The organism is Methanosphaera cuniculi, assembly GCF_003149675.1.
Classification (GTDB): domain Archaea; phylum Methanobacteriota; class Methanobacteria; order Methanobacteriales; family Methanobacteriaceae; genus Methanosphaera; species Methanosphaera cuniculi.
The window spans coordinates 1-57,671 of sequence record NZ_LWMS01000047.1; the positions used below are offsets into that span (position 1 = coordinate 1).

The following is a 57,671-nucleotide window of genomic DNA, read 5'->3' on the forward strand; positions in this document are numbered from 1 at the left end:
ATATAGTTATATATATAAATAAAAAATTACATATATAAATTCATAATATGTTATTTGGTATTTTTTAAATAAATATTATAATATAAAAGCATGAAGAGTGATGAGTTGAATTTTCTTTTAAACCCCAAAAATTAAGGATTTTGATAATTTTAAGAGATTAAATTTTTTTATATAGTTTTGTATCTTTTTTTATTATTGTAAAAAGATTTGAATAATTATTTTTTTTAAGAATTATAAACTGTTAATTTTTTTTAAAACTTAGTAGATTAATGGTTTTCTTAATTAATATAATGTTATACTATTTTCTTTTTATCTATTAAAAGAATAATTACTTTTAATCTAAATTATCATATTTTGGGTAATAAAAAATATGTTAAAAATTATAACACATTTTTTTTCTTAATTAAAAGAAAATTTAAAGACTTTATAATCTTTCGTTTTAAAAATAATTGAAATTAAAAAAAATAAAACAATGCTAAAAAAAATAAAATTTTATATCACATATATGGAGGAGAAATAATGGCAGATGTAGAAATTAAAGTTGAAAATATAGTAGCATCCGCAACTCTAGGTAAATCACTAGAACTACCTAGAATCGCACCTGCTTTAGAAAATGTAGAATACAACCTAGAACAATTCCCAGGACTTGTATTTAAACTTAAAGAACCTAAAACAGCTGCATTAATATTTGGATCTGGTAAACTAGTATGTACCGGAGCAAAATGTATTGAGGATTCAATTAAAGCAATTCACATGACAGTGGATAAAATAAGAGAATTAGATCCTGAAATACCAGAAGAATTTGAAATAAAAATTCAAAACATAGTAGCATCAGCAAACCTTGGAAAAGTATTAAACCTAGAAGCTGTAGCATTAGATCTTGAAAATACAGAATATGAACCAGAACAATTCCCTGGACTTGTATACAGACTTGAAGATCCAAAAGTAGTATTATTACTATTTGGTTCAGGAAAAGTTGTATGTACTGGAGCAAAAACAGCTGATCAAGCACAATTAGGTGTACAAAAAACAAAAGAACGTCTAATTGAATTATACTTAATTGAAGAATAGATCTGATCATTTGATCCAATATTAAGAGAATAATTTATTTATACTCCAGAAACATGACCACCAAAAATACTAAGAAAAAACTAAACTCCCAAATAAAATATAATTAATAAAATATGAAAAAATAAGAAAAAAGGGAAAACCCAAAAAATTCCTTTAGATAGAAAAAAAAATATATAATCAACAATAAATAATAAAAATGATAAATATTTTATAAAATAAAGGAAATTCATAAAAAAAACATATTTTCTTATTTTATTTTATTAAAAATGATATCGGTGATCTTTTGATTAAATTGGTAGTATTTGATCTAGATAATGTATTAATAGATACAGAAACAATAGATGAAATAGCAAAAATAAATGGTAATGAAAAAGAAATTAGTGACATAACATTACAAGCAATGCAAGGTAAAATTCCATTTGAAACATCCATCAGACGAAGAGTTAAAAAACTCGAAGGAATAAGTACTGATGAAATAGATGAGAGGATGAATAATATATCCCTAAATCCAGGAGCAAAACAAACAGCTACCCAACTAAAAGAATGGGGATATAAAATAGCAATCATCACAGGAAGTTTTGATGTAATAGCTTTAAAAGTAAAAGAATGGATAGGGGCAGATTATGCATTCTATAACACACTAGAAACTAAAGATGGCAAACTTACAGGAGAAGTGTCCGGACCACTTGTAACACAAAACAAAATAGATGTACTAAGAGAACTAGTTGACGAACTAGGAATAACTCTAGATGAATGTGCAACAATTGGAGATGGGGCAAATGACCTTGAAATGATAAAACATGCTAAAATTGGAATAGCATACAATGCAAAACCAATAGTTAAAGAACACGCAGATATACAAATCAACGAAAAAGACCTAAGGAAGGTACTTGATATAATGACAGACGAAGAAAAAATAACTAAAGAAGAAGTAGTAGAAACAACAGAAGAAGAAGTTCCTGTAGAAGATGTACAACAAGAAGAACAAGAAGCAGTAGAAGAAGCTGAAGAAAATGCAATTGACTACTCAAAACTTAACTTCCAACAATTACTACAAGTAAAAAGAGATCTTGAAGCAGATTTAACAGAACTTAAAAATGTACGTGACTCAATGAATGAAGATACAAAAGCATTCAGACAAGAACGTGACAAACTAAACCAAGAACTCAAAGACACTCTTAACACAGCTTTAGAAAAAAGAAATGAAAGAGACGAAATAAACAAAGAAGTTAAAAAATTCAAAGAACTCAGAAATGAGTGCAATGAAGAACTTAAAAAATCTGAATGGAACACAGGACGTAAAGAAATCTCAAACATACAAGCTGAAATCAACAAAATTGATAAAACAATACAAACTAAAGTATTAGACATCAGAAAAGAAAATGAGCTTGTAAAAAGAGTATCTGATTTAACAAAACAACTCAAAAAAATCCAAAGCAATGAAGAAGAAGCTGAAGATGCAGGCGACTTAAAAGAAAAATCAGAACAATACCACCAAAAAGTTGTAGAACTTTCAGATAAAGCACAAGCAGTACACGAAGATATGATTGAATACTTCAACAAAATTGATGGAATCCGTGAAAAAGCAGATGCAAAACACCAAGAATTCATCAACTCAAGAAATGCTGCAACAGCAAAACATGAAGAAGTAAAAGAAAAACTTACAGAAATCAGAAAAGTAAACAAATTCATGGATCAAGCAAAATCCAATTCCAGATCTAGAAAAGGTGGAGATGGAAAATCTGATGATGTACGTGAAAAAGAAGAAGCAGAAGAAATCTTCCAAAAATTCAAAGACGGTAAAAAACTTACTACTGAAGAATTCTTATTACTACAAAAATATAACATCATGTAGATGTATTTTTTGAAGAATAATAAAATTCATTTAAGAAGAAATTTTTTATTGCTTCTTTTTTAGTTAAAAAAAAATAAAAAAAAGAGAAGATCTAGTATAAATAAACTAAAAGGACTTTTAGTACTGGAATTTTTAAAAACTAGCAATTAAGGGAAAAAATAGTTTTTTAGCTAGAAATATTTAATAGTACTAAGAAAAAGTAAAACTTTATACTTAATTATCTTTTCTTCTTTTTTACTTTTTACTTAAAAATTAATCTCCAATTTCATAAAAGCTAATTTTTCATACTATTTTTTTTATTAATTTCCTAAATTTACTAAAGCTTATTTAATATACTAATTTTCTATTGATGATATTGCATTTTCCTTTTTAACTTTTATAATGTTATTTGATAATGCTTCCATTTCATCATCATGAGTTACTACAATCATCTGAGGAACTAGGTTAATTCTACTTATTATTTCAAGAAGAGAACTTCTACGTTCACTATCTAAGTGTATTGTAGGTTCATCTAAGATGAGTAGTTCCATACTTGATTTTGCTATTGTTTTTGCTATTGCAAGTCTAAGTGCTAATGCTATAACAATACGTTCTCCACCACTAAGTTGATCTAAGTTAAGATCTTCATTATGTGATTTAACTGTAATATTATAGTCACGATCAAGATTTACTGATGAATAGTCAAATCCAAATTCTTGGAAGATATTCATCGTGTTACGTTCTATTTGTGGTTTTACTTCTTCACGAAGATCACTTTGTACACCATCTTTACTATATGTTTGACGTATAATATCAAGAACTTTAATATAGTCTTGTGCAGATTGTGTTTCTTGTTTTATTTTATCAAGTTCTTCTATTTCACTGTTAATTTTATTTAGTGTTTGTTTGTTTAATTCGATTTCTTTTTCATTTACAGATAATTGTTTTTCATATTCGTTATTTTTATGATTTATATCATCATATAATTTCATAATTTGTTCATGTTGAATTTTATCATAATCTAATTTTATGAGTCTATTTTTAAAATCATCCATAGTGAGTGTTATATTTTTATGTTGATCTTTAAAGAGTTGTTGTTGTTTTATCATTGTATCTTTGTTCGTTACTTTTCCTTTAAGTCTATTTTGTTCATCTTTAAGTGATTCAAGGTAAGTAATTTGGTGTTTTAGATTATCACGTATTTTATGTTTCATTGTAATTTCATGAACTATGAGTTTTTGTTGATTAATATTATTGTTAATATTTTGTTGTTTTTGTATTAGTATATCAAGATTTGGTGCATTTTCTATAACTTGTGTTGATATTTTATATGATTCATAGTTTTCTTTAAGTTGATCAATTTGTATTTGTATATTTTTTAGATCTTCTTTACATTTATTGTATTCATCTTGTTTTTGTTGTATTTTAGGACATTCTGTTTTTCTTTGTTTATATTCATCTTTAAGTGTGTTAAATTCTTTTTCATCATCTGTATTTAATTTAAGATCAAAGTCAAATAGTTCATTATTGAGTTTTTCTTCATTTTCTAGTTTCTGGTTTAATTTTGCATTTTCAAGGCTTAATTTAGTATTTTGTTGTTCATAATTTTCTATTTGTTTTTTATATTGAGCTTCTAGTTGTTCATGTTTTTGGTGTGTTATTTCTGATTGACATATTGGACATGTGTCTGTTGTATTTTTAAGATCTTCTAGTGATTTTTTTGTAGATTCTATTAGATTTTGATTTGTTGTGATAATTGTCTTATTTTTTTGTATTTGTTCATTTAGTTTATGATAGTTTTCTGCTGATTTTTCTATTTTATCAGCCAGGTATTCTTTTATTTCACTCATGGTAGTAAATGATATGTGAAATTTACTTACTGCATTTATTATGTTGTTTTGTAGTTGTTTTTGTAGTGTGTCTCGTCTTTGTTTTAGATTTTCTATTTCTGCTTTTTTGATGTTATTTTGATTTACTTCTTCATTTAGTTTTTCACGTGTTTGTTGTAGTTGTTTTTGTTGTGTTTGTAGTTTGTTATATTTTTCATAGTCATCTTTTGTATTTTTTAATATTTGTTCATTTTTTTGTATTTCTGTTATTTGTTGAGTTATTGGAGTTAGTTGTGTTTGTTGGTTTTTTAGTTCACTATGTGCTTTATCTGCTTTTTTTAGATCTTCTAATGGTTGTATTTTAGTTTCTATTTCTTTTATTTTTTTTTCTTCATCTTCTATTTGTTGTATGGTTTTTGTTAAATCTTCAATTTGATTACTTGTTTTAATTAGTTCTTTTTGTTTGTGTTGTATGTCTGTGTTTATTGTGTTGTATTCATCTTTCTGGGTTTCTAGTTTTTGTAGTTTTTCTTTGTATGTTTTTATTTGTTGTTGTGTTTTTGTTATTTCATTTTCTAGTTTGTCATGTTCATCTTTTAGTTGTTTTATTTGTTGTTGTGTTTGTTTTTTGTTTTCTTGTTTTTCTTCATATCTGCTTAGTTCTCCTTTGTTATATTGTAGTGTATCTTCGTATTGTTTTATGATTTTTTGTATGTTATCATATGCTTTTTCAAGTGTTTCTATATTTAATAGTTTTGCAATTAGTTTTTTCTTCTCAGCAGGTGTTGCTTCTGTTAGTTTGGTTATTTCTCCTTGTTTTATGTATACTGCATTTTGAAATGAGTCATAGTCTATATTTAGGATGTTATTTACTTCTTCTTTTACTCCATCTGCTGTTTTTGATAGTAGGAATGGTTTTTCATCACTTATATCATGTAGTGATACAGTGGTTTTATTGCTTTTTCTTTGTCTTTTTATCTTGTAGGTTTTACCATTGTGTTTAAATGTAAGAGTTACACTCATCTTTTCTATTGTATCTTCATCATTTATGGGTTTTCGTATTGCTTCATCAAGTTTTGTGTTTAGTTTTCCAAATAATGCAAAGCTTATTGCTTCAAGTATTGATGATTTTCCTGACCCATTTTCTCCTAGTATGAGTGATATTCCTTGATCAAAGTCTATTGTACTGTTTTTATAGGATTTGAAGTTTTCAAGTTTTAATGTTTTTATAATCATCTAATATTCCTCTTTTTCATACTCATTTGTTTTCATCAATTTGGTATTGTTCTTTAAAGAAGTCTTCTGCTATTAGAAATGCTTCATCTATGTTTTCTGGAAGATTTTTATATAAGTTTATTCCAAGTGTTGCTATTTCTTCACTTCCAAGTTCTTGTGTTAATCTTTGGCGTATGAAGTATTCAGGTTCAAGATTCATTTCTTCATAACTTTCAATATCATCTGTCATATCATCTATTGGATTATATTCTATGCGTATATTAAGTGTTATATCATCAAGTTTTTCATGAATTTTCTCAGATACTTCTGATCTTTCAAAGTTTCCATGTCTAATATTAAGAATTACAACAGGAAGATTACTCTGATTTTCATCAATAATGTCTAATATTTCATCATGTAGTTTGTTAAGTGATATGTCAAGTTTTGGATAGTCTATATTACGTAAAATAAACTTACGTTTTAATTTTACATGTCTAAATTGGTAGTCTATTTCATCATTTACATGATCAATTGTAATAAGTGAATATCCTTTTGTTCTTCCATCATTGTATTCTTTAGCTTCAGCTTTTGATTTACGTTCTGTTGATCCTGGATATGAGAGTATTCCTCCTTTGAATCTGTCCTCTTTTTTCTGATGAATATGTCCCATTGCATAGTAGTTAAATCCTGCAGGTATCATGTCGAGTGTAAATTCTGGTTCTATTTCAAAGTATTTTTCTATTGATCCATGAAGCATAAGTATACGATATGGGTATTTCTCTGATTCTTCTTGTATTTTCATAAGTCGTTTTGCAACTGTTTTTTGGTATTCACGACCTAAAAATGGAAGACCTGCAAGATATATGTCATCATCAAGTACTACACTGTAATTTTTAGTAGATAGTATGTGAAAATTATCATTACTAAATAGTTCTTGTGGTATTGTTGTTTTTGATCTTTGCATCATATCATGATTTCCAGCAATAGCATATATTGGTATATTATGCTCTTTTAGTTTTTCAAATCCTCGTTGTGCTTCAAGAAGTGCTTTTATGGGAGGTTTAGAATGTTCAAATAAATCTCCTGCATGTATTACATAATCAACGTCTTGTTTTATTATGTCATCTATTATATTTCTGAATGCTTCATAAAAGTCTTCTTCACGTTCTATTAGTCCATACTGTCGATATCCAAGATGGGTATCAGCAATGTGTGCAATTTTAGTCATTTTAATTTATACTCCAAAATCATCTATTTCATCATCTTGTGATTCTATTTCTTCAACTTCTGTTTTTACTGCTTTTTCCCATTCTTTTAGGATATCAAGATCTGTTCCTACAATTTTTCCTTTAAATTCATCTATTTTTACCATTGTAGGAATATTTGTCATTTGTCCTAGAATTATTGCTTCTCCAATATTTAGTGATGGAAGTTGTTTTAGCAAATCATTACTTAAACTTTCACTACTTTTCTGGACATGTGATTGATCATTTGGTTCAACAAGACGTAGTATGATTAAGTTATTTACTTGTGATAGTGTTTCAGAATCTAGTGATTTTGGACTTTGACTAACTAGACATAATCCTACTCCAAATTTACGTCCTTCACGTGCTATTTTACTTATAATATATTTTGAATCTGTATTTCGTCTTTCTGATACTATCATGTGTGCTTCTTCTATTATACAAAATACTGGGAATTTAAGTTTTCCTTTTTTACGTTCTGTTAGTATTTCTGTTAGAGCATGTTTTACTATTATATCTACACCTTTTTCATCTACACTTCCAAGGCCAATGATATTAACACATCCTGGTTGTATAGTTTTAGTTATACTACTTTCATCATTTGAGCTAAATAAGTATCCATATCTGTTTTGTAATCCTTCGAGTTTAAATAGTACCTGGTTTACTGATTCATAGTGACTTTTATTTACTTCTTCTAGTTGATTTGCTTTATCAGATAAGAAGAATTTCATCTCTTCTATAAAGTTTATTGGTTCATCTTTTAGTTCTTTGGCATCTTCTACTTTTGCTTTTGCATAGTTATGTGCATCACGTAAGTATTTTTCCTGGTTTACTGCATTTTCTCCTACTTTTAGTAGTTTTTTATATTCTCCTATGCTTAGATTTTTAGGATTTATTTTTGGAGCTATTCTTTTTTTATTTCCGTTTTTAAATTCTATATTTCCGTATTCTGAGTGCATATCAAATACTAGCATTGTCCCATTTTTTGCTAGTAGTTGATCTATTATCACGGTTGTTGTGTTGGATTTTCCTGCTCCTGTCATTGCTAGTATTGCAAGGTGTCGTGATACCATTTTATTTACATCTACTTTTACATCAACTTCAGGTTGTGTTAGTACTGTTCCTATTTTTATTGCTTGATCTTTTTGGAATACTTTTTTAAGTTCGTCTATTTCAGCTTTTCTTATTGTTATTCCTGGAGGTGCTGGTATTCTTGGTATTTGTAGGTTTTCTATGTCTCCTAGTATCATCACTTCTCCTCTTACGTAGTGTTCAAGATCTCCTTCTAGTTCATTTATTTTTTCAACTAGATCTGGGTTTCTTATGTCTGATTCTAGCATTATGCTTCCACGATTTAGTGATGATATCATTCCAAGTATTGTTTGGTTGTTATATTCTATACATACATATTCTCCTACTGCTGATAGGTCTTTTGATATGAATTCTAGGCTTCCTGTTTCTGTTTCTCCAATTGATCTTCCGATTATTTTTGTCATGTTATTCCTCCATAAAAGTATTTTTTTTATTTATTTTTCTAGCATGTCACGTCCTGTTTTTTCATAAATTCCTAATCTTTTCATGATCTTATACATATCTTCTTGTTTTATTACTACATCATCATGTGCTCGTTTTAAAATATATGGATATCCATTAAGACTTATTGAGTTTATATCATCAAGTATACTTTTAATCTTATCTTCATCTTCAGATATATCATAGGGTAGTTCTATTTTTAAAACATTTCCACGTTTATCAAGCCGTGTGAAAAATGTAGTGTATACAATATTTGTAAGATCCTTATGTATAGGTAGTTGTACATGTATAGAATCATCAGATGTTGTACGTAGAGGTCTTATATCTGTTAGTTTCATTGGTGTTGTATATCCAGGATTTTCACATGTATATTCAACAGCAGCTGCATCTGGTATTTGTTGATTAAATTGTTGTTGTGTACTGCTTGTTTTTGATATTCCAACAATTTTATGTGAAAATTTTTTAAGAAGATAATTAAGACATGTTAGCTGTTCAAGTGTTTGCATGTATGATATTATACTATTTAAGTCTTCAATCTCTTCTTTAAGTTTAAATTTATAGATTTGTTTTATTTTTTCTATGATTTCATCTTGTTGTGTTATACTTTTAACTTCTATTGGAAAGTTACCACTATATATTTCTATTTCGATTTGTTTTGCCCATTGTTGTAAGCATTTTTTAATATATGGTGAAAATTTTGGATTTGATGTTTGATATATGGTTCCACTTATCATTCCATCAAGTAGCATATAGTCAATATCAGGGTATCTTTGTAGTGTGTCTATTGTACTTTTAAGTTCTAGTATGTTCATTTGTTGTGAGAGTATTTCACGGATATTTCGAGTTTTTGTTGATGATATTAGATTTATGTCTCCTGCTGATGATTCTTTTGTTATTTTAGTTTTAGGATTATATATTATGGTTTGACTTGCTATTGCATATACAAATGCTGCCATTAGCTTTTTATTGTTATAACTTCCATCTATTGCTGCAAATGTCTTTGTTGGTGTTTCTGTTTTTGGATTGTATTCATGGAATTCTTTTTGTATTTTATCTATATCTATATTTTCACCAATTGTATTAAAAAAATTTGTAATATCTTTCTGGTTTAGTATTGTTTTTTCAAGTAAAATATCAAGCATTAGATATTATTCCTCCAAAGCGGGTATAAATTAGTTTATTTTTAGTGTTTCTTTCTTTTTTTTTAATTATAGTTATAAATTATATTACTTTATTTGAATTTGTATTTTTTTTTCTTATTATTATGATTATATTTTTTATTAAATATGAAAATTATTTATATATTATTTTTTTTTTAACTCTGTTAATTTCTTTTTAATAATTGAAATTGTAAATTTATAAAAATTATATTTAACATAAATGATTATTACATGAAAAAAATTAAATTTAAATTTTAGGTTTTAATATATATGCAGATAATAACTAAAAATGAAAATAAAATTCTTTTATTAATTAAAAATAATCTTACCAAGTATCCTGAAAGTATTTCATATGATACAATTCGTGAAATTCTTGACATGTCAGAAACTGAGGTTGTAGATCTTCTTAAATCCTTAGAAGATAAGAAGTTTGTATATGTTGATTCATCAGATAAAATTGTTACATATAATGATTTAAATCAAGAAGTTAAGACTGTTGAAGATAAATCAGCATTAAAGAAATATATGTTAAATAAGACTGAAGAAGATGCTTATGAAATTATAAAACAACTTATTGAAAAATATGAAGGTTATGCTCCATGTTATATTGTTGAAGGTGAACTACTTTATGGTGATCTTAAATTATCACCTAAAAAGACGTATAATAACATTGTATCTCTTGAAAATCAGGATCTTATTAAGAAAATTAAGCGTGTTGATGGTGAATATTATACAATATAATATTTTATCTTTATAAAATTTAATCTTCTTTTTTACTTTTTTTTTAATCTTTTTTTTATAAAATTAATCCTCAATATGGAAAAATGAATAATTATAAAAAGAGGAGTACTTACTTAATTAACGTACTCCTGTCATTTTTCTTAAAATTGGTATTCTTTCAAAGACTTTTAGAATCAATAATAGAACTGTTATTGTTATTATTGTAAATATTGGTACCATGATAAATGGTGATATGTTAATATTAAATCCATGTGTATAAAATATATTTATTAATAGTATATTTGCAAGATAAATTCCATAGCTGTAAATACTTAGTGTGGTTATGTGTTTTGTAATTGTTGGTTCATACTTTTTAAATAACTTCTTATAATCAATATTTTTAAGAATTATAAATAATCCTGTTGCTTCTAGTGCTGCATTTAGTGTAAGATCTCCTAGTTTTATGAAAAGATAATTATTAGCACCATCGATATATGATGTTGTTATAAATCCTACCATTGTCATAACAGCTCCTATTAGAAATATTAATAATCCAAACTTTGGACTCATTAAGTACTTATTACGAGTTATGTCAAGGTAGTATCCTAATATAAAGTATCCTATAAATCCTGTGAAGAATTTAAGATAATCAACTAGTAAGAAGTTTATATTAGTCATATTAAGTGTTAAAAGAAATAGCCATATTACTAAAAAATAGCTTATTTCTCTTTTTGTAGCTGCAGTTACCCATGTTGATATTACTGGGGATATTATGTATACACCTACTATCATGTAAATAAACCAGAATTGAACAGTAAGTATTGTTGGATCAAGAAGTGCTGCACCTAAAAAGTTTAGTATGTTTGATATGTTCATCATGTAGCTTATTCCATATTCTTTAAACATTTTTATGAAAAAGTAAACTATAAACCATAAAAGTATGGGATAAGTACACGTTTTAGTCGTCTTGGTAAATCTTCAATGAGTTGTCTTTTTTTAAGTAGTAGAACTCCTGATGCCATTACAAATACAATTATACTAAATCGTACTAGTGATTCTAAAACTGAGGCTTGAAGCCAGAGTGAAGAACCTACTGGTGAATTTGTTAGGTATCTTGAAGTTAAGTGTATGATTATTACACCTATGATTCCAAAAGCTTTAAGATAATCAATATAGGCTATTCTTTCCATTTTTAATCATTTAAAGCTTGGTTTTTATTTTATGATTATTTCATGTGGTTAATTTTACAAAAAATTCAAGAAATGTAAAATTAATTTTAAATCAAATATCATTAATAATATATTTTGTTTTAATTCGTATTTAAATTTATCTTTTTAAATAAAAACAAATACATAATACTTGTTATTAAAAATAGTATATTTTAAAGGTATATTTAAAAACTTATAGATATACAAACCATAAAATTAGATAAATACAGAATTAAAATAAGAAAAAAAGTTTTATTAAAAAAAAGTATTCTAATTTTTTTTTAAGTTTATAAAATTAAAAAAAAATAAAAAGTTGGGTGGTTAGAAAAGTTTTTTTTATGTCCAACTATTTGGATTATATTCAGATGGTGGAATATACATAACTTCAGCATATCCTTTTTGAAGAAGTTCTTGATTTAAGTTTTTACCATCAACATATACAATACCAAGAACACGACCATACTTATCATAATTCTTAGCACTATCAACATCAATAGTTACTTGTTTATTAAGACATTGACTTTTAACAAAATCCTTAGCTTCCTTATATCCATCTTCTCCACGTTCTGGTGTGTTAACTCCTACAAATCTGATACGACCTACATTTTCAACATCAATTGTATCCCCATCAATAACCTTGATACATTGACCTGTAACATTAGATCCATCAATAGTAACAGTAGTTGTAGGATAATTACTAGTATTTGGAGCCCATGCACTTACAGATAAAAGTGAACTTGCGCATGCTACAAGAACAAGTAATCCAATTAAATACTTCCTATTAATTTTCATTATTTTTTTCACATCATTATGTTTATTTTATTCATCTAGCAAATTTAAAAGCTCTATTTTTTCTAAATAAAATTTATAAGAATAAATTAAACTTTTAAACTTCAAATAAAAAATATTAATTATATTTTTTTAGTGCTATTAGTTATATTTAATAACAAACATATATTTATAATAATTTAAAAAAAAGACATAAAAAAATAAAAATAGAAATTTTTTTCTAAATACACAATTTCATGGAGTTTGATAAATTTGATATTAATCGTAGGTGGAGCAGGATACATAGGATCACACGTAAATAAAGCACTAAATGAAGCAGGATATGAAACAATCATACTTGATAATCTAAGTTATGGACACAAAGAATCAATAAAATGGGGAACATTCGTAAAATGTGACTTAGCAGATGTTAATAAGGTAGATGAAATATTCACAAAATATGATATAACAGCAGTAATGCATTTCTCATCATTCATAGATGTAGGAGAATCAGTAACTAATCCTGAAAAATACTACTACAACAACGTAGTAAACACAATGAACTTACTACATGTAATGCTAAAACATGATGTTAAAAAATTCATATTCTCATCAACATGTGCAACATATGGAATACCACAAAAAATACCACTAGTAGAAGATCATCCACAAAATCCAATAAATCCATATGGAATGACCAAACTAATGGTAGAAAAAATCTTACATGACTATGATGAAGCATATGGACTAAAATCAGTAATACTAAGATACTTCAATGCATCAGGAGCAGATAAAACAGCAGAAATTGGTGAATGGCATAACCCAGAAACACACCTAATACCACTAATACTAGATGCAGCACTAGGAAAACGTGAAGATATCAAAATATTTGGAACAGACTATGATACACCAGATGGAACATGTATACGAGATTATATCCACGTAACAGATCTTGCTGATGCACACATCAGATCACTAAAATACCTAGAAGATAACAATGAATCTAACCAATTTAACCTCGGAAATGGACTAGGATTTTCAGTCCGTGAAGTAATAGAATCTGTGAAAAATGTAACAGGTCGTGATTTTAAAGTAACAGAAACCACCAGACGCGAAGGAGATCCAGCAATACTAATAGGAAGTTCAGAAAAAGCAAATAAAATACTAGGATGGAATCCACAATACACAAATATAGACCAAATAGTAGAAACTGCATGGAAATGGCATCAAAAACTAAATCAGGAATAAACACGATGACAAACACAGTATGTAGCGTAGTTGTAACATATAATCGTAAAAACCTTTTAGTTAAATGTATTGATGCTTTAATAAATCAAGAACTAAAACCTGATGCAATATACATAGTAGACAACAATTCAACAGATCAAACACAACAAACACTATATGAACACAAATACATAGATGAGATGATAAATGAAAACAGTTCCAATATACAACAAACAGAAAAAAACTATGAAAATATCATCATACGATATATTCATTTACCTGAAAATGTTGGAGGAGCTGGAGGATTCTATGAAGGTGTAAAACAAGCACATGAAGATCAATATGACTGGGTATGGATAATGGATGATGATGCCTATCCTACCTTAACATGTCTTAAAAATCTACAACCCTACTATAACTTACCTGACATATCTGCTCTTGCAAGTTTAAAAGTAGATATGGATGATAACATACTATATCATCACAGAGGATATTTTAACTTCGAAAAAGGTTTACCAATACAAGAACATATAACAGATGAAGATCTAAAAGAAGATGTTATTGATGTTGATATGGTATCATTTGTAGGATTACTTTTAAAATCAACAGCAATAGATAAGATAGGATATCCAAAACGTGAATTTTTCATACATACAGATGATCTAGAATACTGCATACGCCTGCGTCAAGTAGGTAAAATCAAGCTAATAAAAAATAGTATAATAAAACATGCAGAAGGAAGTGTGAAAGGAACATATACTAAGAAAGTATTAAATATTAAAGCCAAACGAAGACCATATGATAAACTCTGGATAAACTACTATATGCAAAGAAACCTAATATGGCTAGGACGAAAATATACAAAAAACAAAACATCACTATATACAACAATACTAAAAAACTATCTACTAACAGTAATGGGAATAATAGTATTTGATGATCATAAATACAAAAGACTAAAATTCTTTACAAATGCATACATTGATGGGCTAACATCACACTTTGATAATAAAAAACCCCGAAAAATATTATATGAATAAAAGAAAATCAAAATAAGTGGAGGGAAATATAATATGGGAGTAAAATTTAAAGATATAACACATCCTGAAAAAATAGAAATGAAAAACTTGGATAATAATGTTCTAACAGTTGATGCATCAAATCTCATCTACAAATTTCTAACAACAATGAGACAAGGCGATGGAACACCACTACGAGATTTAAATGGAAACATAACATCACATCTAAATGGAATACTTTTCCAAACTGCAACACTAATTGAACAAAACATCAAACCAATATATGTCTTTGATGGAAAAGCACCAGAACTTAAACAAAAAACACAACAAGAACGAATAGAAGTAAAAAAAGAATCAGAACAAAAATATCAAGAAGCACTAGAACTAGGTGATGAGGCAAAAGCACGAAAATATGCAGCAAGAACAGCACATTTAAATCGTGAAATAATAGAATCATCTAAAAAGCTCTTAACACTCATGGGAATACCATATGTCCAATCAAAAACAGAAGGAGAAGCACAAGCATCATACATGGCAAATCAAGGTGATGCATGGGCAGTAGTATCACAAGATTATGATTGTCTACTATTTGGAGCACCAAGAATACTACGTAACTTCAAATTAACTAAAACTAATACAGACATACAATTATTACAATTACAAAAAACACTAGATGAATTAAATCTAACACGAAATCAACTTGTAGATATTGCAATACTTGTAGGAACAGATTTTAATGATGGAATATATGGAGTAGGAGCTAAAACTGCAATAAAACTAATGCACAAATATGGTTCACTTGAATCTATTGTTAAAAATAAGAATTATGATCTTGATTGTGATGTTGATGAGATACGTGAAATATTCCTTAATCCTGATGTAGTACGTAATTACGATATAGAATTTAGAAAACCACAAAAAGATAAATTAATTGACTTTTTATGTGGAGAACATGACTTTGATGAAATACGTACACAAAGTGCTATTAAAAAACTACAACATAAAGCAGCACAAACAAGTCTTGAAAACTGGTTTTAAATAATAAAACTAGTAATTATACCCCTTTTTTTATCAGTCACTTTTTTTTAATTAATATAATACTTCTTTTAATGCTCTCTTTTTTTTTATAAGATAACTTTTTTTTTATAAAAATAATTTAATAAGGGAGGTGAATATTTTTTTTATATAGAATATAGATTTTATGTTCCTACATCCCAGCTGTTCATGTATTTTTCTTGTTCTTCTGTTAAATTATCTATTTTAACACCCATTGTTTTAAGTTTGAGTCTTGCTATTTTTTCATCTGTTGAATCACGTGTTTTATATACACCTGGTTTCATATCTTCAGTTAGTAATCTTTTAGCTGATAGTGCTTGCATTGCAAAACTAAGATCCATAATTTCAGCTGGATGTCCTTGACCGTATTGTCCTGCAAGATTTACTAGACGTCCTCCTGCAAGTAGGTATACGATTCTTCCATCTTTCATTGTGAATGCTTCTATATCTGGTTTTATGTTTTCACGTGCAATTGCTTGTTTTGCTAGGTCATCTTCATTTATTTCTACATTGAAGTGTCCACTATTTGCAAGGAGACATCCATCTTTTATGTATTTGAAGTCATCACCTGATATAATATCACGGTTTCCTGTTGCTGTTATTACAAGATCTGCTTCTTTTAGTGCATTTTGTACTGGCATTACACGGTATCCATCCATTTTTGCTTCAAGTGCTCGGATTGGATCTACTTCTGTTACTATAACATTAGCACCTAGTCCTTCTCCACGCATTGCAATTCCTCGTCCACACCATCCGTATCCACATACAACTACAGTTTGTCCAGCAATTACTGTGTTTGTTGTTCCCATGATGGAGTCAAATGTTGATTGTCCTGTTCCATATCTGTTATCAAATAAGTATTTCATGTATGAGTCATTCACTGCCATTACAGGGATTTTTAATTCTCCATCTTTAAACATTGATTTGAGTCTGTGAATTCCCGTGGTTGTTTCTTCACATGCTCCTCTTAGTTTTTCAAGTAGTTCTGGTCTTTCTTTATGTATTAAAAATATTAAGTCTGCTCCATCATCTATTACTATGTCTGGTTCATAGTCTAATACTTTGTTTAGTTGTTCGTAGTATTCTTCATTTGTTTCACCAGTCCATCCATACATGTTTAGTCCTAGTTTTGCTCCTGCTGCTGTTGCATCATCTTGTGTTGAAAGAGGGTTACATCCAGTCATTACAACTTCTGCTCCTCCTGCTTGGAGTGTTAATCCTAAGTTGATTGTTTTAGGTTCTAGGTGTAAACATGATCCGATTGTAATTCCTTCAAATGGTTTGGTTTCCATGAATTCTTTTTTGATTGTTTCAAGTACAGGCATGTGTCTTTGTACCCATTTTATTTTCTTTTCACCTTCAGGTGCTAGGTTAATATCTTTAATATCATATGTCATAATTATAGCCTCGATTGGTAATTAATTTGTTTTTTGAATTATAATACTTACTTTATAATCCTTTTTATTTATTTTTTATATTAATATAGAGGTTTTGATAAAAAAAATTAAAATTTAAAATAAATGTAATTTAAAAAAAAAATAAAAGTGGGAGTATAGATGGGGGGGAGATTATATTTTTTTTTCTTAGTTTTGTTTTATTAGAGTTCTTTTTTCTGTTTTGATGAGTTTATTTGTTGTGTTTATATTTTTTATTTGTTTTGTTTCTGATTTTTTTATAGTTAGTGTTTCATTTATTGTTATATTTGAATAGTTTTTGTTACTAAATACAAAAGTTATAGTATATTTTTTATTTGAGAAATTTTCTGGAATTGTATATTTTAGTGTTATTACTCCATTTTTAACACTTAAATATTTTGGATTTCCTTTTTCATCTTTTATTGTTACTCCATTTATTTTATATACTGCTCGTCCTGAGTTAATTGTTGTATCTGATAGGGTTGTTGTAATAGTTATTGTTTCATTATTTCTTGCTGCTGGTATAGGAGTTATTTTTGCTGTTATGTTTATATCTACATCTGTTGTATTTATGCGTCCATCAACGTATCTGCCTGTTCCACTAAAGGTACATGTTATTATTGGATTTTTCCATGAAGATGGTATTTTATATGTGATTGATGCTTTTCCATTTATGAGTTTTGCATATAATACATTTCCTTTTTCATCTTTTAGTGTTACTCCATTTGTTTTAAATGCTACTTTTCCTCCAGTTATATTATTTTTATTTATATCTGTTATTGTAACATTTAATTGAATTTCATCACCTATATATCCATGTATTGGATCAATTTGCATTATTATGTCTTTTGTTGGTATTTGAATATCTTTTTGTTGTACTATTTTATAGTCAACTGTTGTAAATACTGTTGTGAAGTTTAACTGTTTTTTGTTATATTTAAGATCATAAGCAAGTTTTATACTCTTATTTGAATTTATATTATATATAATTATATTTCCTTGTTTATCTTTTAATGTTACTCCATTTGCCTTAAATATAAGTTTTCCAGGTGTTTGTGTTGTTATGTTTGCTTCGATAATTAATTGATCATCTGTTGGATTTATATATGTTGTTATTGTAGGAGTTGTTTTTGTATATACTTTAACTGGTGCTGCTGTTGATGAGTCATATAAATCTATCCATTCTTCATCACCAAATTTTATAAATGATTGATTTTCTTTATTTGATGATTTATATACTGGATTTTGAATCCATGCACCTGATGGAGTTTTACTTGTTGTTTTAATAACTACTGTAAATATGTCATCTTTTATTACTGGAATATAATTATTAAGTTTTATTGTTTTAAATCCATCATAATTAAGATTTCCATTTTGTGTCATTTTAAGTACATTATTTACATATATTTCTATTGTGTAGTTTGTACCTTTTTCTGAATATATTCCAACTGCTGAAATTGTCTCATTACGTTTTGCTGTGTAAACATTTTTATATGCTTTTTTTGAATCTTCTTTCATGCTATCTACATAAATAACAGTATCATATTGATATATATTTTCATATTTCTTAGTATCATCAAGTATTACTGTATATGCAAATGCATGATCTGAAAAAGTTTTATCATAGAATGATATGTATTGATATCCATTATCTCCTATATCAGTTCCCCAACTATTTTTTAAGATAAAAGCACCATCACCTGGTGGATTTACAATGTTTCCATTTTCATCTTTTGCTTTAAAGTTATATCTACTATAATTATCATCCCATCCAATAAGAGTAATTGCATGATCTTCATCTTCTACTATATTATATAAGTTAAGTGGATCTTTACCTGCAAATATTAATGATGATGCTCCACCAATGTTCATGATTAATTTTTTTATTTGATTAATATCATCTGCAAAAACAATATCTTGAATATGAATTGTTGAATTTAAAGTTGGTGAAATTAAACTATCACTTACATATGGATCTTCTGTATCATTAATAGGACCAAACCATCCAAGAAGATATCCCATTGAAACAAAGGAACTATCACCTTGATTAGGTTCTTTAAAAGGATTTCCCATAAATGAATACTTGTTCATAATATTTTTCATATTATTTTCTGAAAAATCATATGTTATATTATATTTTTTAAGTATTGCAGATTCAACTACTGCAATTGCTGAAAATGACCAACAATTTCCATCTGAACCTTGGTCTTTAACTGATGTTACTTGGTTAAAATCACGTAGATCATACTTACTTGGAAGTGAACTATTAGAAGTGTTAATGGTAGTATTTGTATTATCTTGTGGTGTTATTGTAGTGTTTTGTTTTGTTTCATTTATTCGTACATTTATTTTATTAATTAGTGTTTTTGTTTTATATAAATTATCTCCTGGGTATATAATTGTTAAATTATGTGTACTTAGAGCATATTTTGGATCTATTTTATATGTGAGATTTAATATTCCATTTTTTATTTTACCTTCATAAATTATGGTATTATCAAATTTTACTGTTGTATTTGCTGTTGTATCGTTGTTAATAAATATGTTAATATTTATATTCTCACCAAGATTACAGGTTATATTATTTACATATATTCCTAAGTCTGCTTTTTGTGTTATGTTTATTTTTTCATGATCTAGTTTAATTATACAATCATTAATATTTCCATTATAATAGTTTGTAATTGTATCTTTTATTTTCATTGTTTTTTGTGCAAAGTTTCCTGTATTTGTTATAAAGTTAACTTCACATTCTGCCATTACTTCTTGGGGATTTTCTTTTTGAAGTTTTATGGTTATTTGTTGTGTGTTATTTGTTAGTGTTTTATTGCTAATTTTTAGTGTTATCCAGTTTTTTGGAAGAATGTTATTTGTAAGTATTTTAAAGTTTGGATTGTTTGATCCCCACCAATTATTGTTTATATCATAGTTTCGATTATATATTGAATAAAACATATTTGTTAGATTATCTGAAAATAGTGTGTTATATGTTAGATTAATATAATCTGATGAGTATATTACTGATCCACTTGTTGCATTGTTATTTTTAAAGATTGAGGAGTGTATTTGTGCAAATGAGCTATTATCATTATATGTAATGTATAATGCTCCTCCATTTGTTGCTTTATTATCTGTGAATGTTGAATTTAATATATTTACATCTGCTTGTCTTAAATTTATTGCTCCTCCTTCATATTTAGCAGTATTTTGTTTGAATATTGAATTTTTTATATTAAGTTCACCTGATAGAAATACTATTGCACCTCCACTAGAGGTTGCATTATTTCTTGAGAATGTTGAGTTTATAATATTACACCCTGAATCTTGGATAAATAATACTCCACCATTTTTTGCTTTATTATCAGTAAATTCACTATTTTTAAAGTTAACTTCTGATAAGATTATATTAATACAGCCATCTTCTTTTATAGAGTTATTATAAAATTTTGTTGAAGTTATATCAATCTTAGAATAACTAATAACCATTATATTCTGATCATCAAAATAATTGTATCTAAATGTGTTATTTTCAATTATTAAATATGAACTTTTTGAAAAAATACCTCTTGAAAAATCAACTCCACGATTATTTTCAAAGACTGAGTTGTTTAAAATGAAATTACTGCTGTTTCGTACAACAATTAAAGATGATAAATTTTGAGCAAAGTTACCTTTAAAAATTGTATTGTTTATTAAAATATTTGAATATGATAAATCTAGAATTGTTGCTAATTCTGTCATTTTTGACATATCTTCAATTTCTAGTGTATTTTCTGTAAATGTTAAATTATCTAATTTTAAATTATTATTATGTGCAAAAATTAGACAATCAGTTTTTGAATTTCTGAATTCAATATTTGAAATAGTAATATTATTTCCTTCATCTTTAAATTTAAGAAAACCTGTTTCATTTCCTCCATTAAAGATAATTTTCTTATTTTCTTCACCTTTAAGTGTGAATGTAATATTATTTTCTGCTGTTGTAACATTAAGTGGTGTTTTAAAGTAGTATGTGTCCTCATTTGTATTTGTTATAAAATAGATTACTGAATTATTATATATGTTAGTTAGTGCTTTTTCTATTGTTGTTGGAGTTGTTCTATCTAGTCCATCATTATTAGTATTTCCTTTAGATGAAACATATATGTAGTTATTTTCTGATTTTTTCTGAATATTTGTATTATTTTTTGAAATTTTTTTATTTTCCTTAGTTTGTGTTTCAACTTTATTTTCTTTTATAATTTTTTCTATATTATTACTAGTTATATTTTCACTTAAATCTTGGCTTACTATGTCATTAGTAGGTGTTTGGGTAGTATTTTCATCTACTGCTGATATAGCTGTTGCACCAAAAAGTAAGATTAATATAAATGTAATAAATAAAAAATAAATCTTAGAATTATTCATTTTTTTTAACCTTTTAACCTTTTAACCTTTAAATTAAAAAATTAGTTTTTAAATTTTAATTAAACTAGTTAATTTACTTTATATAAGTGATTGTTATATAAATTTATCTAGTAAGCAATAAGATTAGTTTAACAAGAAAATAAGTTAGATAAAATTAGTTTTAATATTAATTTATTATTAAATAGTATGAAAAAAATAGTTTGAGTTTTAAGTAATATAAAAAAAGGAGAAAGAAAGGGGGATTTAAATCCCTAGTTAATCCTTTTTTTGAAGTTTTAAGTTTTCTTTTTTGGTTTTTTATATCTAAGTATTTAAATTTTTGAGGTATGTAAATTTTTTTTTTTACTTAGATTTATTCTTTAAGATCTAACTGTATGATACAGATTCTTCAGCTTCAACTTCTGCTGAATGATCAGGTTTTACTTTGTTCATTGCTTCTTCGAATGCTTCAAGGTTAATTTCTTCTGCATCAATGTCTTTTCTTAAAGTTAGCATTACTGCTTCACGACATACAGCTTCAATGTCTGCTCCTACAAATCCTTCGGTTTGTTCTGCGAGTTGTTTTATATCAACATCGTCTGCGAGTGGCATTTTTTGTGTATGTACTTTGAAGATTGCTTCACGTGAGGTTTCATCAGGTAATGGTACTTCTACGTGTCTGTCAAATCTTCCTGGACGTAGTAATGCCGGGTCGATTATGTCTTTTCTGTTTGTTGCTGCTATGATTGATACATCGTGTAGTTCTTCCATTCCATCCATTTCTGTTAAGAGTTGGTTTACTACTCTTTGTGTTACTCCGCTATCTAGTCCTGATCCTCTTTCTGATGCGATTGAGTCAATTTCATCAAAGAAGATTACTGTTGGTGATGCTTGTTTTGCTTTTTTGAATACTTCACGTACTCCTTTTTCTGAGTCTCCTACCCATTTAGATAGTAGTTCTGGTCCTTTTACTGATATGAAGTTTGCATTAGATTCATTTGCTACTGCTTTTGCAAGTAATGTTTTTCCTGTACCTGGGATACCTGTTAGTAGTACACCTTTTGGTGGTGTAATTCCGAATTTTTCGAATTTTTCAGGATTTTTTAAAGGCCATTCTACTGCTTCTTGTAGTTCTTGTTTTGCAAGATCTAGTCCTCCTACATCATCCCATGTTATGTTTGGTACTTGTACCATTACTTCACGTAGTGCTGATGGTTGAATGTCTTTGAGTGCTGCTTTGAAGTCGTTTTTATCTAGTACCATTTTTTCAAGTACTTCTTCTGGAACTTCTTCGTCTGTTTTTATTTCTGGTAGTACACGTCTTAGTACATGCATTGCTGCTTCTTTACATAGTGCTTCAAGGTCTGCTCCTACAAATCCGTTTGTTACTTCTGTTAATTCATCAAGATTTACGTCATCTGATAGTGGCATGTTTCTTGTGTGGATTTCTAGGATTTCTTTTCTTTCTTGTGCATCCGGTACTCCGATTTCTATTTCACGGTCGAATCTTCCAGGTCTTCTTAATGCTTCATCGATTGCATCAGGTCTGTTGGTTGCTCCTATTACTACTACTTCTCCACGACTTTTAAGTCCATCCATGAGTGTTAGAAGTTGTGCTACGATTCTACGTTCTACATCTCCATTTACATCTTCACGTTTTGGTGCGATTGCATCTAGTTCATCAATAAATACGATTGAAGGGCTGTTTTCTTCTGCTTCTTCGAATAGTTCACGTAGTTGTTCTTCTGATCCTCCTACGTATTTACTCATGATTTCAGGTCCATTAATTACAATAAAGTGTGCATTAGCTTCATTTGCTACTGCTTTTGCAAGTAATGTTTTTCCTGTACCTGGTGGTCCGCTAAGTAATACTCCTTTAGGTGCAGATATTCCTAGTTGTTTGAAGAGTTCTGGTCTTTTCATTGGCATTTCTACCATTTCTCTGACCTTTTTAACTTCGTTTGTTAATCCACCGATGTCTTCATATGATACATCTATTAGGTTTTCTACTCCTTCGAATTTACTTGGATCTACTGGTTTTGTTTCCATTTCAATGTCTGTTGCGTTTGTAATTCTTACAGGACCTAATGGTTTTGTATTTACTACTGCGAGTTTTATTTCACCTAATGATGTTTCTGATGCCATCATTTGACTAAAGAGGTCATCAAACATTGATGGTGGTCTTTGTTGACGTCTTACTCCTGTTACAATGATATCTCCTTTGTTTACAACTCTGTCTACAAAGATGCTACTAAGATTCCCTTGGATTGCTATTTCTTGATCTACTGGTGCGAGTTTTACTTTTTTAGCGTCTTTGATTACTGCTGGTCTTACTGTTACTTCTTCACCTATAGATGTTCCTGCATTTTTACGGATATAGCTATCGATTCTTATGATTCCGAGACTTATATCAGATTGTGATGCTATTACAGTAGCTGTTGTTATTTTTTCTCCTTCAATTTCAATTATATCTCCATCTCTTAATCCGAGATCGGACATACATTGTGGGTCAATTCTTGCTACAGATCTTCCTATGTCTGATTGGGAGAAGGCTTCGGCTACTTTTAGTTTTAGTTCTTTATTATTATCCATCCTTATCTCTCCGTGTTTTGATTATATTTTTTTTGTATTTTTTTTAAATATTTGATTTCTACTAATAAGGGTTTTCATTTGTGTTGAAAAGTTATTAGTTTTTAAAAAATAAATTTTTAATTTTATTTTTTTTGTAAATAATAGTTTGTCATGTGTTTTTATTTATAGTTTTTTATAAAATGTAAATTTTATTGATTTTTATTAAAGTTTATATTATTATAATTATTATAAATTATTACATGTTTTATTTTAGTTACTTTTTGTAATTATAACTTATATTATAAGTAGTATATATACTTTTCGGTTAACTATATATATAATTAGTTAGTTTATAGTCAAATAAAAATAACAGTATTAAAAAATTAAGTAAAATTTAATAAATCTATGCAATAAAAACAAAAAATAATAAAAAAAGAAAATTAACAAAAAATATATATAGTAATAAAACTAACAAACAGTTTTATAAAAATGAAATATTAAAATTAATCTAAAAAAAATATAAAAAAGAGTATGGATAATTATCTGATTATTCCACCAATACCAAGCATATAATCCTCAACAACTTCTTTATCAGATTTATTAAATACAGAATATGTAAAAGTATAACTCATGAACCCATCTTTAATCTGTTTTCCAGCATAAACATCTTTTAATTCTACACTTATTATTGGCTCAATTTTAGAAAACATATCAAGTAATACTTCCTCATTACAACTCACAGGTAATATGACTGATATATCATAATTATGTATAGGAAGATTATCTACTTTCCACTGATAAATTTCATCATCAGACATTATTGTAACATTTGAAATTTTAAGTGTAATGGTATTATTTTTAAGATCTAATATTGTAACATTATCAGAATTAACATTAATTACCTTACCTATATGAACATTACCAGAATATTGATGTTGAAGTCCAATTTCAGATCCAATAGAATTTTTTATATGTTTAAAATCATCTGTTAGTATACTTATTGCTTTATCAGATCGACCAAGAGCTTCTTCATACTCATCTAAGTAACGTGCTGATGAACTCATATTTTTAACAAATTCTTCTTCTTCATCATTATTTATAAGATCAGATAAGTATTGCATTTGTTTAATTAACTCACCACGAGCATATTGTGTTTTTGGATTTGACTTTTGTATTGAATAGTATAAATAAGGATTCTGGGATACTATACGACTTATCATATCAAGCATAAGACTATATACTGGACTTGCAAATTCACGTGATTTTTTAACACTAATTTGTAGTTGTTGTATTGTTGATGCTATACTAATATATGAAAAATGTGTAAGTCCTTGTACTACACTCATTGTTTTATCATGTTCTTGAGGTGTACTTACAACTATCTTTGCACCTTTTTTATTAAGATAATGAAATACCTTTTCATACCATAAATCACACCGCTTATCTATAGGTGTAAGTATTACAACTTGTCCATCTAGTGATGTGATTCTAGGACCAAACATAGGATGTGTTGGTAGTATATTAACATTACTTGGTGCATATTTAGTAAGTGTTTCTGCTGTTTCTGTTTTTACTGATGTTACATCAACAAGAAGTGATCCTTCCTGTGCATGTGGTGCTACTTGTTTTATTGTATCTACCATATACTCAATAGGTACACTAAAAATTGTTATATCTGCGTTTTTAACAGCTTCAATGTTATCATCTGTATAATTTACATTAAGTTTATTTGCTACTTTTTCTCCAGAATCTTTATTACGACTTGTAATGGTTATGTTGAAGTTATCTTTTTTTAGTTCTTGGGCTATCCATTTTCCAAGTCCTCTAGTTCCTCCAATAATACTTATTTTTATATTTTCATTACAAGTCATAATATATCTTTTTCTCCTATTTTGTTGTTCTAGTATTTATTATATTTTTTTTAATTTTTATAATACTTTATCTTTTTTATATTTCTATTTTTGATGCTTTGCGTTTTCCATAATATTCATTTATTACTTTTAGCACTTCTCTAACTTTTGGATTTTCTAGTAGTTCTATAAATGCTTTTAGTTCATTTTCATTTTTTAGATATATTCCTCTTTTTTTAACTGGTTGTCCATTTACTGATGGGTTTAGTTCTACAAATACATTTTGGTTGTTTTTTTGTTCTGGTGTTTTAACAAGAAAAACTCCTTCTACGTTTGTTTGTATTCTTTCCCATGGTATTGCTTCTTCTACTGTTTGTATTAGTATTTTTTTCTGTTCTTGATTCATAATGTTTTTAAGTTTTTTTCACCACAATTAATTTTTGTGTGTATTTAGTAGTTTTGTATGTTTTACTATAAAAAAGTATTACTTTTAGTATATATTTTTATTACTTATTTATACATATAATAAAAAATATAATATAGTATAACAATTAAAAAAAAGGGAAAAAATAATAAAAAAAGGAGTAAAACACCACCATGCAAATAAAAAAACAAGACAAAAAACAAGGACTAATAGAAGTAATACCAGAATCACTTGATGATCTATGGCACCTATCACACATAATACAACCAGGAGACTACATAACAACACTAACAACAAGACGAATACAAGATAACAACTCAGGAAAAACAAGATCAGATCGAGGAGTTAAAAAAACATTCTATCTTTCAATACGTGTTGAAAAAATAAGCTTCCACAAATACACAGGAATGCTAAGATTAACTGGGATAATAGAATCAGGACCTGAAGATCTAATACCACTTGGATCATACCATACAATAAATGTACAAATAAATCACCCAATACAAATAAGAAAAACATGGAACAAATGGGCACTAGACCGATTAAATGAAGCAATAGAAGCATCAAAAAGAGCACCTGAAATAATAGTAGCAATAGAAGATAATATAACAGAACTTGGAATAATAAAACAATACGGAATAGACTACATAGGACCAATAATAGGAGACATATCAGGAAAAAGAAACATACAAAAAAATCGAAAAGAAAAAATCGATGAATACTACCAGCAAATAACAGACACAATACTAAAACATAACAACCTAAATAAACTAATTATAATAGGACCAGGATTTACAAAAAATGGATACTACGAATATCTAACTGATCACTACCCAGAAATAGCAAAAAAATCAATACTAGAAAGCACAGGAGCAGGAGGACATGCAGGAATACAAGAAGTACTAAAAAATGGACTAATCGAATCACTCTCAAAAGATGCAAAAATAGCAAAAGAAACAACACAAGTAAATAAACTACTTGAAGAAATAGGAAAATCATCACAACAAGTAACATATGCCACAAAAAACACACAAAATGCAGCAAATATGGGAGCAATAGAACAACTACTTGTAGTAGATAATATGGTACGAAACCCTGAAATACAACAAATCATGAATACAACCGAAAACATGGGCGGACATGTAATGATAATAAGTAGTGAACATGATGCAGGAAAACAACTAGAAGCACTAGGATCAATAGCAGCCTTCCTAAGATATCCAATATAAACTTAAAAAAATAAATTACTCGTAGTATAAAAAAAGAATAAAAAAGAAGAATAACACTATAATACTAAATCAACAAGAATTATATTATTTTAAAACTTTTCTATTTATTTTTTTGCCTGTATTAAACAAATAAACCATTTTTGCCATTAGTTCCAGATTATATCCAATATTAATCCCCTATTTTTTTTAGTTATCTTCTTTTATGTGTTTTTTAACAAAATTAACAAGATGTGCTGATGAATTAAGAATCTCATTAGAATACTTATATGTTGCTTTTTTCATTTCATCTTTATTTTCTAATGCTTTATTTACATTTTCTGAAATATCATCTATATGACTTTCAATTACAGCACCATCAAATACCTTGGAAAGTCCATGATATCGTCCATATTTAACACCAATTACAACAACAACAGGTAAGTTACATGCAATTGTTTCATGAAGTGTAAGTCCATCATCTGTAATAATAGCAAGATCAATTAAGTCATAAAGATCTTTAATATAATTAATATATCCAAGATTAATAATATTTGGATGATCTAAAATATCATTAATTCCATCATGAAGTGGTGCACCTATAACAAATATGTTAACATCATCATTTTCTTCAGCATACTTACGTGCTGCTTTTGCCATATCATCAAATAATGTAGAACCTGATGCAAATAATACACTTTTATGATCTGGATTAAATTTCTCTGGAAGCTTATCTAAGATTTTTTCTTTATTACCTGTTATAATATCATTTTTTATAGGTGAATACTGATGTTGTACCTCATATTTTGATGAAAGACTTTTATTTGTAAATGATGGTGATTCAGGAAGTAGAAGTGTTGGATTAAGTTTTAATGATATTTTTGTATCTGTTGGTGTTGCAACTACTCCAACTGATGGTACTCCTGCAAGTTTTGCTGATAAACATCCAATAACAGCTCCTCCTCCAATAACTCCTATTACTCCATCAGCTTTTTCTTTTTTAATTAATTTTCTTCCATCAAGTACTGCTTTAACAGTTTTTAATCCTGCTTTCATGAGTCTAGATTTTGATGCAGCATGTCCACCTGCTGCTGGTATTGGAGATTTTAACCATTCAATATTTCTTTTTTTAAAGTAATATCCAGGTGCACTTGGATCTAGAACTACTTTTGATGAAATATTTTCATCTTTTAAAGTTTTAGAGATATTATATGCAGTTACTGCATCTCCTCCTATACCTCTTCCTGTTACAAAAATTAATAATTTCATTATATAATACCTTCCTTATCATAAAAAAATAAAGTTTTTCCCTTTTTTATATTGTTCTATTATATCTTTTTAGTTAATATTACATATTAAACTAATTACTATTAACTTTTTTAATAAAATAGGTATATCTATACTACATTCAGGTTTTTTTTATTATAAATTTAAATCATTAAAAAAAAACAAAAAATATATATAGTGTCTATATTATATTTATTTTTATTCAAATATTTATGTAATATAAAAAAAATTTATTAAAAAAATTTTTCGGAGATATCTAAAATGTATGAAGTAATACTAGAAAGAGAAGATTGTACAATGTGTGGAAACTGTGTGGAAGTTGATGATACCAAATTTGCATTTGACAGTGATGATAGGGCAACAATCATTGGATCTGAACGTGATGATGATGTGGATGAATTAGAAACTGATGAACCAGAAATCTATGAAGAAGCTGCAGATGTATGTACAGGTGAATGTATAGAAGTTTATGATGATGAAGGAAACCCTGTATAGGAACATTTTTTTCTATATGCTTTCATGAAATTTGAAATATGAAAAAAAAAATATTTTATATTAGAAAAAGTCTAAAGTTTGAGGTTTTATATTTTTTATTATCCTCATCTTAATTCTTTTTTATAAAAAAATAGATAATTTTGAATTTCTTATTTTATAGAAGAATTAAATATTACATGAATATAAGAATTAAGTGAAAAGAAATATATTTCTCTTTTTTTTAACTCATTTTTTTTTAAAACTAAAAATTACAATCCCTTTTTTTTAAATATTAAAAAACTAGATTTTTACAATAATTTTATGAACTATAAATATAATAATTATTTTTTTTTATATAGAATTAGATTTTTCCTATAAAAAAAATATTAAAAAAAGGGGGAGGGGATGTTTTTTTTAATTGAAAGCTTTTTTTTTAAATACTCTTATTATGATTTATTTTATAAATCCTTCTTCATCATATCCTAGGGATGTTTTCTTTGTTAATGAAGCTTTTTTAGCTTTCTTTGATTTTCTAACAGGATTATATAGTAATCTTCTTGCACCTAATTTTATTAGTATTTCATTTTCAACATGGTAATGTTCATTACGATTAAATACAAGTGTACGTATAAGATCTCCAAGACCTCCTCCTGTAAGTACATCCATTACATAATCTCCAAATGTTGGATTTTGGATGTTTAAATAGTTTTCCAGGTAATACTTAAGTGTTTCTTCACGTAATTTAGCAATAAGAATTGCTGTTATCATAAATAAGATAAGCATTACTAAGAATTCTACTGGATAGAAAGCTGCTGGTGCTACTATTTTTGTAAATGCTGCTGATACTAATGCAAGACATATACCCAGTGCTACTCCAAATGAGTGATTTCCAATTTCTCCCATCATAATATATCCTGAATAATCTTGTGATACATATCCAAGAGTAATTAATAATAGTAATACTGGAATATAATATGAAGCTGAACCCATGAATATGAGTGCTACAGCAGATAAGAGTGACATTACAATTACACTTATACATGCACTTCCAGGTTGCATATCTGCAATATTAAGAATTTGTACCATTAATGCTACAAGAATTGCAACCGGACCCATGATAAAGTAACCATAGATCATAACAATTAGAATACCAATTCCACGGAAGAATTGACCTACTTCTATGTATGATCCTAGACGTTTTCGTCCAATTATATCATCTATGAACGCTGTAATACCAATAATAGCTATAAGATAATTATAAGGAGCTGGGAAAAACAGTAACATAACTATAAATGGTGCTATACCTACTGCTTTTGGAATTCCACCCCTAATATCTTCAAATAAATTTCCTTTAATCTTAATGAATGCTACTGTAAATAGTATTGTTAAAATTAAAGTGAGAATAAAAGCAACTATCCACATTAGATAGATTTCCATATTTATTCACCTTTTTTATTAATTTGTTATTACTTATGTTAATAGATATTATATTATAAAATATAAATTATTTTTCCATATATTGAGATTAAAGTTTTTATTTTTTCCTATTTTTTTTTTTATTCATAACGACTAAAGTATTCAGCAAGTTTTTCAATAACATCGCTTGTTGGATGTATTTCAATGAAGTTTTCAAAATCATTTACTGTTTGTTTATCTTTTGTTGCTTTAACCATGTATGATATTGCAACATTTGATGATGGACTAATTGATAGTATGTTTGATATTAACTTATCATTATCTACTACTTCTTTTGTAAATCCAACTTTACCTGATAAAGTATACCAGAAACTACCAGGACCAGGTGCACCAGGTGTACGTGCCTGTTTTCCAATATTTGATACATCATAACCTAAAAGGTAACTTACATCATATCCTAAAGATATAGTCATTGGTACCATACTATAATCAGGTACTACATCTTCACCTAACATGTTACGAACAGCAGTAATAGCTTCCATACGTGATACTGGTGTTGATTGTATTCCGCCAATTACATCACCTGCTGCATAGATGTTTTCATCTGATGTTTTAAGATGTTTATCTACTTCTATTGCTTTATTAATATTAATATCTACAATTCCATCTAGAATCTCTGAATTTGGTATAACACCAGTTGCATTAAAAACCTTACCTTTTATTTCACCAGTATTTGTAATAACTGATGTAGGTGTTATCTCTAGTATTTCTACATTTTCGTGTACTATTGTATTTTTAAGAAGATTGCTTGTAATATATTCCTCAGCTTCTGTATCATCTAGCATTTTAAGAAACTGGCTACGGCATAATATGTTTACATTACTTCCAAATGATGAGAAAATATGAGCATATTCAGCAGCAGTACTTCCACCACCAATAATAATGAGATCCTCTGGAACTTCTTTAAATTTTAAAATATCTTTATATGTAAAAGCATTTTCAATACCTTTAATATCAGGTATGAAAGGGGATGAACCTGTACAAACAAGAAGTTTATCATATTCATATTCATCATCATCATTTACAATAACACGCATATTTTCAGCATCAACTACAGCTGTTCCATGTACATATTCAACACCACATGATGTAGTTTCTTTTTCAGATATTTTACGAATCTTTTTCTGAGTTTCTCTAATTTTTTCACATATCTTAGGATAATCAATTTTTACATCAGATTGTATTATTCCAAGATCATTCATATTTTGACTATCATCAATATGTCGTGCAACCTCATTTAATGCACATACTACCATACATGCCTGATTAAGACATTTACCTGCAATATGATTTTTTTCAATAAGTGTTACATCCATTCCATGTTCTGCACCATACATTGATGCAAAACGACCTGCAGGTCCTGCACCAATAATTACTAATTTTGTCATATTTAATTCAATTCCTTTTATAATTTTTATTTAAGTGGTTTTTCATTATATTAAAAAAAATAAAATTAATTTTTTTTTATACTATTTATTAGATTTAGTATTACCTAACCTAAATATATAACAGTTAGTATTTATGAATAAAAAAAAAGTTTAAATTATAAAAAAAAGGGAGGGAGAGGATTAAAAAAAAGGGAGAAAAAAAATATTTAATGATTATTACTATATTTTATGATATTATCAAGTTGTTTTAATGAAGCACCACTTTCAATTAATTCACGTGATAAATCCACACCCTCAGCTAGTGTATCAACTTTATTTGCAGCATAAAGTATACATGCTGAATTCATTAATGCAAGATCCATACGTGCCTTATCAGCTTTAGTTTCAACTACATTATTTAGAATATTATATATGATTTTAAGATGTTCATCTTGTGTATCTGGTGCAACTATATCATTTGCATCTGAGTATTCTAAGTTGAAATCTTCAGGTGTAATATATCTAACACTTATATTTCCATCATTAATGAAAGCTACTTTGGTTTTTCCAATATTTGATACTTCATCCATTGCAGGATTACCTTCTTTATCAAAACCATGTACTATCATTCCACGTTTTACTCCAAGATTTACTGCAACTTCTGCTATTGTTTCAACAAGTTCTGGATCATAAAGTCCTGTTACACGTGCTGTTATTTTACTAGGACATGAAATAGGTCCTAGAAGATTAAATATTGTACGTATTTTAAGTTCACGTCTTAGCATCATAACATTTTTTGTTGCTTCATGATATACAGGAGCAAAGATAAATGCAAAGTTACAATTTTCTATACTATTTTCAACTTCCTCAGGTGTTAATTCAATATTTACACCTAATGCTTCTAGTGCATCTGCTCCTCCAAATTTACTACTTACACTACGATTTCCATGTTTTGATATTTTAGCTCCACCTGCTGATGCTATGATTGATGCTACTGTACTTACATTAAATGTTTTAAATAAATCTCCACCTGTTCCACAACTTTCAACAAGATATTCATCTTCTGGTTCATAGTCAATTTGTGTTGCATGATCTTTCATACTTTGAGTAAATCCTGTTATTTCATCAATTGTTTCTTTTTTCATTCTAAGTGCTGTTAGAAATGATGAAACAATACTATCAGGATATTTACCTTCAATAAGATCATTCATACATGTATATGCTTCATTATATGTTAAGTTTTTCTGATTATCAATTATATCATCTAATACTTCACTAATCATTGTATTTCCCTCCTTCTTTTTTTTAAGTTTAATTATAATTTTATAATTTAGTTGCTTGTTTCATTTCATCTACAAAGTCTATGATTTCAGAATACATCTTATCTTTATTATCAAGATTTTCTTCAATGATATTAATAAGTGCACTTCCAACTATTGCACCATCTGCTCCTGAGTTTATTACTTCTTTTACATGTTCTGGTTTTGAAATTCCAAATCCTACACATAATGGAAGATCAGTATGTGCTCGTACACGTTCAATAAGATCTGTTGTGTCTGTTTCAACTTCACTTCTAGCACCTGTTGTTCCCATAACTGATGCAACATAGATGTATCCACTTACAATATCTGTAATATGTTCTAGTCTTTCATTATTTGTTGCTTGTGATACTATGAATATTTGTTGAATTCCATGTTTATTAGCTGCTTTTATAACATCATCTGCTTCTTCTGGTGGTAAATCAGCAATAAGTATTCCATTAACACCAATTTCTGCAAGTTTTTCATAGAATGCATCTATACCATATTTATAGACAATATTATAGTAAAGTAGTAGTCCAAATGGTTTTTCTGTATATTCACGTAGTTCTTTAAGGAGTTTGAATGATTTTTCAAGATTCATTCCACTTTTAAATGCTCTTATATCAGCATTTTGTACACTTGGTCCATCAGCTACAGGATCTGAGAATGGAAAACCAATTTCTAGTGCGTCAGCTCCATTATCAACAAGAAGTTTTGCAATTTCAAGTGATGTTTCATAGTCAGGATCTCCTGTTACTATAAATGGTATGAATGCTCGTTCATTGTTTTTATGTGTTTGGGTAAATAGTTCTTCAAATGTTTGCATCTTATACTTCAACTCCTAATTCTTTTGCTACTGTAAACATATCTTTATCTCCACGTCCTGAAAGATTTATTATTATTGTTTTTCCTTTATTTTCAGGCATTTGTGCATATTTTACAGCATATGCTACTGCATGTGAACTTTCAAGTGCTGGTATAATTCCTTCAGTTTCACATAGTAATTTGAATGCATCTAGTGCTTCATCATTAAGTATTGGTACATATTCAACACGATTTATACTTTTAAGATATGCATGTTCAGGTCCAATACCAGGATAATCAAGTCCTGCTGATACACTTGATGTATCTTTAATTTGTCCTTCATCAGTTTGAAGTACAAGTGATAATGATCCATGAAGTATTCCTTCAGTTCCATTAGTTAGTGTTGCTCCATTTTCATCAGTATCAAGTGATACTCCACCAGCTTCAACACCTATAAGATCAACATCTTCATCATCTACAAATCCACTGAAGATTCCCATAGCATTACTTCCTCCACCAACACATGCAATTACTGTATCTGGTAGTTTTCCTTCAGCTTCTAGTATTTGTTTTCGTGCTTCTCGTCCTATTACACTTTGGAAGTATTTTACCATTGTAGGATATGGATGTGGTCCCATTGTTGTTCCTATAAGATAGTGTGTAGTATCAAGATTTGCCACCCAATCTCTGAATGCTTCATTAATTGAATCTTTCAGAGTTTTAGCACCTTTATCTACTGGCATTACTTCAGCACCTGATAATTCCATACGGAAAACATTAAGTTTTTGACGTTCCACATCTTTTGCTCCCATATATACTTTTACATCAAATCCTAATCTTGCACCTATTACTGCAGTTGCAATTCCATGTTGTCCTGCACCTGTTTCAGCAATTAGTCTGGTTTTTCCCATGTATTTTGCAAGTAGTCCTTGTCCTATTGCATTGTTTATTTTATGAGCACCAGTATGAAGCATATCTTCACGTTTTAGATATATTTTACATCCAAGTTTTTCAGATAAGTTTGGTGCATAATATAATCCTGTTGGTCTTCCTGCAAATTCACGTAAATATGTATTGAACTCTTCAATAAATTCCTCATTATCTTTGTATTTGTAGAATGCATCACGTAATTCTTCCATTGCTGGCATGATTAGTTCTGGAACAAATGTTCCTCCATATTTTCCAAATTTTCCTTCTTCTTGTGTTTGTTGTGTCAATTTTATACCTCACTCTTTAATTAGTTTTACAATTTCTTTTATTTTTTTTATATTTTTATGACCAGGACTATCTTCTACTCCACTGTTTATGTCAATACAATCAAAGTTATGTAAGTTATCTTTTATCTCACTAAGATAGTCATAATCTAGTCCACCTGATAATGTTACATTAGTATTTGAATGTTTATTTTTTACAATTTCACATGCTTTTATCACTGTCTTAAGTGGTATTTTTGATCCAGTTCCACCTGTTAATCCATCTTTTTTATAGTCAAATAGAATGTTTGATGCAAATAATGCATTATGTTCTATTTCTTTTTGTTTTTGTGGACTTATTTTTTCATTACTCACAAGTCCCACTACTTTTGTAATATCTAGAGATTTAATATTACAATAATACTGACTAGCCCATAAAATATATCTTACATCAGGACATGTAAGTGAATGTAGTTGAAGATGACGTATTTTTGTCATGTTAGCTTTGCTTATTGCTTCATATGGATTTTCAGGTTCAATAACAAGTACTGATTTGTCTTTGTCATTTAAACTTTTTTGAAGATCTTCAAGTTTTTCAATACTGATGTATCTTTTTGATCTTTCAACATTTATAAACCCCATGTAGTCAACATCAAGCTTTTGAATTTTTTCTAATTCTTTTTTATTTGTTATACCACATACTTTTATTTTAAGGGTCATCGTTTTATTCTCCTAATAATATTACTTTCTTTTATTTTAAATATTTTTTCTTCAGAGCGTGTTTTTTCTTAATACATGTTTTATTTTATTGATATAATGTTCTATTTCTGGTTTCTCATTTGATTTAAGTACGCTTGTTCCTATAAGTACTCCATCTGCCCCGTAATTTCTTAGTTTACGAGCATCATGTTCTGTTTTTACTCCACTTTCTGATATCATGTAATTTGGAATATATTCAGATAGTTTTTTGGTTGTTTCAAGATCAATACTTAGATCTTTAAAGTCACGATTATTAATTCCTATAATTTTTGGATCATATTCTATTACATCCTCTATATCATTTAAGGTGTGACATTCAACTATTGCATCAATTCCAAGTTCATGACATAAGTTAAGATAATCTTCAATATCAGGACATACTCCATTTATTAGTAGTACTGCACTTGCACCACAAAGTACTGCTTCATATATCATGTATTCATCGATTATGAAATCTTTTCTTAGTACTGGTTTATCTGTTAGTTTCACTGCTTTTTTCAGGTTTTCAATGTTACTTTTAAAGTATGATTCTTCTGTTAGTACAGATATCATATCTACAGGTGTTGTATCATAGATTTCTATTACATCTTCTACTGAAAGTGTGCTTATATCTCCTTGTGAGGGACTTGCTGGTTTATATTCACATATTAGTTTGGTTGATGTTGCATCTGATAGTTTTTCTTGAAATCTGAATTTTTTATCATTTGTAGATGCATAGTCATGTGCTTTTTGTTTTATCTCATCTGCTGATTTATTTTTTAGTAGTTGTTTTTTGTTTTTGACTATTTCATCAACAACATTCACAGTTTATCCCTCCATTTGTTTTATGTTCAGGAAGTTTTCTATTAATTTATCTCCATATTCACTTCCTATTGATTCTGGGTGAAATTGTATTCCGTATGTAGGATATTTTATATGTTCTATTGCCATGATTATGTTATCATCATTTGTTGATGTTACTTTTAATTCACTTGGAATTTGTTTATTATTACATGTTAATGAGTGATATCTTGTTATTATGAATTCTTCAGGTATATTTTTAAATAATGGTGATTTTTTGTTGTGTTTTATTGTGTCTTTTTTTCCATGTACTGGTTTTGTTTTTATTATTTCACCATTATAATGTGCGTATATTCCCTGGTGTCCTAGGCATACTCCTAGTATTGGAGTTGTTTTAAATTCATCAAGTATAACGTCACATATTCCGAAGTCATCTGGGTTTGTTGGATTTCCAGGTCCTGGTGATATTATTATGTGTGTGGGATTTAGTTTTCGTATTTCTTCGATTGTTGTTTTATCATTACGTAGTACTGTTATATCTTGTGTGTATTTTCCAACTAATTGGTATAGGTTGTATGTAAATGAGTCGTAGTTATCTAGTATTAGTATCATTGTTTATCACCTGATTGTTTTAATGCTTCAATTAGTGCTCCCATTTTGTTTCGTGTTTCTATGTATTCTGTTTCTGGTACTGAGTCATATACAATTCCAGCTCCTGCTTGTATTTCGGCTCTTTCATCATATGTTGTTAGTGTTCTGATTGTTATTGCAAAATCAGCATTTCCATTTAGTGAGAAGTATCCTACTGCTCCTCCATATGGTCCTCGTGCTGTTTTTTCTTCTTTGTTTATTATTTGCATTGCACGGATTTTTGGAGCTCCACTTAGTGTTCCTGCTGGGAAAAGTGACATGAAAGCATCTACTGCATCATATTCATCTTTTATAACTCCAGTTACATGTGATACTATGTGTTGTATATGTGAAAATTTCCGTATTCCAAACATTTCATCAACTTTGACGCTTCCTGTTTTGCTTATTTTTCCTATGTCATTTCGTGATAAATCTACAAGCATTAGGTGTTCTGCTAGTTCTTTTTCATCAGCTAGTAGTTCTTCTTCGAGTTGATTGTCTTCTGTTGGTGTTTTTCCACGTGGTCTTGATCCTGCTATTGGGTATGATTCGACTATTTTATTTTCTAGTCTCATTAGCATTTCTGGACTTGATCCTATGATTTCTCGTTGGTTAAGTTTGATATGATACATGTATGGTGATGGATTTATTTTTCGTAAGTATTCATAGAGTGGTAGTTTACTTCCTTTTAGTATTAGGTTTTGTGGGTTTGATATTACAGCTTGGAATATTTCTCCATCTTCTATGAGTTTTTTAGTATCTCGTACTGCATCTTCGTATTCTTCTTTTTGGAAGTCTTCATTTATTAGTTTGTATTCGAGTATTCCGTTGGTGTGTTCTTGTTGGTATATTTTTTCGATAAGTTCACTTCGATCTTCATTAAGTGTTGTGTATTCACATGTTTTATTTACATTATCATATACTACACAATCTAGAAATAGTCCAAATTCAAAGTCTGGGTATATGCTTTCATAGGTTGGTATTTCTTCTATGTATTTTATTGCTTCATATGATACATATCCAAGTAGTCCTCCTCTGAATCCTAGTTCTTTGAAATTGTTATCTAGTAGTGGTTTTATGTCTATGAATGGATTTTCTGTTTCGTATTCTATTGTTTTTTCATCTGTTGTGATTGTTATTTTGTGATTATGTGCTTTGATTTTTGCTATTGGGTTAAATCCTATGATTGAATATCTTGATAAGTTGTTGTCTTTTTCCATGGATTCAAGTAGAAAGGTGTCTTTGTAGTTGTAGTATAGATTTTTAAATAGTTTAAATGGATCTTGTATGTTTATTTTCTTGGTTTTTGGTTTTTGTATTTGTTTTTTAAGTTCGCCAAAAATATTCACTCTTTTTCATTTTATATCATCTCATTATTTCTTATATAATATATTACATTGATGTACTATATATAACTTTAGTGTATAAATTTGTACATTATACTTTAATAGTAAACAATATATAAATATAAAATAAGCATATAATACTCCAAAAAAAGCTAATTAAAAATTAAACAATATAAAAAGGGAGAGAAAACCACTATGTGGAGCGATATAATAGAAAAATTCGACAAATATCCATCACAACAAAAAGTAATAATAAAACTAGTACAACTAGGACTAAGAGTATCAGATAATAAAAAAATCTACTGTGATGACATAGAAATAAATATATCATCACTAGCAAAAACACTAAATACAGATAGACGCGTAGTAATAGCAACAATAGAAAATATACTATCTGATAAAACACTAAAAAAGATCTTCATGAATCTAACACCATCAGGACCTATGCTATCTGACATATCATCAGAACTAGGACTAGGTGTAATAGAAATAGAAGGATCAGCAAAAAAGCCAGGAATACTAAATGAAGTAACAAAAATATTATCAGATAAAAAAATAAGTATAAGACAAGCATATGCAAGTGATCCAGAATTAGATCCACTACCTCATCTTACAATAATAACAGATAAACCAGTAGAAGGCAATATGATAAATTTACTTCTTAAAATTGATGGAATCACAAAAGTATCTTTATACTAAAAAAAGAATTAAAAAAAATAGTCTATATAATAAGTTTTTTTTCTAAAAAATATAAAGAAATAATAAAAAAAAGTAAAGAAAAAATCAAATAAGACTTTAAAAAAGAGTCTTATCTTTTTTACAAAAAAAATAATAAAAAAAGAAAAAAATAGGTAAGAAATATTCCACAATTTTCTAATGGTTTATCTTTCCTAAAAATTTCTCCCCCTTTTACTCTTTTTTTTAATGTAGTAAGAATAATTTACTCTCAGTAAGTTTTTCATCATACTTTTTAAATCTTTTATCTAATTTTTCTTTAACAATTACACTAAATATTATAGCAAGAATTGGGAAGATAATTAGACATACAAGATTTCCAATGAAAGATGGCCAAATAATACCAAATACAGTATCTTTAAGCATTAAAATACCATATGTCATAGGTAGATATGGCATTAAAGCTTGCATGATTGGAGCCATAATTTCAATTGGATAAATACCATTAGTACCAGATATCTGGAATACTAGTATTATAAGAGCAATAGCTTTTCCCACATTTCCAAATACAGAAACAAGTGAATAAATTAATACCATAAAGGAAAGTCCCACAATAATCATTGAAATGAGCATCATCACAGGATCTGCTATAGTTATACCAATAAGATTTAATCCAATAAATGTTACAATACTCTGGAATATGTTTAAAAAGAAGAATAATGTAAATTTACCGACATAAATTTCAGATGGTGTATATTTTTCTTCATCTTTAACAGGATTTGTACTTAGAAGTGCTACAAGAATAATACAACCTACCCAACTTGCAAGAACACTATAAAATGGTGTTACTTGTTGAGCATAATTATCAGCTTTAAAATAACTAAAGTTACTAAGAACTGTTGGTGAATGGAAATATTCACCTGCATTATTCATCATAGCTTCTTGTGTTGCAGCTTCACTTGTTGTAGTATTTGATGCATTAGTCATACTTGTATTATTTGCTCCCATTTGATCTGCTGTAATTTGTTGAGTTACAACAGGATTTTGAGCATACTTTTGCATATTATACTGTTTCATTATTGAGTTACTAATTTCTGTATTAACTTTTGTTGCAGCATTTGATGTTATCTTAGGTGCAACAGGACTTGTTTTACCATTGGAAATATATTGGATTGTAGCTTGATGAGGATTATCTGAATTAATAGATAATACATCTTCAGTGAATCCTGCAGGAATCACAATGGCAGCATAATTTGTACCATTTTTTATCAGACTCCGAGCTTCATCTTCATCTTTATAAATCCAATTAAATTTATTATTTTCTTTTAATGTTGTTACTACTTCACTTCCATAATTATATGTTGTACCATTAATAGTTACAGGTTTATCATTATTTACAATAATAAAATCCATATTATCTGTATTTTCATATGGATCCCAACAACCATATACATTAATGATAGAATATAATGATGGAAGAATTACTAAAGCAAGTAGAACAAAGATAACTACTGGATTTTTAACAGCAGCATTTATATCATCTTTAATTATTTGCTTAACATTTTGTATCATTAAATCACTTTATCAATTAAGTATTAAATTTGAATCTATGAAAAGTTTATGAAAAAAATATCATAACTCTTTTTTTTCAAATTTGATATGGAGAAGTTTTTAATCAAAAAAACTCTTTGTGTACTTAAATAAAACAATGAAAAAAACTTCCAAACTTTTTTTTTTATTTGAAAAAATTATCCTAGATTTCTATAATTCATCCTTTTAAAACAATTCAATAATTTTTAATATGATAAAGTTTTTTTTTATTAATCCATTTTAAATATTTTTTATTTTTATTATATATAATTTTTTATTTATATAATAAATCATACATATAATAATTTATACATAAATATCCAAAAGAAGTATAAAATAATAAGTATACTTTAAATAAAACCTATAATAAATTAATATTATAATAATAAAATACTAAAAAATTAAAGATATAAATGAATTTTTTTAAATAATTTTTTAACAAAAAAAAGACATAATTTATTTTTTTCGGAGGATTAAACAAAATGTGTATAGCAGCACCAGCAAAAATTGTAGAAATAGATAATAACGTAGCTATATGTGATTTTGGTGGAGTAAAACAAAAAGCAAAACTAGACTTAGTAGAAGCAGACATTGGAAGCTACGTATTAATTCATTCAGGATATGCAATAGATACATTAACAGAAGAAGCAGCAAAAGAATCACTCGAAACCTGGAATGAGTTATTTGAAGAATTAGAAAATGAATAAAAACACTACATATTTTTTAAGTTAAAAAAAAACTCAATTTTTAACTTAAAATACATACTTTTTTTTATAATATATTACCTTAGATAAATTAAACTTATTTTTTTAGAATCTTAAAAAAAAATAGATTTACTCATTTTAAATTTGAAATATTAACCTAAAATTAGCTTATTTTAATTGAAAAATTAGTATTAAAAAAAAATTATTTTTTTTATAAAAAAAGTTTAGTTTTAATGGGCACGCTGGGATTCGAACCCAGGACCTCACGGTTATCAGCCGTGCGCGCTAACCAAGCTGAGCCACGCGCCCTTGAAAAATTAATTATTATGTTGTCTTTTTTGTTAATATGTTAAAATAAAATTAGTTCAATAAAGTTTTTTTTAAGTGGGCACGCTGGGATTCGAACCCAGGACCTCACGGTTATCAGCCGTGCGCGCTAACCAAGCTGAGCCACGCGCCCAAATAATAATTGTTTCAACGAACTATTACTATATTATTCTTTATTAATATATATACTTTATGGTTCAAGAAGAGATTTAATATTTTTGATGATTATAATATTTAATCTATAAACATCAAAAATTCTCTCTTTTTATTAAATGATAATTATTCTTCTTTGTTTACCATTTCATTAATTGTATCTGCCATCATGTGGTCTACAACTTCTATTTCAGCTTTATCAATTTCATCAAGTTTTTCAGCTTCTAGTTTTGCAGCCATTGCGATGTTTGCGATACTCATACATCCTGGGTTTGTTGGTGTAATAACGATTTTTGCAAATTTATTATCATCATCTACATCAATATCTTTGATTAATCCCATTTCTACGATACTTACACCCATATGTGGGTCAGCGATTCTTGAAAGTTTATCTTGAATTTTTTGTTTTGTTTCTTCTGACATTTTTATTCTCCTTATCTTTAATTATATTTTTTGTATTTTTATATATTAATTTTATTCTTTTAAATACATTTTGTTATTATTTTATTTGATGTCTTATTTTTACACCTATACCTTTTGTTGCTTCAACTAGCTCTTCTCCACTCATCATTGCTTTTCCTACACCTACAACTTTTTCATCACGTATTATTACAACTTCATCATTTGGTATAATTTCTTTATCTGCAGCATCAATTCCAGGTGTAAAAAGTGTGTTGGATTGTAAGTCAAAGTTTATAAATACACGGTTTATATGGTTGTCTTTTAGAACTTCACCACCTTTAAGGTTAAGTGTGTAGAGTCCTGTTTCAAAGTGTAGTGTTGCAACTTGTTGTTTATCTTGTATGATTTGTGTGTTAAATCGTCCTCTGGTTTGTGTATCATCTGTTATTAGTGCATCTGCTTTTTTTGTGTTAAATTGATATCTTGCTATTGATCTTAAATCATGTATTTTATGCTTGTTATGTGCTACTTTATCTGCTTTTTTAACTTCTGCTTTTAGATTATCTAGTGATTCACGTGATCTAGTTGATCCATCATCACATGTGTATACTACATTATCTAGGTATTCTTCACATGCTTGACGATATCCTCCTGTTACATGTGCTATTACTTTATGATCTTTTGCATAGTTTTTTATGCATTCTCCTGTCATTTTAATTTCTTCATCTGACCAGTCACCTGTGGTTGATGCATCATAGGATTGTATAGGGTATGTTTTTTCCATTTCACGTGGACATATTCCAAATGGAGATGTTAGTATTACTTCTTGTAGTCCTTTTGTATATTTTTTAAATAATGTGTGTGATTTTGATTGTGAATATGGTTTTTTCATACTACATGGTAGTACAACAATTGTATCTGAGTATGGTTCAAGTAGTTGCATTCTTTCTTGCCATCTTACTACTTCTGGTCTGTGTAGTGATAGTTCGCTTATACATGGTATTTTTGCATTTTTCATATTTTTTTATCCTTGCATTTTTAAAAAAAAATTTTTTTTATTATTATTTATTATTTTTCTTTTTAATTTCATAAAAAAATTTAGTATTATAAAATAAGGTATTAGTATTTTTTTCTAAAAAAAAGATTAGATTTTAAATTAATTATTTATTAGTTATTAAAAAAAAAGATGATGGAGGTTAGGTGTGAAAGTTAAGATTTTTAGAATAGTTTTCCTAATTTTAGTAGTGCTTTTGGTGATACTTTAATTAGTCTTTTTATGAGTGATCTTGGTGTTACTTCACTAAATTCTTCATCTTTAAATGCTGCTGCAATTTCATTAAGTTCTTCATCACTTAATGATAGTAGGTATGCTTTTGCTGCATTGTATTTTTTATAGTTTTTACCAATATGTTCATCTGTAAGTTTCACATATTCTTTAAGATTACGTTTTGAATAGTTTTCATCTTCTATTGCTTGTGCTGCTACAATTCCAGCATATACTCCAGATTCTAGTGCTGAGTTTATTCCTCCACCTGTAAGTGGATTTACAAATCCTGCTGCATCTCCTACAACAAGAATATTATCTCCTATACGATCAGACATTAGACCATCTACTGGGTCTCCTCCAACATTTATTTCCACAGGTTGTGCATTTTTAGTTTCAGGACATGTTTTTATGAAGTCTACTAGGTGATCATATGCACTTTTATCTGTTTTTGATTTTAGTACTCCTATTCCTACGTTTGCTATGTCATCACCTTTAGGGAATATCCATACATATCCTCCTGGTGCTACACTTCCAAAGAATAATGATATGTCCTGGTTATTTACCATATCTACTCCTGCCATTTCAAATTGTACACAGGATTCCATATGTTCTGCTGGTGTGTTGCATTTAAGACCTGCCATTCGTCCTATTCTTGATTCAGGTCCATCTGCTGCTATGATAATTTTAGCTTTTATTTCTATTGGTTCTCCCATATGGTCTGCTTCTACGATAAATCCATCATCAATACGTTTAAGACTTTTTGCATTGGTTTTTATCATAATTTCAGCACCAGCACGTGCTGCATCCATTGCCATATGTTTATCAAATACTTTACGTTCAAGAATGTAACCTGCTTCTGGTATTGGTATGGTTGATGTGTCAAGGAATACATTTGTATTATCTGGTGCTACAAGTCTTACTCCATCTAGTTCTCGTGCAATCCATCTAGGGTCTGGTTTAATTCCAAGTTCTTTAAGTCCTTCTTTAGATACACCTTCTGCACATCTTTTTGGTGATCCTATTTCTGATTTTCTATCAATTAATAATACATTTGCTCCTTTTAGTGCTGCTTCTTTTGCTGCTAATGATCCGGATGGTCCTGCTCCTACTACTAAAATATCTGTTTCTATCATATTATTTCTCCTAAAAAAAAGTTTATTTTTTTTTATTGTAGTTCTAATGCTTCTATTGGACATGTTTTTACACATAATCCACATTTTGTACATTTTTCTTCATCAATTACTATTTTAAGTTCTTCAACTTCAATAGCATCTACAGGACATACTCCAGCACATGCTCCGCAATACATACAAAATTCTTTAATTATCATCCTTTTCACCCATTAATTCAATTTCATTTTTTATATGTTTTTTTTTTATTAAATCTATTTTTCTCTTTTTTTTAATCTCTCATTTTTTTTATTCTGTTTTTTCTTCATCTAGTTTTGCAGCTTCTGCTCGTCTTTTATCTATTGCTTCATCACGTGTTATGAATATATATCCACAGTTTGAGCATTTTAGTTCTCCATTTTGTGCATATGCTAGAAATTGTTTATCTAAGTCTCTGTGTTGTGTTTTATCTTTTGAACCACATTTTGGACATGGTTTTATTAATTCATCTATTTTCATTTAATTACAACTCCCCTTCTTTGTTTTTCAGTATGTCTAGAAGTTTAAATTGTGCTGCTTGTAAGTGTTTACAGTAGAAACTACCAGGTTGTCTCTGATTTCTATATACATAATCAGCACAATCACAATTCCAGTATCCATAAATCATTGATACAATATAACTTTCTGTATCATTTTTTTTAACTTCAAAGATAATATGATCATCTTCATAGTGTTTTACATCTACACTACCTTTTTGATATAAATTATATCCTTCTATAATTCTATTTGACATTTTATCTAATTATCCTCGATAAAAAAATTAATTCAAAGTTTTAGTTATTATCATAGATTTTAATTTTTTTCTTCTATTTTATGTTAAAATAATTCATTATTATTTATGTGTATATTTATAGTTAATAATTTTGTTATATTTATGAATTATATATTTATAGTAAAAATAAATTAGAAAAAGGTGGGGGAGATACTTAAAGTTATATTTTTAATTTTTTTTTATCTTAAAACTATTTTTTATTCATTAATATAATATTTTTTATAGTCTTTTATTACATCAAGCAGTTGATATATTCCATTAAATAATCCAATTACTAGAAATATTTCATATCTCATTGAAAGTATTGATGTTATTATTGCTATTGTTATAAATATGAATGCTTTTTTATATTCTTTAAGATATATTTGTCCTAATCCTACACAAAGTATACTTAGTAGTATTGTTAGCCATAGTTTTTTTCCTTTTTTAGGCTCAATTTTATTAAATGTAGATGGTCCACGGTATTGTGTTTCATAGTAGTCATTATCATTTCTTCGACTACTGGTTTTATTTTGATTTTGTGCTTTTCGTATTACTGGATTTGTTTGTGTATAATTTGATCCTGGTCCTTTATATTGTGTTTCGTAGTAGTCATTATTATTTCTTTGTTTATTTATTTGTACTGTTTTTTCTAGATTTTGTTGTTCATTAGGGGTGATGTTGTTTTTTGTATTTGAATTTTGTATATGACATATGATGGTAGGATTTTCTGGTAGTTGATATCCACAGTTTATGCATATTTTAGCATCATCTGGATTTTCATAGTTACATCTGTCACATTTCATTTTTTATCTAAAACTCCTATATTAAAAAAGTATTATATATTTATTTTATATATTAGTATTAATTAGATTTTACCATCATTTTTTTTTTCTTTAAAAATTTAGTACATATAATAAAAAAAATATACTTTTATTTTTAAATAAAGAAGAATCTATGAATTAAAATTCACTTTAAAACTATTAATATTTAAATAAATTAAAAATCATATATACTATTAATAACTATGAATATTAATAAAATTTTCAAAAAGCATTGGGAAGATTATTTTTTTAGTAATATGAATAGTGGTATAATCAAATGGGAGAATAATACACATGGAATATGAAATGTATCAAGAAATCTTAGATCAACCAATTTCTCTTGAACGTACAATAAGCACAGAAAAAGAACATATGCTTCAATTATCAGAACAATTTAGTAAATTTGATAAAATCTTTTTAATTGGTTGTGGAAGTTCTATTTCTACATGTTACACCATAAGAGATGCAATGAAGTCAATTTCAAATATAAATATAGATGTACAAACAGGATTTGACTTTGTAGATCATCAATACCTAGAAGATAACAGTAATTATGGTGTTATACTAACATCACAATCAGGGGAAACATCAGATACACTAGCAGCTTTAAGAAAAGCAAAAAAACATAACATAAAAACACTATCAATAACAAATGTTGAAGATAGTAGTATGGCAAAAGAAGCTGATGATACAATAATAACAAAATGTAAAGAAGAAATAGCAATACTTGGTACAAAAACTTATGTAACACAACTAATTTCATTATATTACATATTCTTTAATATGATAGATTCAAAAAGAGCAAAAGATATAATAAAACAACTAGATGAAATTCCATCAATAATGGAAGAACTCATAAAAACAACCGAAGAATCATCAAAGAAAATTGCAGAAGAAAACAAGGATGTAGATTTATTCTATTGTATGGGAAGTGGACTTAACTTTGGATTATCATATAAACTTGCAATGACAATGTTTATGGAAGGAGCATTAAAACATGCATGTCCTGTATATTCTGGAGAATTTAGACATGGACTAATTGAACGTGTAGAAGAAGGAGTAACAGTTGTATTTATAAAATCAGGTGATGACTGGGATGAAGTAACACAACGTGCAATAAACTTCTGTAAAGATCTTGGTGTAAATACAGTAATATTTGATCTACAAAACTACTATGATATAGATCCATTACTTACACCATTTATACTAATAATACCACTTGAATGGTTTATCTATCATCTTGCAATATATAATGATGAAGATCCTGGAAGTACAAGACACATTGGAAAAGTAAGATACTAAAAAAAAGAACATGTATATTATTCAAAAAATACTTTTTTTTTCATCTTTTATCCTTTTTTTTTATAATCATACTAATTTTTTTAAGACATTCCTTTTTTTTATATAATAAACTATAATATTAATGAAATACTCTCTTTTTATATAAAAAATATACAAAAGATTCATTTATTTAATTTAAAATCAAATTTCATATATGAAAAAATAAAATACAAATAAACTAATTCTAAAAATTCTTAACTAAAAAAACAAAAAACAAACACACAAAAAAAGGCTAAAATAAGATTAACGAATAAAAAATTAAGAAAACATAAATATAAAATTATAACTAATATTTAATAACTAAAAATAACAAAATAAGTATATAATTAATTAAATAAAAAAAATAATATAATTTTTGGAGAAGTGATTTTATTGTATTCAATAACATCAAGTAAAGATTTTGAAGAATTAAGCCCATTTATAATAATTGGTGCTGGTGGAGGAGGAGAAAAACTTCACAACTTCGCAGGAGTAGAAACAGCAGGATTTCTAGATGATTCAAAAGAAAAACAAGGAAAAGAATTCTGTGGACATATAGTAGAATCAGACCTAAAAAAACTAGTTGAAGAAACAGACTCAAAAACAGTAGCAATAATGCTACCAATAGGAGCAGAAGGTGCAGCATTAAAATATGCTGTAGAAGCAATAGATCTAGGACAAAATGTACTAACATCATTTAGGTCACTACCTTTAGAGGAAAATCCATCACTAATCAAATTTGCAAACCAAGCAGGCGTAGAAATAAAACAAATAAGCTCAAGATTAGACAATGTAGAAAAAACAATGGGAGCAAGACCTGAAAAAGTAACAGAAGTACTACCTAAAATAACCTACAAATCAGAAAAACCAGTAATATTTGTAGGAGGAACATCCCAGGAATGTGGAAAAAGAACTACAACTCGTAAACTAGGAGAAGAAGCAAAAAAACGAGGAATTAATGCTAAAATATTCTCAACAGATGAAATGGGACTAGAAGAACCAACAGACATAAACTTCAGAGCAGGAAGTCTATCAGTAATGGATGTACCAGCAGCAGTAATGGGAACAATCAAATACCTAGATGAAGTAGAAGATGCAGATATGATCTTCATAGAAGGACAATCAAGTCTAACAGAACAAGGAAACCCACATCCTAAAGGACTTTCAGCATCAATACTATTTGGTGCACAACCTGATTGTGTAGTACTCTGTCATAGAGAAAACCATCCATTCAGAGAACCTGTAGGGATCGAAACAGAACTAAAAGCAATAGAAGCTGTAGAACCAACAAAAGTAATAGCACTATCAATAAACAGGAGAAATGCAGATTTATCACTAGATGAACTAGAAGATAAATATAATCTTCCAGCAGTAGATCTACATACTAATGCTAATGGTGGAATAGAAAGACTACTTGACACAATTCTTGAATATGTAGGTGAATAGAAAATGGAAAACACCTTTAAAGACTTTACAATAAATATAAAAAAGTCTCTAGACCGTGATTTTAGTAATGATATGGAACCAAACTTTGATGAAGATCAACAAATGCTAAATGACAAATTAATCTCATCAATAGAAAACAACTATGATGATGACTATGAAGATGATATAATAGTAGATCATTCAGCAGATGATGATGATTTTATGATAACACCAGATGCATCAGCATGTGTAAATACAATAAGACTTGTAAAAATAAGATCAATAAAAGAACTTGAAGAAGAACTAGAAAATCTAAACCAAACACGAATACCACAAATTATAGACTTTGACTACATCCAACAAAGAAGAAAATCTGAAATAAAATTAGTGGGTGAAAAACTCAATCAATTTAAAAAAGAAACAGATGCAAATCTAGTACTACTTGGAAGTACAAAAAATGTTGTAGTTGTAACTCCTAGTGAAATAATGCTCATGAAATAAAATCACAAAAAAAAAGTAAAAAGTAGGAATTGAATACATAAAAAAAAATAAACCAAAAAAAAATAATGGGGAAAAAGATTAAAAATAAGATAGATATTATAATATTCTTTCTTTAATTTACTTTTTTGTTTAAATTCAAAACCTTTCTTTTTAAACTTATAATTGAAAAAAATCTCTTTTTTTTTAAATACTCTTTTTTTTATCTAAAATTTAATACTCTCATTTTTTTTAATAAAAAAAATTATTGATAATACAACACCCTAAATTCTTTTTTTTTAATAAAATTTCAATGTTTTAAATAAAAAAGTAAAAAAAATAGTAAAATAGGGGTGGTGATGAAGTTTTTTATAGGTTATGGAATTTCATAACATTATTTGACATAACTTTTTTAATATCACTTTTTTTATATCCATCCTGTATTAGTTTATGTTTAACTTCAGCTAGTGCCATGTGATTTGATGGTGCATAACTAATATCAGTATCAAGTACAAACTTATCAAAGCCATATTTATCAAGCATTTCTACAGTTTCTGTAGGTGACATTTTAAGTGGTTGTACTGTTATTCCAAGAGTATAATCCTTATCTATTAGCATATCTATTATTGAATTATCAACATGGTCTAGTTGTACATTTTGTGGATTTATGTTTTCATCAAGAAGTGTGATTGTTCTTTGTGTTACTTTTGCTTTATTTTTTCGTGGTGTGTGTATGATGACATTATAATTATTTTCATCTGCATACTGTAGTTGTTTTATGAATACTTCCTCTTGTTTTGGTGTTATTTCATCAAGTCCAATTTCACCTACTGCTATTACATGTTCTTCATTCATGTATTTAGGAAGTTTTTCTATTACATTTTCATAGTCATCTGGTATTGCTCTTGGATGAACACCTACAGCTGCATATACTTTAATATTATGTTTTTCGATACGTTTTGGTTCATCATATACTATACGATCAAAATGTTCAAGTGTTACATTTGATTTTTTCATTCTTAGTGGATCATATGCACATGTAAGGATTGCTTCAACACCTGCCATGTTCATTTCCATAAAGTTTTCAATTGGTCTTGTATCAGCATGCATATGAGCATCAAATATCATAACCTTTCACACTCCTCCTCTTTTTTTTGATATTATCTATAAGTTATCAAATTCTATACTTCCATTTATGAGTTTTAAGATAGTATCTGGTAGTTCATCAATTTTAATACGTACTTGTTTGAATGTGTCACGATTTCGTATTGTAACACTATTATCATCTATTGTATCATAGTCTACTGTAATAGCATATGGAATTCCTATCTCATCACTACGTGCATATCGTCTTCCAATTGTTCCACTTGTATCATAACTTGTTATAATATTATTTAATCTTAGTGTTTCTTCAATTTCTGTTGCAATATCTGTTAGTGGTTCTTTATTTACAAGTGGTAGTATTGCTGCTTTTATTGGAGCTATTTTTGCTGGTAGTTTTAGGTATGATCTTTTTTCTCCTTCATCATTCACATCTTCTGTATAGGCATGAAGAAGTGTTGAGTATATTATACGATCTATTCCATATGATGGTTCTATTACGTGTGGTACTATACGTTCTCCACGTATTTGTTCATCTTCTGTTTTAAATGTTATGAATGTATCATCAATTGTATATTCATTATCATTAATACTGAATGTGTATTTACCATTTTCATTGAATGCTTCTATGATTTCATCAGGATTAGTTTGTTCTAGTATTTCTTTAGCTTTAGCTGAGTCTCCTTTAAATGTTGGTCCAAATTTTTTCATGTTAAATGATGCTTTGGTTTTTGTAACTGTTTTTGGTTCATCATATTCTTTAAATACTGATAGATCTTCTTTAGAATGTTTAATATGTGATTTAAGGTCAAAATCTGTTCTGTCTGCTATTCCTATAATTTCAACCCATCCGTATTGATCGGTTTTAACTTCTGCATCCCAACAATCTATAGCATAGTGTGCCATTTCATCAGGTAGGTGTTGTCTGAATCGTATTGCATCATCAGCTATTCCTAGATCTGCGAGGAATTTTCGTGCTACTACTATTTGATATGCTATCATTTCACTTGATATAATACCTTCATCTACTGCTTTTTTAACTGTGATTGTGATAGGTTCAAGATTTTCTAGTTGTTGTTTTTGACCATATAATTTTAGTGTGTAATCTTGAATTTTTTCATAGTTTTTATGTGTTTTATCACTTGGATCTACAAATATTTCAGCTTCAGCTTGTGTAAATTCACGTAATCTTATTACTCCTTGACGTGGAGAGAGTTCATTTCTGTATGATTTTCCAAGTTGTACTATTCCAAATGGTAATTTATCTTTATAGAATCTGCTTATTCTTTTAAATGCTATGAATATTCCTTGTGCAGTTTCTGGTCTCATGTATCCTGTTTGTTTTCCACTTACACCAATTTGAGTTTTAAACATTAGATTGTAACTTTCTACATCTCCTAGTTTTCCTCCACAGTTTTCACATACAATGTTATTATCTTGTATTATTTGTGTTAGTGTTTCATCAGGTAATCCTTCAACTTCTTTGTTTATTGCATCTTCTATTATATGATCTGCTCTGTATACTTCTTTACATTCACTACATTTTACCATTGGATCTGTGAAATTATCTACGTGTCCTGATGCTTTTAGTGTTTCTCGTGGCATTATTGTTGGTGCTTCTATTTCATAGAATTGTTCTTGGTTTATGTAGTAGTTACGCCAGAGGTTCATTATGTTGTTTTTTAGCATTCCTCCTAGAGGTCCATAGTCATAGAATCCTGCTACTCCTGAATATATTTCAAAAGATGGGTATAGAAATCCTCTTTTTTTGGATATGCTCATCATTTCTTCATTTACCATTGTTATCTATTCTCCTTTTATGTCAAAGTCTTGTTTTATTTTACTTACTTGTGGTCCTTTTTGGTTCATATATTTACTATCACGTGTGTGATGACCATATGGTTCTACTGATGGTGATGTCATTGTTTCAAATACTATTTGACATACTCTTTGTCCTGGATATAATGCTACTGGCATTTTTCCTATATTTGAAATTTCTAGGGTTATTTTTCCTTCAAATCCTGGGTCAATGTATCCTGCTGTTACATGCATAGTTATTCCTAGACGTCCTATGGATGATCTTCCTTCTACTCGTGCTACTATGTCTGATGGTAGTTTTACTGTTTCATATGTTGTTGCGAGTGTAAATTCTCCTGGGTGTATTATGAAGGGTTGTTTTTCACTTATTGTTATTTCTTCCATGTATGATTCCAGGTCTACTTCATCAAATGGATCTATGAATGGTTTTGTTATTATTTTAAATCCTTTGAATTTATTTCCTATTCTTAGATCTACTGATGATGGTTGGATTTGTTTTTCATCCTTTAGTGGATCAATTATTATCTTTTTTTCATCCAGTGCTTTTTTTATATCAATATCACTTAGTATTGCCATCAGTTTATTCCTCTTGTTTGTTTTCGATTCTTTTATTTATACGATTTAGTAGTCCTCGCATTGTTCTTAGTTCGCGTCCTGTTATGAATGCTCGTCCTATTATACGTTTTGCGAGTATATTTACTTGTTTTTGTTTATAGTCAGGATAGTCAAGTTTTTGTGTTATTTCATCTATTGCTTGATTTAGTACTTGTTTATCTTCATAGTCTGCTATATCCATGTCATCTATTGGGTAAGTTTTTTGTGTATTTTTGTATATTTCATAAAATATTATTGATGCTGCATGTGTTATATTCATTATTGGGTATTCTTCACTTGTTGGTATTGTTACGAGTGTATCGCATTTTTCTAGTTCTTCATTTGATAGTCCATCTCCTTCTCGACCAAAAAGTAGTGCTATGTTTTGTTTTTCAGGGTTTATTTTTTCTCCCATCTGGCTTGCTGTTATTGGTATTCGTGGTATATTATAGCTTCCACCTGGAGTTCCTGTTGTTGCAATTGTCTGGGTTATTTGTTTATCTTCTATGAATTCATCTAGTGTTTCATATATCTGTGCATTTTCAACAAGTTCTTTTGCATGCATTGCTTGATAGTATGCATCGTCTTTTAATTTGCATGGTTTTATTAGAATTAGTTTTTTTAAGCCGAAGTTTTTCATACATCGTGCTAGAAAGCCTATATTTCCTGATGTTTTTGGTTCTACAAATACGGTATAAATTGTCAATTAGAATCACTATATTTTATTTTTGTTTATAATCTTTTTTATTCTTTTTTATAAGTGTTTAATTTGTGTTATATAAGTGTTTGATTATATTTTAATATTTTTATTAAATTTAGTTTTAAAGTAATAAAACTAACTATTTTTATTTATATTTATTTTTTTAATTTTGGTTTTAATAATTATTCATAGTTAAGTTTTATTTTAATAAAAAATTATGTATTCTTTAATAATATGTTTAAAAACAGAGTTATAAGCCGTTTTTAGAGCATACACTTATATATAACATAATATTAAATAGTAAGTAAGGGAGTAAAATCCTAACATGAATCAAATAAGTGGTGAAGAAAAATGGTATCTGAAAAATATAAAATAGGTGCTGTTTCAATAATTCTCGTCATTTTAGGATTACTATCTATGATTTTCCCGGTAGTATCCACACTCACAGTTGACGTAATTACAGCATTCTTACTATTATTCTTAGCTATAGTATTCTTTGTCACTGCAACAGAAGAATCAGACTTTAGTAGATGGTCAGCAGCAGTAAATATATTACTTGGATTCTTATCCATTATACTATGTTCATTACTACTTATACACCCACTTGGTGTAACAATAGTAATTAGTTTCTGTATCTACATTTTTGGTTTCATGCTTATTATTGCAGGTATTACAAGTCTTGCAACATCCAAAAGCTACAAACCAAAACTATATAGTGGATTATGCAGTGTAATATTCGGTATATTATATATCATTCTTGGAATGTTTGTAGAAAACCCAATATACCTCGGTATTATTGTAGGTGTTTGGTTAATCTTAACAGGTATATTCTATGGATATGAAAGAGAAACCGAAGAAGAATTTATAGAAGAAATCAGCAATGATTTAAACTAAAAAAAAGTAGTAAAAACCTATAAAATAAAAGATGAATGTATAATAAAAAAAAGAAAAAAGCTATGATAAAAAATTAAATTAGGGAAAATACATAAAAATTAAATTACATAAAGTTATCATTAAAATTTATTTTTTTTTTCATCGAAAAAATTATTATACAAAAAAATCACATAAAAAACGGGACAATTTTAAAAAAATGATAAAATACTTTTATAATTTTATCATTACCTATCCTATTTTTTTTTAATATAATAAAATAAACACCTTTCATATAAATTTAAATACTTATTCTAAAAAAAAATTAACTTTTCATTATATAATTAAAAATTATTAAAAATTACAAACTATAAAAATAATACTTAATAGCTAAAAAAATTTAATTTTATTTGCGATTTTTTAATTGAAAATTTTTAAAAGGAAATTATTAAAAAATTATTTTTTTTTATTAAAATTAGAAAAAAAAGGATGTCATATACAATGATTATACTAACAACACCAAACATACAAGGAAAAAAAGTAGCAAAATACCATGGAATTGTAAATGGAGAAGGACTAATTGGAGCTAATGTATATAAAGATATATTCTCAGGTGTACGAGATGTAGTAGGTGGTCGTACCTCAACATATGAAATTGAAATACAAAAAGCACGACAAGCTGCAATAGAACGTATGACACAAAAAGCAGAAGAACTTGGAGCAAATGCAATACTAAATGTCCGGATAAACTACAGCAATCTGGGTGGAACTATGGGAAATACAATACTTATAAGTGTAAATGGAACAGCTGTAACATTTGATGACATAGATGATGATGAAAATATTACAACACACTAAAAATTAATAAATTTTTTTTTAAATGATAAACTCCTTATTATATTAAAATCTTTTTTTTAAACAATTTATACTAAAATAAGCAAAAAGTTGAACACTAAAATTAAAATACACGGGAAAACTAATTTATGATATGAACAATTTATAATAAAAATAATTTAAAAATAGAAAAAATAGTAGTGATAAAAAAAAGAATAAAATAGGAAAGTTAAACTTCCTCTTATTCTATTCATATGCTTCATTTAATAGTTCCATAAGATTTATTACAGATGTATCTGAATTTTTCTTGTTAATTGAATCTTGAATGTTACGTTCACAAAATGGACATATTGTCACAACATGATCAACATCAAGTTTTTCAATCATGTCAACTTTATCATCAGCTAGTTGTTCTGCAAGTTCAGGTATACCTGATTTTACACCTCCACCAGCTCCACAACATTTATCTGGTTTATCCATTTCTATGAATTTAACACCTTTCATTTTTTCGAGGATTTCACGTGGTTGTTTGCTTATTCCTTGTCCACGTACTAAGTGGCATGGATCATGATATGTTACTTTAACATCAAGTTCTTTAAGATCATCAGGATTTATTTTATCAACTAAAAATTCTGTTATATCCATCACATTAAGTTTTGCACCATATTCTGGGTAGTTACGTTTAAGTGTTGAACCACAACCAGCACATACTGTAAGTACAATATCATAGTCTTTAAATATTTCATAGTTTTTATTAACAAGTGTTGGAATAATGTTAGTTTGTCCTGTTCTAAGAAGTGGTGATCCACAACATACTTGTTCTTCTGGTATATCAACATCATATCCTAGTTTATTTAGAATATTTATTGTGTATTCTGCAATCCATGGTAGACGATTATCAATCATACATCCTGTGAAGAATGCTATTTTTGGTTTGATATTATCATCTTTATGTTCTTCATTATATGCTTTAACAAATCCTTCAGGATACTTTTCATTTTTAGGATTTACACTTCTTCCTGTTGTTATAACAGCATCTCTAATTTGAAGATGTTCTTTAAGTGGTCCTTCTTTTTCTTCACATACTTGTTCTCTGAGTTTTTCTATTGCTTTTCCATAAATATCTATTTCTTTAGGACATGTTACACTACATTGTCCACATGATGTACAATAGTATAATCCAAGATCGACTGCTTCATCTATTTTTGATGCATCCTCACGTGGATCAAAGCTTATTTCTGATAAAAATCGCATAAAGTATGGTCCTATATAATCATCTGTTTTTGTAAGTACAGGACACATTGATATACATGAGTAGCAGTCTATACAATCATTTAGATTTCCCATTTTTGCATAGCTTTCAGGTTTGATTATGGATGGTTCTTTCATATCAGTATATGAATCTTCTGATATCATATAGAAGTTATGATCTGATACTTTTTGATTTAATTCTTTTCGATCTACAACTAAGTCTTTAAGTACTTTAAAATCAAGTGGAGCTAGTGTGTCATTATCTTC

Annotated in this window: 48 protein-coding genes, 2 tRNA genes and 1 pseudogene (1 of these 51 running past the window's edge); 15 read left to right on the forward strand and 36 right to left on the reverse strand. The window is 28.0% G+C overall.

What is annotated here, in order from left to right; translation table 11 throughout:
- Positions 1-519 precede the first annotated feature (519 nt).
- A complete protein-coding gene (locus MSCUN_RS07645; protein ID WP_095608958.1) occupies positions 520-1,071 on the forward strand; it encodes a TATA-box-binding protein in 552 nt (183 codons plus the stop codon).
- 292 nt (positions 1,072-1,363) lie between these two features.
- Complete coding sequence (gene serB, locus MSCUN_RS07650) at positions 1,364-2,926, forward strand: phosphoserine phosphatase SerB (protein ID WP_245837661.1); 1,563 nt, start codon at positions 1,364-1,366, stop codon at positions 2,924-2,926.
- A gap of 335 nt (positions 2,927-3,261) precedes the next feature.
- On the opposite strand, the gene MSCUN_RS07655 is transcribed toward serB, so the two are convergent.
- Genes MSCUN_RS07655 through MSCUN_RS07670 form a run of 4 tightly spaced genes read right to left on the reverse strand, consistent with a single transcriptional unit; the run spans position 3,262 to position 9,868 of the window.
- Positions 3,262-5,970, reverse strand: coding sequence for an AAA family ATPase (locus MSCUN_RS07655; protein ID WP_095608960.1), 2,709 nt, complete (start codon positions 5,968-5,970; stop codon positions 3,262-3,264).
- 22 nt (positions 5,971-5,992) lie between these two features.
- On the reverse strand, positions 5,993-7,177 hold the full coding sequence (locus tag MSCUN_RS07660; RefSeq protein ID WP_095608961.1) for a metallophosphoesterase family protein: 1,185 nt from the start codon (positions 7,175-7,177) through the stop codon (positions 5,993-5,995).
- A gap of 6 nt (positions 7,178-7,183) precedes the next feature.
- Complete coding sequence (locus MSCUN_RS07665) at positions 7,184-8,689, reverse strand: helicase HerA-like domain-containing protein (RefSeq protein WP_095608962.1); 1,506 nt, start codon at positions 8,687-8,689, stop codon at positions 7,184-7,186.
- A gap of 30 nt (positions 8,690-8,719) precedes the next feature.
- Entirely contained in the window at positions 8,720-9,868 is a 1,149-nt protein-coding gene (locus MSCUN_RS07670) for a DNA double-strand break repair nuclease NurA (RefSeq protein WP_095608963.1), read from the reverse strand.
- Between the two features lie 288 nt (positions 9,869-10,156).
- Between MSCUN_RS07670 and MSCUN_RS07675 the strand changes: the two genes are divergently transcribed.
- On the forward strand, positions 10,157-10,627 hold the full coding sequence (locus tag MSCUN_RS07675) for a hypothetical protein (RefSeq protein WP_095608964.1): 471 nt from the start codon (positions 10,157-10,159) through the stop codon (positions 10,625-10,627).
- A gap of 117 nt (positions 10,628-10,744) precedes the next feature.
- Here the strand turns inward: MSCUN_RS07675 and MSCUN_RS07680 are convergent.
- A pseudogene (locus MSCUN_RS07680) lies at positions 10,745-11,796 on the reverse strand (acyltransferase).
- Positions 11,797-12,150: 354 nt separating this feature from the next.
- Positions 12,151-12,606 carry a thermonuclease family protein gene (locus tag MSCUN_RS07690; protein ID WP_095608967.1) on the reverse strand — a complete coding sequence of 152 codons (456 nt, stop codon included), beginning with the start codon at positions 12,604-12,606 and terminating at the stop codon, positions 12,151-12,153.
- Positions 12,607-12,855: 249 nt separating this feature from the next.
- On the opposite strand from MSCUN_RS07690, the gene galE reads away from it, so the two are divergent.
- The 3 genes from galE to fen are packed head-to-tail and all read left to right on the forward strand — an operon-like array spanning position 12,856 to position 15,866.
- On the forward strand, positions 12,856-13,830 hold the full coding sequence (gene galE, locus MSCUN_RS07695; protein ID WP_095608968.1) for a UDP-glucose 4-epimerase GalE: 975 nt from the start codon (positions 12,856-12,858) through the stop codon (positions 13,828-13,830).
- Positions 13,752-14,849 (forward strand): glycosyltransferase family 2 protein, encoded by a 1,098-nt coding sequence (locus MSCUN_RS07700; protein WP_095608969.1) that lies wholly within the window; start codon positions 13,752-13,754, stop codon positions 14,847-14,849. Before galE ends, MSCUN_RS07700 begins: the two co-directional genes overlap by 79 nt.
- Positions 14,850-14,882: 33 nt before the next feature.
- Positions 14,883-15,866, forward strand: coding sequence for a flap endonuclease-1 (fen, locus tag MSCUN_RS07705; RefSeq protein ID WP_095608970.1), 984 nt, complete (start codon positions 14,883-14,885; stop codon positions 15,864-15,866).
- 161 nt (positions 15,867-16,027) lie between these two features.
- On the opposite strand, the gene ahcY is transcribed toward fen, so the two are convergent.
- From ahcY to MSCUN_RS07730, 5 genes are all read right to left on the reverse strand, one after another.
- Positions 16,028-17,281, reverse strand: coding sequence for an adenosylhomocysteinase (ahcY, locus tag MSCUN_RS07710; protein ID WP_095608971.1), 1,254 nt, complete (start codon positions 17,279-17,281; stop codon positions 16,028-16,030).
- Between the two features lie 186 nt (positions 17,282-17,467).
- The gene (locus MSCUN_RS07715) at positions 17,468-21,706 is read right to left on the reverse strand and encodes a lectin like domain-containing protein (RefSeq protein WP_095608972.1); all 4,239 of its coding nucleotides are present in this window, start codon (positions 21,704-21,706) and stop codon (positions 17,468-17,470) included.
- A 366-nt stretch (positions 21,707-22,072) separates the two neighbouring features.
- Positions 22,073-24,277, reverse strand: coding sequence for a CDC48 family AAA ATPase (locus tag MSCUN_RS07720; protein ID WP_095608973.1), 2,205 nt, complete (start codon positions 24,275-24,277; stop codon positions 22,073-22,075).
- 518 nt (positions 24,278-24,795) lie between these two features.
- Positions 24,796-26,127: a prephenate dehydrogenase gene (locus tag MSCUN_RS07725; RefSeq protein ID WP_095608974.1), complete on the reverse strand. Its 1,332-nt coding sequence runs from the start codon at positions 26,125-26,127 to the stop codon at positions 24,796-24,798.
- Between the two features lie 76 nt (positions 26,128-26,203).
- The gene (locus tag MSCUN_RS07730) at positions 26,204-26,512 is read right to left on the reverse strand and encodes a hypothetical protein (RefSeq protein WP_095608975.1); all 309 of its coding nucleotides are present in this window, start codon (positions 26,510-26,512) and stop codon (positions 26,204-26,206) included.
- A gap of 191 nt (positions 26,513-26,703) precedes the next feature.
- Here MSCUN_RS07730 and MSCUN_RS07735 point away from each other — a divergent pair, with 191 nt between their 5' ends.
- On the forward strand, positions 26,704-27,759 hold the full coding sequence (locus tag MSCUN_RS07735; protein WP_095608976.1) for an mRNA surveillance protein pelota: 1,056 nt from the start codon (positions 26,704-26,706) through the stop codon (positions 27,757-27,759).
- A gap of 186 nt (positions 27,760-27,945) precedes the next feature.
- Here the strand turns inward: MSCUN_RS07735 and MSCUN_RS07740 are convergent, their stop codons facing one another.
- On the reverse strand, positions 27,946-29,004 hold the full coding sequence (locus MSCUN_RS07740) for a glycosyltransferase (protein WP_095608977.1): 1,059 nt from the start codon (positions 29,002-29,004) through the stop codon (positions 27,946-27,948).
- A gap of 279 nt (positions 29,005-29,283) precedes the next feature.
- On the opposite strand from MSCUN_RS07740, the gene MSCUN_RS07745 reads away from it, so the two are divergent.
- Entirely contained in the window at positions 29,284-29,517 is a 234-nt protein-coding gene (locus MSCUN_RS07745; protein WP_095608978.1) for a ferredoxin, read from the forward strand.
- A 432-nt stretch (positions 29,518-29,949) separates the two neighbouring features.
- On the opposite strand, the gene MSCUN_RS07750 is transcribed toward MSCUN_RS07745, so the two are convergent.
- From MSCUN_RS07750 to MSCUN_RS07790, 9 genes are all read right to left on the reverse strand, one after another.
- Positions 29,950-30,933 (reverse strand): cell wall biosynthesis protein, encoded by a 984-nt coding sequence (locus MSCUN_RS07750; protein ID WP_095608979.1) that lies wholly within the window; start codon positions 30,931-30,933, stop codon positions 29,950-29,952.
- Positions 30,934-31,052: 119 nt separating this feature from the next.
- Positions 31,053-32,360 (reverse strand): FAD-dependent oxidoreductase, encoded by a 1,308-nt coding sequence (locus MSCUN_RS07755; RefSeq protein WP_095608980.1) that lies wholly within the window; start codon positions 32,358-32,360, stop codon positions 31,053-31,055.
- Positions 32,361-32,566: 206 nt separating this feature from the next.
- Positions 32,567-33,622 carry an anthranilate phosphoribosyltransferase gene (gene trpD, locus MSCUN_RS07760; RefSeq protein WP_095608981.1) on the reverse strand — a complete coding sequence of 352 codons (1,056 nt, stop codon included), beginning with the start codon at positions 33,620-33,622 and terminating at the stop codon, positions 32,567-32,569.
- Between the two features lie 40 nt (positions 33,623-33,662).
- A complete protein-coding gene (gene trpA, locus MSCUN_RS07765) occupies positions 33,663-34,466 on the reverse strand; it encodes a tryptophan synthase subunit alpha (RefSeq protein ID WP_095608982.1) in 804 nt (267 codons plus the stop codon).
- Position 34,467: 1 nt separating this feature from the next.
- The gene (gene trpB / locus MSCUN_RS07770) at positions 34,468-35,661 is read right to left on the reverse strand and encodes a tryptophan synthase subunit beta (RefSeq protein WP_275542269.1); all 1,194 of its coding nucleotides are present in this window, start codon (positions 35,659-35,661) and stop codon (positions 34,468-34,470) included.
- Positions 35,662-35,670: 9 nt separating this feature from the next.
- Positions 35,671-36,357, reverse strand: coding sequence for a phosphoribosylanthranilate isomerase (locus tag MSCUN_RS07775; RefSeq protein ID WP_095608983.1), 687 nt, complete (start codon positions 36,355-36,357; stop codon positions 35,671-35,673).
- A 51-nt stretch (positions 36,358-36,408) separates the two neighbouring features.
- Positions 36,409-37,200, reverse strand: coding sequence for an indole-3-glycerol-phosphate synthase (locus MSCUN_RS07780; RefSeq protein WP_095608984.1), 792 nt, complete (start codon positions 37,198-37,200; stop codon positions 36,409-36,411).
- A gap of 3 nt (positions 37,201-37,203) precedes the next feature.
- Positions 37,204-37,788 (reverse strand): anthranilate synthase component II, encoded by a 585-nt coding sequence (locus MSCUN_RS07785; RefSeq protein WP_095608985.1) that lies wholly within the window; start codon positions 37,786-37,788, stop codon positions 37,204-37,206.
- Positions 37,785-39,155 (reverse strand): anthranilate synthase component I family protein, encoded by a 1,371-nt coding sequence (locus tag MSCUN_RS07790; RefSeq protein ID WP_095608986.1) that lies wholly within the window; start codon positions 39,153-39,155, stop codon positions 37,785-37,787. Before MSCUN_RS07790 ends, MSCUN_RS07785 begins: the two co-directional genes overlap by 4 nt.
- Before the next feature lie 192 nt (positions 39,156-39,347).
- Here MSCUN_RS07790 and MSCUN_RS07795 point away from each other — a divergent pair, with 192 nt between their 5' ends.
- Positions 39,348-39,851, forward strand: a complete 504-nt coding sequence (locus MSCUN_RS07795; RefSeq protein WP_095608987.1) for an amino acid-binding protein — start codon at positions 39,348-39,350, stop codon at positions 39,849-39,851.
- Positions 39,852-40,073: 222 nt separating this feature from the next.
- On the opposite strand, the gene MSCUN_RS07800 is transcribed toward MSCUN_RS07795, so the two are convergent.
- Positions 40,074-41,399: a YhgE/Pip domain-containing protein gene (locus tag MSCUN_RS07800; RefSeq protein ID WP_095608988.1), complete on the reverse strand. Its 1,326-nt coding sequence runs from the start codon at positions 41,397-41,399 to the stop codon at positions 40,074-40,076.
- 500 nt (positions 41,400-41,899) lie between these two features.
- On the opposite strand from MSCUN_RS07800, the gene hypC reads away from it, so the two are divergent.
- Positions 41,900-42,124 (forward strand): HypC/HybG/HupF family hydrogenase formation chaperone, encoded by a 225-nt coding sequence (gene hypC, locus MSCUN_RS07805; RefSeq protein WP_095608989.1) that lies wholly within the window; start codon positions 41,900-41,902, stop codon positions 42,122-42,124.
- A 231-nt stretch (positions 42,125-42,355) separates the two neighbouring features.
- Here the strand turns inward: hypC and MSCUN_RS07810 are convergent.
- The 9 genes from MSCUN_RS07810 to MSCUN_RS07850 form a co-directional block, all read right to left on the reverse strand.
- Positions 42,356-42,430, reverse strand: a tRNA-Ile gene (locus MSCUN_RS07810).
- A 76-nt stretch (positions 42,431-42,506) separates the two neighbouring features.
- Positions 42,507-42,581 (reverse strand) — tRNA-Ile (locus tag MSCUN_RS07815).
- 146 nt (positions 42,582-42,727) lie between these two features.
- Entirely contained in the window at positions 42,728-43,024 is a 297-nt protein-coding gene (locus tag MSCUN_RS07820) for a metal-sulfur cluster assembly factor (protein ID WP_095608990.1), read from the reverse strand.
- A gap of 76 nt (positions 43,025-43,100) precedes the next feature.
- On the reverse strand, positions 43,101-44,021 hold the full coding sequence (locus MSCUN_RS07825) for a DUF5591 domain-containing protein (protein ID WP_095608991.1): 921 nt from the start codon (positions 44,019-44,021) through the stop codon (positions 43,101-43,103).
- A 200-nt stretch (positions 44,022-44,221) separates the two neighbouring features.
- A complete protein-coding gene (locus MSCUN_RS07830) occupies positions 44,222-45,403 on the reverse strand; it encodes an NAD(P)/FAD-dependent oxidoreductase (protein WP_095608992.1) in 1,182 nt (393 codons plus the stop codon).
- A gap of 32 nt (positions 45,404-45,435) precedes the next feature.
- A complete protein-coding gene (locus tag MSCUN_RS07835) occupies positions 45,436-45,600 on the reverse strand; it encodes a 4Fe-4S binding protein (RefSeq protein WP_095608993.1) in 165 nt (54 codons plus the stop codon).
- Positions 45,601-45,688: 88 nt separating this feature from the next.
- Positions 45,689-45,898, reverse strand: coding sequence for a TIGR04165 family Cys-rich peptide (locus MSCUN_RS07840; protein ID WP_095608994.1), 210 nt, complete (start codon positions 45,896-45,898; stop codon positions 45,689-45,691).
- A 4-nt stretch (positions 45,899-45,902) separates the two neighbouring features.
- Entirely contained in the window at positions 45,903-46,172 is a 270-nt protein-coding gene (locus MSCUN_RS07845) for a hypothetical protein (protein WP_095608995.1), read from the reverse strand.
- Between the two features lie 236 nt (positions 46,173-46,408).
- Positions 46,409-46,996 carry a zinc-ribbon domain-containing protein gene (locus tag MSCUN_RS07850; RefSeq protein WP_095608996.1) on the reverse strand — a complete coding sequence of 196 codons (588 nt, stop codon included), beginning with the start codon at positions 46,994-46,996 and terminating at the stop codon, positions 46,409-46,411.
- A gap of 312 nt (positions 46,997-47,308) precedes the next feature.
- Here MSCUN_RS07850 and MSCUN_RS07855 point away from each other — a divergent pair, with 312 nt between their 5' ends.
- From MSCUN_RS07855 to MSCUN_RS07865, 3 genes are all read left to right on the forward strand, one after another.
- Entirely contained in the window at positions 47,309-48,316 is a 1,008-nt protein-coding gene (locus tag MSCUN_RS07855; protein WP_095608997.1) for an SIS domain-containing protein, read from the forward strand.
- A 411-nt stretch (positions 48,317-48,727) separates the two neighbouring features.
- Entirely contained in the window at positions 48,728-49,780 is a 1,053-nt protein-coding gene (locus MSCUN_RS07860) for a DUF1611 domain-containing protein (RefSeq protein ID WP_095608998.1), read from the forward strand.
- 3 nt (positions 49,781-49,783) lie between these two features.
- A complete protein-coding gene (locus MSCUN_RS07865) occupies positions 49,784-50,260 on the forward strand; it encodes a hypothetical protein (protein ID WP_095608999.1) in 477 nt (158 codons plus the stop codon).
- Between the two features lie 345 nt (positions 50,261-50,605).
- Here the strand turns inward: MSCUN_RS07865 and MSCUN_RS07870 are convergent, their stop codons facing one another.
- Genes MSCUN_RS07870 through MSCUN_RS07885 form a run of 4 tightly spaced genes read right to left on the reverse strand, consistent with a single transcriptional unit; the run spans position 50,606 to position 54,455 of the window.
- Positions 50,606-51,364: a TatD family hydrolase gene (locus MSCUN_RS07870; protein ID WP_095609000.1), complete on the reverse strand. Its 759-nt coding sequence runs from the start codon at positions 51,362-51,364 to the stop codon at positions 50,606-50,608.
- A 36-nt stretch (positions 51,365-51,400) separates the two neighbouring features.
- Positions 51,401-53,137 carry a glycine--tRNA ligase gene (gene glyS / locus MSCUN_RS07875; protein ID WP_095609001.1) on the reverse strand — a complete coding sequence of 579 codons (1,737 nt, stop codon included), beginning with the start codon at positions 53,135-53,137 and terminating at the stop codon, positions 51,401-51,403.
- Positions 53,138-53,143: 6 nt separating this feature from the next.
- A complete protein-coding gene (dcd, locus tag MSCUN_RS07880; protein WP_095609002.1) occupies positions 53,144-53,731 on the reverse strand; it encodes a dCTP deaminase in 588 nt (195 codons plus the stop codon).
- Positions 53,732-53,735: 4 nt separating this feature from the next.
- Entirely contained in the window at positions 53,736-54,455 is a 720-nt protein-coding gene (locus tag MSCUN_RS07885; protein WP_095609003.1) for a TrmJ/YjtD family RNA methyltransferase, read from the reverse strand.
- A gap of 345 nt (positions 54,456-54,800) precedes the next feature.
- Here MSCUN_RS07885 and MSCUN_RS07890 point away from each other — a divergent pair, with 345 nt between their 5' ends.
- Positions 54,801-55,343 (forward strand): DUF308 domain-containing protein, encoded by a 543-nt coding sequence (locus tag MSCUN_RS07890; protein ID WP_095609004.1) that lies wholly within the window; start codon positions 54,801-54,803, stop codon positions 55,341-55,343.
- Between the two features lie 477 nt (positions 55,344-55,820).
- Entirely contained in the window at positions 55,821-56,177 is a 357-nt protein-coding gene (locus MSCUN_RS07895) for a YbjQ family protein (protein WP_095609005.1), read from the forward strand.
- A gap of 222 nt (positions 56,178-56,399) precedes the next feature.
- Here the strand turns inward: MSCUN_RS07895 and tfrB are convergent, their stop codons facing one another.
- Positions 56,400-57,671: the 3' portion of a fumarate reductase (CoM/CoB) subunit TfrB gene (gene tfrB / locus MSCUN_RS07900; RefSeq protein ID WP_095609006.1), read on the reverse strand. The gene runs 228 nt beyond the window's last position; only the last 1,272 of its 1,500 coding nucleotides appear in the window; the start codon falls outside the window, past its right edge — the gene reads right to left on this strand; it ends in the stop codon at positions 56,400-56,402.

Coding starts and splice junctions, on each gene's coding strand:
- MSCUN_RS07745 (WP_095608978.1), top strand. CDS start 29,284: ATGTATGAAGTAATACTAGAAAGAGAAGATTGTACAATGTGTGGAAAC.
- MSCUN_RS07840 (WP_095608994.1), bottom strand. CDS start 45,898: ATGAAAATAGATGAATTAATAAAACCATGTCCAAAATGTGGTTCAAAA.
- MSCUN_RS07660 (WP_095608961.1), bottom strand. CDS start 7,177: ATGACTAAAATTGCACACATTGCTGATACCCATCTTGGATATCGACAG.
- MSCUN_RS07670 (WP_095608963.1), bottom strand. CDS start 9,868: ATGCTTGATATTTTACTTGAAAAAACAATACTAAACCAGAAAGATATT.
- MSCUN_RS07720 (WP_095608973.1), bottom strand. CDS start 24,277: ATGGATAATAATAAAGAACTAAAACTAAAAGTAGCCGAAGCCTTCTCC.
- trpD (WP_095608981.1), bottom strand. CDS start 33,622: ATGATTAGTGAAGTATTAGATGATATAATTGATAATCAGAAAAACTTA.
- MSCUN_RS07775 (WP_095608983.1), bottom strand. CDS start 36,357: ATGACCCTTAAAATAAAAGTATGTGGTATAACAAATAAAAAAGAATTA.
- hypC (WP_095608989.1), top strand. CDS start 41,900: ATGTGTATAGCAGCACCAGCAAAAATTGTAGAAATAGATAATAACGTA.
- MSCUN_RS07850 (WP_095608996.1), bottom strand. CDS start 46,996: ATGAAATGTGACAGATGTAACTATGAAAATCCAGATGATGCTAAAATA.
- MSCUN_RS07800 (WP_095608988.1), bottom strand. CDS start 41,399: ATGATACAAAATGTTAAGCAAATAATTAAAGATGATATAAATGCTGCT.
- MSCUN_RS07735 (WP_095608976.1), top strand. CDS start 26,704: ATGCAAATAAAAAAACAAGACAAAAAACAAGGACTAATAGAAGTAATA.
- dcd (WP_095609002.1), bottom strand. CDS start 53,731: ATGGCAATACTAAGTGATATTGATATAAAAAAAGCACTGGATGAAAAA.
- MSCUN_RS07690 (WP_095608967.1), bottom strand. CDS start 12,606: ATGAAAATTAATAGGAAGTATTTAATTGGATTACTTGTTCTTGTAGCA.
- MSCUN_RS07645 (WP_095608958.1), top strand. CDS start 520: ATGGCAGATGTAGAAATTAAAGTTGAAAATATAGTAGCATCCGCAACT.
- MSCUN_RS07725 (WP_095608974.1), bottom strand. CDS start 26,127: ATGACTTGTAATGAAAATATAAAAATAAGTATTATTGGAGGAACTAGA.
- MSCUN_RS07835 (WP_095608993.1), bottom strand. CDS start 45,600: ATGATAATTAAAGAATTTTGTATGTATTGCGGAGCATGTGCTGGAGTA.
- glyS (WP_095609001.1), bottom strand. CDS start 53,137: ATGGTAAATGAAGAAATGATGAGCATATCCAAAAAAAGAGGATTTCTA.
- MSCUN_RS07750 (WP_095608979.1), bottom strand. CDS start 30,933: ATGGAAATCTATCTAATGTGGATAGTTGCTTTTATTCTCACTTTAATT.
- MSCUN_RS07755 (WP_095608980.1), bottom strand. CDS start 32,360: ATGACAAAATTAGTAATTATTGGTGCAGGACCTGCAGGTCGTTTTGCA.
- MSCUN_RS07785 (WP_095608985.1), bottom strand. CDS start 37,788: ATGATACTAATACTAGATAACTACGACTCATTTACATACAACCTATAC.
- trpA (WP_095608982.1), bottom strand. CDS start 34,466: ATGCAAACATTTGAAGAACTATTTACCCAAACACATAAAAACAATGAA.
- MSCUN_RS07820 (WP_095608990.1), bottom strand. CDS start 43,024: ATGTCAGAAGAAACAAAACAAAAAATTCAAGATAAACTTTCAAGAATC.
- MSCUN_RS07845 (WP_095608995.1), bottom strand. CDS start 46,172: ATGTCAAATAGAATTATAGAAGGATATAATTTATATCAAAAAGGTAGT.
- MSCUN_RS07870 (WP_095609000.1), bottom strand. CDS start 51,364: ATGATATTTGATGCTCATATGCATGCTGATACAAGACCAATTGAAAAC.
- MSCUN_RS07740 (WP_095608977.1), bottom strand. CDS start 29,004: ATGAAATTATTAATTTTTGTAACAGGAAGAGGTATAGGAGGAGATGCA.
- MSCUN_RS07715 (WP_095608972.1), bottom strand. CDS start 21,706: ATGAATAATTCTAAGATTTATTTTTTATTTATTACATTTATATTAATC.
- MSCUN_RS07830 (WP_095608992.1), bottom strand. CDS start 45,403: ATGATAGAAACAGATATTTTAGTAGTAGGAGCAGGACCATCCGGATCA.
- MSCUN_RS07855 (WP_095608997.1), top strand. CDS start 47,309: ATGGAATATGAAATGTATCAAGAAATCTTAGATCAACCAATTTCTCTT.
- MSCUN_RS07890 (WP_095609004.1), top strand. CDS start 54,801: ATGGTATCTGAAAAATATAAAATAGGTGCTGTTTCAATAATTCTCGTC.
- MSCUN_RS07865 (WP_095608999.1), top strand. CDS start 49,784: ATGGAAAACACCTTTAAAGACTTTACAATAAATATAAAAAAGTCTCTA.
- MSCUN_RS07730 (WP_095608975.1), bottom strand. CDS start 26,512: ATGAATCAAGAACAGAAAAAAATACTAATACAAACAGTAGAAGAAGCA.
- MSCUN_RS07895 (WP_095609005.1), top strand. CDS start 55,821: ATGATTATACTAACAACACCAAACATACAAGGAAAAAAAGTAGCAAAA.
- MSCUN_RS07655 (WP_095608960.1), bottom strand. CDS start 5,970: ATGATTATAAAAACATTAAAACTTGAAAACTTCAAATCCTATAAAAAC.
- MSCUN_RS07665 (WP_095608962.1), bottom strand. CDS start 8,689: ATGACAAAAATAATCGGAAGATCAATTGGAGAAACAGAAACAGGAAGC.
- MSCUN_RS07700 (WP_095608969.1), top strand. CDS start 13,752: ATGGAATCCACAATACACAAATATAGACCAAATAGTAGAAACTGCATG.
- ahcY (WP_095608971.1), bottom strand. CDS start 17,281: ATGACATATGATATTAAAGATATTAACCTAGCACCTGAAGGTGAAAAG.
- MSCUN_RS07795 (WP_095608987.1), top strand. CDS start 39,348: ATGTGGAGCGATATAATAGAAAAATTCGACAAATATCCATCACAACAA.
- fen (WP_095608970.1), top strand. CDS start 14,883: ATGGGAGTAAAATTTAAAGATATAACACATCCTGAAAAAATAGAAATG.
- MSCUN_RS07825 (WP_095608991.1), bottom strand. CDS start 44,021: ATGAAAAATGCAAAAATACCATGTATAAGCGAACTATCACTACACAGA.
- MSCUN_RS07675 (WP_095608964.1), top strand. CDS start 10,157: ATGCAGATAATAACTAAAAATGAAAATAAAATTCTTTTATTAATTAAA.